The organism is Streptomyces mayteni (genome assembly GCF_054783955.1).
In genome coordinates this window covers 1-56523 of sequence record NZ_BAAGPR010000026.1, presented here as the reverse complement: position 1 = coordinate 56523, position 56523 = coordinate 1, and the positions used below count along the sequence as shown (strand labels likewise).

The following is a 56523-nucleotide window of genomic DNA, read 5'->3' as shown; positions in this document are numbered from 1 at the left end:
GTGGACGTGGAGACCTTCGCGCCCTGGTTCCTGACCCGCGACCCCGAGCGTCGCACCCCGCTCGAGGCGGAGAACGTGGAACTCACCGGGCCGGCCGACCGGTTCAGCCTGGAGATCGACTTCGCCCCCCGGTTCGCCGGCTTCTCGCCGATCCCGGCGCCCGAGCCCAGACCGGCCTCCGCCGTCCTGGTGCGCGGCACCGTCGCCTACTGGCGCTTCGACCAGGCCGGCCTCCCCGACGCCGACGCCGGCGCCGGCGGCGACGAAGGCGACGACGGCGCGCCGGTGGCCGACGGCCGGGTGGTACGAGACCTGTCGGGCCACGGCAACGACCTGACGGCCCGCCGGCTGCACACCAGCGGCGACGGGGCGCTGACCTGGTCGACCGAGCACCACCTCGGACAACCGGCCCACGCCAGCCTCCGGTTCGACGGCGGCCAGGGCCCGGACCGGGGCGCCGTCCTCAGCACCCGGTCGGACACCCCGCTCAACTCGACGAAGTTCACCATGTTCTCGCCAGGAAGCTTGGGCTTTCGCGGCAGGGAGGATGGCATCGCTGGTCCGGGTGGCGCGGAGCGCCGTCGTGTCGCTACGCTGTCGGGGCGGGACTGCGAGCGTTAAGGCACGAACCACACGCCGGTGGGCGCTAGGACCAGCCCAGTAAGGGACTTGGCTCGCCCATAGGCGGGTCGCGGCGACTCCCTCGCCCCCGGGGCGTGTGGCAGCGGGGCCCAGTCAATGGCCCCGGTACCTCCCTTCGGGGGTGGTACTGGACGCGGGGGACCACGCGGCAGCCAGTCGCGCTCTACTCGCAATCCCGGCCTTCCGGACCGAGTCGACAAGCTCGGTCCTTCAGGACCGAGAAGTTGACCGGCGGATACACCATCGAGACCTTCCTCACCCCGTACCACTGACCCCGCCCCTCCTCACCGCCCGGGCTCCCGGGGGCGGACCACCACCTTGAGGTGGGAGGGATCCGCCGCCGGCGCCCGGAGCGCCTCGGCCGCGCGGTCCAGCGGGAACCGGCCGGTGAGGAGGGTGGCCAGATCGACGCGTCCTGCGGCGGCCAGGGCGATCGCCGTCGGGAAGGCGTGGGCGTAGCGGAAGGCGGTGACCAGGTCGATCTCCCAGCGCTGGAGGTGGGCGAGCGGCAGGGAGTCGGCCGCCACCGGCGCCTGACCGACCAGGGTCGCCCGGCCCGCCGGCCGCAGCGCGCCGATGCCCTGGCGGAGCGCGGCCTGGTGGCCCGAGCACTCCAACAGGCGGTCCACGCCGGTGACCTCCAGCGGCTCCCTGGCGGTGTTGACCACCGAGGTGGCGCCGAGCGCGCGGGCCACCTCGAGCCGGGCGTCGGCGACGTCGGTGACGATCACCTCGGTCGCCCCCGCGGCCCTGGCCACCTGGGCGACGAGCAGGCCGATCGGCCCGGCGCCGGTGACCAGCACCCGCTGCCCGAACGCCACGCCGGCCCGGCGCACCGACCAGACGGCCACGGCCAACGGCTCGATCAGCGCCCCCAGTTCGAGGGGGATCGCGTCGGGCAGCGGGTGGACGGCGCGGGCCGGCACCACCAGGTGCTCGGCGAACGCGCCGTGCGTGGGCGGCGATCCGAGGCAGGTGCCGTCCGGGCACAGGTGGTAGCGGCCCGCGCGGCACTCGGCGCAGCCGCCGCAGCCCACCGCCGGCTCGACGGCGACCCGGGTGCCCACGGCGACGCCGGCGGCCCGGCCGCTCGCCACTACCACCCCGGACGCCTCGTGGCCGAGCACGGTCGGCCGGCGCAGCTCGTTCCGCCCGTTCCGGCCGTCGGTGAAGTAGTGCAGGTCGGAGCCGCAGACGCCCACCGCGTCCACCGCCACCAGCACGTCGTCCAGGCCCAGCGGGCGCAGCGGGACGTCGGCGAGGCGCAGGTCGCGCGGGCCGTGCAGGACGGCGGCCCGGGTGGTGGCCGGGTTGGCGGTCCGGGTGGCGGTCGGGGTCATGGTGTCTCCTCGCCGAGCGGGGGCGCGTCGAAGGTGCCGTCCACCGTGAGGCCGCCGTCCACCGGCAGCACGGCGCCGGTCACGAAGCCGGCCGCCGGCGACACCAGGAAGCCGATGGCCGCCGCGATCTCGTGCGGCTCGGCCAGCCGCCGCAGCGGCGTCCTGGCCAGCAGTGCCGCCCGGTCGAGGGTGCCGGCCGCCAGCCCGGAACGCACCATCTCGGTGTTGACGTAGCCGGGCGCGACCGCGTTGACCCGCACCCCCTCGGGTCCCCATTCGGCGGCCAGCGTCCTGGTCAGCCCGAGGATCCCGCTCTTGGCCGCGGCGTACGCGACGCGGCGCGGGATGCCGAAGGTGGAGCCGACCGAGGCGATCGTCACCACGCTGCCGCCCACCGCGCGCAGCCGGGGGAACGCGGCCTGGGCGAGCAGGAAGCCGCCCGTGAGGTGGATGTCCAGATGCCGCCGCCAGGAGTCGACGCCCAACTCGGCCGCCGGGCCGCGCTCCAGGTTGCCGGCGGCCGCCACCACGGCGTCGATCCGGTCGCCCCGGCCGGCCGCCCGCTCGACGGCCGAGCGGACCGCGGCCTCGTCGGACACGTCGCAGGCCAGCCCCAGATGGCCGGCGGCCACCGGGTGTTCGGCGTCGAGCCCGGCCGCGACCCGCTCGGCACCCTGGCCGTTGCGGTCCAGCACGACGACCCGCCAGCCGCCGGCGGCCAGGTGCGCGGCGGTCGCGGCGCCGATGCCCTGCGCCGCCCCGGAGATCAGCGCGGTGCGGGGGGCGGTCATGACGCCGCCCTTCCGGCGAGTTCGGCGACCCGGGCCGCGACCGCCTCGGCGGAGAGCCCGTGCGCCGTCAGCAGGTGCTCGTTGGAGCCGGTCTCGACCCAGGTGTCCGCCAGGGCGATCCGGTGCACGGGCAGCGGGCGCGGCCCGGCCGCGGTGATCTCCGCGACCATGCCGCCGAGCCCGCCGTAGGTGGAGTGCTCCTCGACCGTCACGACGAACGGCACGTCGGCACAGAGCTCGACCAGCCGGGCGGCGTCGAACGGCTTGATCGTCGGCAGGTGCGCCACCCGCAGGTCGAGCCCCTCGGCGGCCAACAGCTCGGCGGCCGCCAGGGTGCGCGCGGTCTGCGAACCCGTGGACACCAGCAGCCCGGCCCGACCCTCGCGCAGCACCCGGGGCGCGCCGAACGGCGCCTCGCCCGCCGGCCCCTCGGTAGCCGGCAGCGCGGGGCCAGGGTCGCGGGCCAGCCGCAGGTACACGGGCCCCTGGTGCCGGTGCGCCCAGCGGGTCATCGCCTCGCACTCGGCGGCGTCGCCCGGCGCGAGCACCGTCATCCCCGGCATGGCCCGCATGATGGCCAGGTCGGCGTGGTCGTGGTGCGACTTGCCCGCCATGCCGAAGCAGACGCCGGTGTAGGCGGCGGCGATCTTCACGTTGGCGTTCGTCTGGGCGACCAGCATCCGGATCGGGTCGAGGGCGCGGTTCGAGAAGAAGACGCCGAACGACGAGAGCCAGGGGACGAGCCCCGTGGTGGCCAGCCCCGCGGCGACGCCGACCAGGTTCTGCTCCGCGATGCCCATCTGGAGGAACCGGTCGGGGTGCGCCGCGGCGAAGGCGTCGGCCTTGGTGCTGGTGGCCAGGTCGCCGTCGAGCACGACGGTGCGTGGGTCCTCGGCGCCGAGCGCGACCAGCGTGCCGCCCCAGGCCTCCCGCATCGATTTCGGTGTCGTCATGCCGACTCTCCCTTCAACTCGGCGAGTGCCGCAGCTAGTTGCTTGTCGCTCGGGGCGCCTGTGTGCCAGCCGATTGTCATCTCGGCGAAGGAGACGCCGCGGCCCTTGCGGGTGGTGGCCAGGATCATGGTCGGCCGGTCCCCGTCCTCTGCCGTGCGGGCCTCGTCCAACGCGGCGCGGATCGCCGGTATGTCGTGGCCGTCGATCTCCAGCACCCGCCAGCCGAGGCCGGCGAAGGTGGCGCGCAGGTCGACGCCCGCCCACGGGTCGCGCCGGTCGCCGCGGTCGTCGGCGCCGCGCGGCCAGCCGTACTGCTGGAGGCCGTTGTGGTCGAGGATCGCGACCAGGTTGCCGAGCCGGTAGCGCGGCGCGACGTGCGCGGCCTCCCAGGCCATCCCCTCCTGCAGCTCGCCGTCGCCGAGCAGCACGTAGGTGCGGGAGTCCCGGCTGGTGGCGGCGCCGCCGAGCCGGGCGCCGAGCGCCATGCCGACGCCGGCCGACAGGCCCTGGCCGAGCGAGCCGGTCGACATCTCGACACCCGGCAGCTTGGTCATGTCCGGGTGCATCTGGAGCCGGCCGCCGCCCCGGTCGAAGTCGGCGAGCTCGCTCTCCGGGAAGTAGCCGCGCATCGCCAGCACGACGTAGAGGCCGAGCGCGCAGTGGCCCTTCGACAGGATGAACCGGTCGCGCTCCGGCGCGTCGTGGCGCGCCGGGTCGCCGCGCAGTTCGTCGAAGTACAGCGTCACCAGCAGGTCGGCGGCCGACAGCGAGCCGCCGACGTGCCCGGCCCCGGCGCGGTGCGCGGTGCGCAGGATCAGCTCGCGGGCCCTGGTGGCGACCCGCCCGAGGTCGGCGTCGGTGCGGCGCCGCCCGGTGGAGGGTGGTGCGGTCATGGTGCTCTCGCGGTCCTTTCGGTGAGCTGGGTATGGGGTGCGGGATCAGAGCTGGATGACGAAGGTCTTGCTCTGGGTGTACGCGTTCAGTGCCTCCAGGCCCTTCTCCCGGCCGTAGCCGGACTCGCGGAAGCCGCCGAACGGCAGCTCGACGCCGCCGCCCGCGCCGAACGCGTTGACGTAGACCTGGCCGGCCTCGATGCCCCTCGCGGTGGTCAACGCCCGGCCGATGTCGGAGGTCCACACCGCGCCCATCAGGGCGTAGGGGGTGGCGTTGGCGATCCGCACCGCCTCCTCAGGGCGGTCGAAGGTCAGCACCGCCAGCACGGGGCCGAAGACCTCCTCCTGGGCGATCCGGCTGGCCGGGTCGACGCCGTCGACGATGGTCGGCGCGTAGTAGGCGCCGGCGCCCAGCTCCGGTTCCTCGGGAACCGCGCCGCCGATGACGACCTCGCCCGAGGTGAGCGTGTCGAGGTAACCGGCCACCCGCTCCCGCTGCTTGCGGGAGACCAGCGGCCCGAGGTCCGGGTCGGTGAGCCCGGGGCCGATCCGCACCGCCGCGAAGGCGTCGACGAGCCGCCGCAGCAGCTCGGCGTGCGCGTCGCGGTGCACGATCAGCCGGGAGCCGGCCGAGCAGGTCTGGCCGGCGTTCTGCAGGATGCCCCGGGTGATGGCCGCGGCGGCGGCGTCGAGGTCGGCGTCGGGGAAGACCACGTGCGCGGACTTGCCGCCGAGCTCCAGCGTCACCGGCACCACCCGGTCGGCGGCGGCCCTGGCGACGGTCGAGCCGACGGCGGTGGAGCCGACGAATCCGACGTGCCGCACGCCGGGGTGCGCGGTGAGCGCGGCGCCGGCCTCGGCGCCGACGCCGGGCACGACGTTGAGCACGCCGGCCGGTATGCCGGCCGCCACGGCCAGCTCGGCGAGCCGCACGGCGGTCCGCGGCGTCTCGTCCGCCGGCTTGACCACCGCGCAGTTCCCGGTGGCGACGGCCGGCGCGACGCCCCGCGCGAACAGCTGCATCGGGTAGTTCCAGGCGACGATGTGCCCGGTCACGCCGAACGGCTCGCGGGTGGTGAACGCCTGGATGCCGGGCCGCACCGGGATGGTCTCGCCGTGGTAGGTGTCGATGGCGTGGCCGTAGTACTGGAAGTAGCGGGCGCAGACGGCCGCGTCCGCCCTGGCCTGGGCGAGCGGCTTGCCGGTGTCCTCGCTCTCCAGCCTGGCCAGCTCCTCGGCCGCGCCGTTCACGGCGCCGGCGAGCGCGGTCAGCGCGACCGCCCGGTCGGCCACCGGGGTGGCCTGCCAGTCGGCCTGGGCGGCCCTGGCGGCCTCGACGGCGAGGTCGACCTCGCGGGCCCCGGAGCGGGTCACGGTGCCGAGCGAACGACCGTCGGCCGGATCGGTGTTGTGGTAGCTCTGGCTGCCTTCGACGTGCTCGCCGCCGATGAACGCGGAGGTGTGCATGGTGGTGTGCCTTCTCGATCGTGCGGGTGGTGACGGGGTCAGGCCGCGTCGGCCTCGGCGTACAGGTCGCGGTCGCGTGTCTCGGGGCCGCGCAGCGTGACCACCAGGCTGATCACGATGGTCCCGATCATCAGCGCGGCCACCGGGATCCAGCTGCCCGAGGCCCAGGTGATCAGCGCCGAGCAGACCAGCGGCCCGGTGCCGCCGACGACGGAGGCCAGCTCGCGGCCCAGCGTGACGCCGGCGTAGCGGTAGCGGCTGCCGAAGATCTCCGGCAGGAACGCGGCCTGGGCGCTGACCGAGCCCTCGGCGGCGAAGACGAAGGCCAGCACGATCACCAGGGTGATCAGCACCGGCTCGCCCGTGTCGAGCAGCGCGAAGGCCGGGACGGGCAGCAGCAGCATGCCGGCCGCGGCCCAGGTGTAGGCCGGCCGGCGGCCGAGCCGGTCGGAGAGCCAGCCGAAGAAGTACGCCGCGCCCATGCCGGCGACGGCCCCCACCAGCAGGGCGCGGGTGAAGACGCCCTTCTCGACGTCGACCTCGGAGACCAGGTAACTGCCGATGAACACCTGGTAGATGTAGGAGTTGAGGCTGACGCCCGCGACCATCAGGAAGACCCGGCCCACGTTGCGGCGGCTGTTCAGCCAGACATCCCTGATCGGCGACACCGGCCGGGCCCGCTCCTCTCGTTCCTCCTGCTGCTCCTTCGCGGTCTCCGTGAAGACGTGCGAGTCGTTGAGCTTGCGGCGCAGCACGTAGGCGAGCACCGTGACGGCGATGGAGCTGAAGAACACCAGCCGCCAGCCGTAGCTCAACAGCGCGTCCTCCGGCATCTGTTGGACCAGCAGCCAGACGGCCGCGCCGAGCGCCGTGCCGGCGGAGGCGCCCACCCAGACCAGGGCGGCGGTCCGGCCGCGGTGGCCGACCGGCGCCGTCTCGGTGAGCAGCACCGTGCCGCCGGCCATCTCGGCGCCGGCGCCGAACCCCTGGAGGCAGCGCAGCACCACGAGCAGCAGCGGCGCCAGGATCCCGATGGCCTCGTAGGTGGGCAGCAGCCCGATCAGGAAGGTCGCGACGCCCATCAGGTAGAGGGTGGCGACCAGCACCCACTTGCGGCCGAGCCGGTCGCCGTAGCGGGAGAAGAACAGCCCGCCGAGCGGTCGGGCGAAGAAACCGACCGCGTAGGCGCCGAAGCTGCCGAGATACCCCACGGCGGGGCTGACGTCGGGGAAGAACACCTCGTTGAAGACGAGCGCCGACGCGGTGCCGTAGATCACGAAGTCGTACTGCTCGAGGGCGGTGCCGATCAGGCCGCCCCAGCGGGCGCGGCGCCGGTTGGCCGCGTCGTCGGCGTGGCCCGAGGGAACCGGGTGGTCGCCGGCGGGTGTTCTGACGGACGGTGTTGGGGACATGTGCTTCTCCTTCGAAGCAGTGAGCGGAGCGGGCGGTCGTGGGGACACCGGCGGTGGCGGTGGTGGTGCGGTGGTGGGAGAGCGGCGGGCTGGGGAGGGGCCGCCGGTGCCGGTTACCCGGCGGGGGGCGCGGCGCAGGAGTCCGCGGGATCGAACCTGGTGGGGAGCTCGACCGGCCGTGGGGAGCGGCCGGCGAGCGCGTCGAGCAGTTGGTCGGCGCCGATCCGGCCGAACTCGGTCACGTCGCGGCGGATGGTCGCGAGCCGTGGCCGCAGGAAGGCCGCCATCGGGGCGTCGTCGCAGGTGACCAGCGAGAGGTCGGCGGGGATCCGGTGGGGGAGTTCCTCCAGCGCGGAGAGGACGCCGACCAGGATCTGGTTGGAGCCGGCGATCAGCGCCGTCGGCCGGTCGGCGCCGGCCAGCAGCTCGCGGGTGGCCGCGGCCCCGTGCTCGCTGGTGTAGTCGCCGCCGCGCACGGTGGCGGTGACGCCGGGCAGTTCGGCGACGATCCGGCGCAGCGCCCGCTCGCGCTCCCGGGACGGGCGGGTGTGCACGGAGCCGCCGACCAGGCCGATCGAACGGTGCCCGAGCGCCACCAGGTGGCGGACGGCCTCGGTCAGCCCGGCGGCGTGGTCGAAGCGGATCGCGGAGGCGGCCGGCAGCTCCGCGATGTCGCGGTCGAGCAGCACGATCGGCACCCCGGCCCTGGCGAGGAGTTCCGCCGTCTCCGGGTTCCGCTCGTCGGTGACCGACACCAGCAGCCCGTCCACCCGGTGCTGGGCGAGCCTGCGCAGGTGTTCGGCCTCCAGCTCGGGATCGTGCAGCGAGCTCATCATCAACAGGGTGTAGCCGCGCTCCCGCAGCCGGGTCTCGGCCGCGTGCGCGATCTCGGCGAGCAGCGGGTTGCGGATGTCGCTGATCACGAAGCCGACGGTCTTGGTGGCGCCGGTGCGGATGCTCTGCGCGGCCAGGTCGGGGACGTAGCCGAGCTCGTCGATCGCCTTCAGCACCTTCTGGCGCATCCGGTCGCTCACGTCGGGGTGTCCCGAGATGACGCGGGAGACCGAGGACACCGCGACGCCGGCGTGCTCGGCGACCTCGCGGATCGCCACCCGGTGCGGCCGGGTGCCGCGCATGCCGAAGCTGGGGTCGGTGGGCACCGTCACGCCTCCAGGTCCACGCGGTTCCCGGCGACGTAGTCCTCGTCCAACTCCCAGCCGAGGCCCGGGGCGTCGGAGAGCTGGAGGTGGCCGTCCACCACCCGCCGCTCGGTGGCTATCAGATGCCACCAGAAGGGGTCGCGGTCCGGGTGGAAGCACTCGGCGTAGGTGCCGTGCGGCTGGCTGGCCAGCAGGTGGGCGGAGACCTGCGGCTCCTCGTGGTGCCCCATCGCGACGTCGTACGAGGTGGCGATGGCGGCGGCGCGCCGCCAGGCGGTGGGGCCGCCCGACCAGGAGGCGTCGAAGTTGCAGACGTCGATCGCGCCGGCCTCCATCAGGTCCCGGCAGCCGCTCGGGCTGTACTCGCTCTGCCCGGCCGCCACCGGTATCCGGGTCCGCAGCCGGACGTCACGCAGCGCGCGGCGGTCGTTGTGCCAGCGGACCGGCTCCTCGAACCAGCGGATGTCCAGGTCCTCGACGCGCCAGGCGAACTCCAGCGCCTGGTCCACGGTGTAGCCCTGGTTGGCGTCCACCGTGATCACGAAGTCGTCGCCGGCCGCCTCGCGGGCGGTGGCGACGCGCTTGGCGTCGACCTCCGGCGTGGCGCCGCCGACCTTGAACTTGATGCCGGCCAGGCCGCGTTCGCGGTAGAACGCGATCTCGTCCTCGATGGCGCCGAGCGGCTCCCCGTAGTAGCCGCCGATCGCCATCAGGGGTATCTCCCGCCGGTAGCCGCCCCACAGCCGGTGCAGCGGCATCCCCAACGCCTTGCCGACCGCGTCCCAGACGGCGGTGTCGACCCCGGCGAGCGCCACCAGACCGAGCCGGCGGTCGCGCAGGATGTCGTAGGTGACCGGGTAGGCGAGGTCCCAGCAACGCTCGGTGGCGAACGCGTCCTGGCCGACGAGGCGCGGCTCGATCTCCCGCTTGACGATCGCGGCGATCGTGGCGAGCTCGCCGTCCTCGTCTCCCACGTACGCCTCGCCCACCACACCCTCGCTGGTGCGGACCCGGGTGATCAGCGTCGCCCGGTGCGTCATCCGGTAGTAGCTGCCCCTGAACTCCCTGGCCAGCGGCGCGCGGACGGCGACCACGTCGATGCCCGTGATGGTCAGTCCCGCCACCCGGCCACCCGGCGAGGGGTCGGCGGCGACGGTGCTCGAGATCGTCATCGATGCTCCTGGAATCGATTCTGGAATCGATTCCGGAACTTATGAACACTCTCCGACGGCTGTCAAGGGTGTGGACAGAACCGGGTCGCCGGCCGCGGCAATGTCGGCGGCCCACACAGCCCCGCTCCCCGGCATGGCACCGGCCCTCGTAGGCGCGTGGCCTGGCCGGTCCTACGGTGCGCTCGAGCGAACCCGAGAAGAAAGGTATGGATCCACCGTGATGAGAGCTGCGCCTTTCCCCCGCCGGGCGGCCGCCCTGCTGACCGTCCTCGTGCTGAGCCTGGTGTCCCTCCTGGCCTCCGGCGGCCAGGCCAGGGCCGCCGTGCCGCTGGAGCGGGTCACGTCGTTCGGTTCCAACCCCGGCAACCTCGCGATGTACCGCTACGCGCCGCCCGGCCTGGCCGCCGGCAGCCCGGTCGTGGTGCTGCTGCACGGCTGCGGGCAGAGTGCCCAGGAGTACGCCGACAACTCCGGCTGGCGGAAGTTCGCCGACGCGCGCGGCTTCGCGCTGGTGGTGGCCGAACAGCAGTCGGTCAACAACCTCAGCCGCTGCTTCAACTGGTTCGAGCCCGGCGACGTGGCCCGCGACCGCGGCGAGGGTCTCTCGATCCGGCAGATGGTCGCCCACACCGTCGGCTCACTCGCCGCCGACCCCGACCGGGTGTACGTCACCGGGCTCTCGGCCGGCGGCGCCATGACCGCCTCGCTGCTCGCCGCCTACCCCGACGTGTTCGCGGGCGGCGCCGTGATCGCGGGCGTCCCGCACGGCTGCGCCAACGGCGTGCTCACCGCTTTCTCCTGCATGTACCCGGGCCGCCCCGAGACGGCCGCCACCTGGGGCGACCGGGTGCGCGCCGCGTACCCGGGCTACACCGGCCGGCGCCCCGCCGTGTCGCTGTGGCACGGCGGCGCCGACTACACGGTGGCCACCGCCAACCTGGCCGAGTCCGTCGAGCAGTGGACGAACGTCCTCGGCGGCGACCAGCGGGCGGACGCCACCTCCCAACTGCCCGCCAACACCACCCGCTCGGTGTACCTGACCGGGGCCGGCGCCCCGCCCGTGATCGGCTACCTGACGCCGGGCAACGGACACGGCACGCCGGTCGCACCGGGCGACGGCGCCCAACAGTGCGGCACCACAGGCGCGCACTTCCTCGCCAGCCTGTGCTCCAGTTTCCACATCGCCGCCGACTGGGGCCTGACCGACTGACGGCCGGTGGCCGGACGAACCCTGCTGTTACAGTGACGGAGGCGTTGATCGTTTGTTGAGGAGCCCAGACATGGCGGTGGACGACGACATCTCCGGGTGACACCCGGACCAGGCAGGCCACCGGGCCGGTGCGTGGAAGCACCCCCGGCGTGGCCTCGTCGTCGTTCCCTCCCGCCCCCTGTCTGCCGCCGGGGCGGCAGCCTGCGCGCCGCCCCCTCCTCCCACGAGGTCACCGCCATGCCCGACGCCTCCGTCGTCTGCTCGAACCTGTCCTTCGCCTGGCCCGACGACACCCCCGTCTTCCAGGACCTGTCCTTCACCCTCGGCGCCGGCCGCACCGGCCTCGTCGCCCCCAACGGCGCGGGCAAGAGCACCCTGCTCAGGCTCGTCGCCGGTGAACTGCGGCCGGACGCCGGGTCGGTCGCCGTCGCCGGCACGCTCGGCTACCTGCCGCAGAGCCTCCCGCTGACCGGCGACCTCACCGTCGCCGAGGTGCTGGGCGTCGCCGCGACCATCAGGGCCATCGACGCCGTCGAGTCCGGGGACGTCGACGAGCGGCACTTCGCCACCATCGGCGACGACTGGGACATCGAGGAACGCACCCGCGCCCAGCTCGACCGCCTCGGCCTCGCCGACCTCGCCCTGGACCGGAGGCTCGGCACCCTCAGCGGCGGCCAGATCGTCTCCCTCGGCCTCGCCGCCCAACTGCTGAAGCGGCCCGACGTGCTGCTGCTCGACGAGCCCACCAACAACCTCGACCTCGACGCCAGGCACAAGCTCTACGACGTGATCGGGGGCTTCAACGGCTGCCTGCTGCTCGTCAGCCACGACCGGGCCCTGCTCGACCGCATGGAACGCATCGCCGAACTCGACCGTGGCGAACTACGGCTCTACGGCGGCGACTTCACCGGATACCAGGCGGCCGTGCGGGCCGAGCGCGAGGTCGCGGAGAAGAACGTCCGCAACGCCGAACAGGAGCTGAAGCGGGAGAAGCGGGAACTGCGACAGGCCCGCGAGCGCGCCGAACGCCGACAGAGCAACGCCGCCCGCAACCTGAAGAACGCCGGCCTGCCCAGGATCTTCGCCGGCACCATGAAGCGGGGCGCCCAGGAGTCCGCGGGCCGGGCCGGCCAGACGCACGCCAACCGGGTCGGCGAGGCGCAGGCCCGGCTCGACGAGGCCGGGCGGGCGCTGCGCGACGAGCAGCGCGTCACGCTCGACCTGCCGGACACCCAGGTGCCCGCCGGGCGCACCCTGTTCCTCGGCCAGCGGCTCCGCGTCCGGCTCGGCGGCGCCGAGGTGTTCGCAGGCCAGGGCGTCGACCTGACCGTCCGCGGCCCGGAGCGCATCGCGCTGACCGGCCCCAACGGCGCCGGCAAGAGCACGCTGCTGCGGCTGGTCAACGGCGACCTGACGCCGGGGAGCGGCGAGATCAGGCGGGCCGACGGCCGCGTCGCCCACCTCTCGCAGCGCCTCGACCTGCTCGACCAGGACCGTTCGGTCGCCGAGAACCTCGCCGACCACGCCCCGGAGCGGCCGCAGGCCGAGCGGATGAACCTGCTCGCCCGCTTCCTCTTCCGCGGGCCCCGCGCCCAGCTGCCGGTCGGGGTGCTCTCGGGCGGCGAGCGGCTGCGCGCCACCCTCGCCTGTGTGCTCTGCGCCGAGCCGGCCCCGCACCTGCTGCTCCTCGACGAGCCGACCAACAACCTCGACCTGGTCAGCGTGGGCCAGCTGGAGAGCGCGCTCAACTCCTACCAGGGGGCCTTCCTGGTGGTCAGCCACGACGAGCGGTTCCTGCGCGAGATCGGCGTGCACCGGTGGCTTCGGCTGGCCGACGGCGAGCTGGCGGAGACGGGGGCCCCCGAGGCGTGAGCCCCGGCGTGACGAACCGGCCCGTGCCGAGGCACACCGCCCCGCGGGCCACACCCCGATCACGTTGGGAAGGCCCCCCATGCCCAAACCCGCCCTGCTCGCCCACGACCTCGTCCACACCCTCGGCGACCGCCGGGTGCTCGACGGCGTCTCCCTGACCGCCTCGCCCGGCCACCGCATCGGGCTGATCGGGGAGAACGGCGTCGGCAAGTCCACCCTGCTCCGCCTGCTCGCCGGGACGGAGCAGCCCGATGCCGGCAGCGTCACCCGCCCGCCCGACCTGGGCTTTCTCCGGCAGGAGACGCCCCACGCCGGCGACGCGACGCTCGCCGACGTCCTCGACGACGCCCTGCGCGAGGCCAGGGAGGACCTCGCCGAACTGGCCAGGCTCACCGAGCTGATCGGGCGGACCCCACAGGACGCGCCCGAGTACCAGGGACTGCTCGACGCCTACGGCGCCCGGCTCGAACAGGCCGGGGCCCGGGACTCCTGGGACGCCGACCGGCGGGCCGCGCTGGTGCTCGACGGCCTCGGCCTCGGCACCCTCGGACCCGACCGGACGCTCAGCTCGCTCTCCGGCGGCCAGCGCGGCCGGCTCGCCCTGGCCGCGCTGCTGGTCAGACGGCCGACGGCGCTGCTGTTGGACGAACCGACCAACCATCTCGACGACGGCGCCGCCGCCTTCGTCGAGGCCCAGGTCCGCGCCCTGCCCGGGGTCGTCGTGGCGGCCAGCCACGACCGGGCGTTCCTCGACGCCGTCTGCACGGACCTGATCGACCTCGACCCCGCGCCGGAAGGACCGGCCCGCTACGGCGGGAACTACCGCGCCTACCTGGGGCGGAAACGCGCCGAGCGCGACCGCTGGGAACGACGCTTCGCCGAGGAACAGCGGGAACTCGCGGCGCTGCGCGACTCCGCCGGGATCACCGCGCGCCGGGTGGCGCCGGACCGCGGACCGCGGGACAACGAGAAGATGGGCTACGGCCACCGCGCCGGCCGGGTGCAGAGCCAGATCTCCCGGCGGGTACGCGACGCCACCCGCCGCCTCGCCGAGCTGGAGCGCACCCGGGTCGCCGAGCCGCCGCGGCCACTCCGGTTCGCCGGCCCGGCGCTCGCCGCACCGGCGCCGGAGGGCGAGGGACCACTGGTGTCCCTGCACGGCGTCCGGGTGTCTGGCCGGCTCGCCCCGGTGTCGGCCGAGGTGGGCGCGGACGACCGGCTCCTCGTCAGCGGGGGTAACGGCACCGGGAAGTCGACGCTGCTCGCCGTGCTCGCCGGGCGGCTCGCGGCCGAGGGGGAGCTACGGCGGCGACCGGGACTCACCGTGGGCCTCCTCAGCCAGGACACCACGTTCGACCGGCCCGACCGGTCGCCCAGGGCCACCTACCAGCTGACGCTGGGGCCCGAGCTGGCCGAGGCGGTGCCGCTCGGCTCGCTCGGCCTGCTGGCCGACGCGGACCTGGACCGGCCGGTCGGCCGGCTGTCGGTCGGTCAGCGCCGCCGCCTCGCCCTCGCGCTGCTGGTGGCCAGACCACCGCAGCTCCTGCTCCTCGACGAACCCACCAACCACCTCTCGCCACGGCTGTGCGACGAGTTGGAGGCGGCGCTCGGCACAGGCCCGGGCGCGATCGTGCTGGCCAGTCACGACCGCTGGCTGCGGCGGCGCTGGCAGGGCCGGGAGATCCGGCTGGGCGCCGGGCGAGTTCCCGCCAGGGACTGACGGGGCGTCAGCCTACTCGGAAGAATGGAGTACGCCGCCGCCGTCGGCGGCGGAACACCACCTGCGGCGAAGGGCCCGACCATGAAAGCGATCGTCCAGGACGTCTACGGACCGGCGGACACCGTCCTCACCCTGCGGGACGTTCCCCAGCCGGTGCCCGGCAAGGGAGAGGTGCTGCTGCGGGTCCGCGCGGCGGGCGTCGACCCCAGCGTCTGGCACCTGACGAACGGCCTGCCCCGCGTGGCGCGCCTCGCGATCGGGGTGCGCCGCCCGCGCAACCCCGTGCCCGGGTGGGACGGCGCCGGCGTGGTGGAGCGGGTCGGCCCCGACGTCACCGGCATCGGACCCGGCGACGAGGTCTTCGGCAACTGCGCGGGATCCTACGCCGAGTTCACCCTGGCCAAGGCCGACCGGGTGGTGCCGAAACCCACCGGGCTCGGCTTCGAGGAGGCGGCCGCCCTGCCCGTCTCCGGCGTCACCGTGCTCCAGGCGCTGACCGGCAGCGCGCGGCCCGAGCCCGGCAGCTCGGTGCTGGTCATCGGCGCGTCCGGCGGGGTCGGCACCTACGCCGTCCAACTCGCCGCCGCCTGGGGCGCCCGGGTCACGGGCGTCAGCGGCCCCGACGCCGTCGACCACGTGCGAGGCCAGGGCGCCGACGACGTCATCGACTACACGCGGCACGAGATCACCGACGAAGGACGCCGCTGGGACGTGATCGTCGACAACGCCGGCAACCGCCCACTCGGCCTGCTGCGCCGGGCCCTGACGCCCCGCGGCACCCTGGTGATCGTCGGGGGCGAGCGCGGCGGACGGTGGTTCGGCGGCCTGGACCGCAACCTCCGCGCCACCCTGCTGAGTCCGGCGGTGCCGCAGAAGCTGCGCGCGCTGACGGCCGTCACGCGCCGCGCCGACCTGCTGAGAGTGGCCGAGCTGGCCGGCGAAGGCGTCCTCAGACCCGTGATCGACCGCACCTACCCGCTGGCGGAGGCGGCCGCCGCCATCGGCCATCTCAGAAACGGCCACCCGCGCGGCAAGATCGTCCTCACCGTCTGACCCCCCGCCGGCGAACGGCTGTCGGCACACCGGGGGACCGGTTCCGACAGCCGTCGGCTTACCTGCCCGCCCGGCGCGTGACACCGTGCGGATACCCGAGCGGTGCCGAGCCGTCAGGAGACGGCGCGCGACGTCGCCGCCGGGCGCGCAGTGCCGCCCACCCGGAGGAGGGAACATGATCGGCCTCACCCGCAAGCGTCACCACCCCGGCAAGTCCTCGACGTCCTCGACACCCCCGGCAGCCTCGGCCGCCGGACCCCGGCGCGGACGGCCCGCGCTGCTGGCCGTCGTCGCGGCGGCGCTGGCCGCCGCCACGCTCTCCGTGCCGCCGTCGTCCGCCGCGGCCGGCTCCGCCGGCCGAGCGGCCGCCTGCGAGAACGGCTATGTCGGCCTCACCTTCGACGACGGGCCGAACGCGGCCACGACGCCCGCCCTGCTCAACGCCCTGCGGGCCGGCGGGGCCAGGGCCACCTTCTTCATCTGGGGCCAGCGGGCGCAACAGAACCCGAGCCTGCTGCAGTCGACGGTCTCCGCCGGCATGTGGATCGGCAACCACACCTGGACCCACCCGCACCTCACCCAGATCGGACAGGCCGCCGTCCAGGACGAGATCTCCAGGACCCAGAACCTCCTGCGGCAGGCCACCGGGCAGACCCCGACGCTGTTCCGGCCGCCGTACGGCGAGACCAACGCCCAGGTACGGGACGCCGCACGGCAGTTGGGCATCACCGGCGAGGTGCTGTGGAACGTCGACTCCCGGGACTGGGCGGGCGCGAGCACCGCGCAGATCGTCCAGGCCGCGTCCACCCTGCGGAACGGCGACATCATCCTGATGCACGACGGCTACCAGACCACCGTCAACGCGGTCCCCGGGATCCTCTCCGGCCTCTCCGGCCGCGGCCTGTGCCCGGGCCGCATCGTCGGCGGCACCGACCTCCGCCCGATCGTCACCGCGCCATAGCCGCGCCCGGCGCCCCCGCCCCCGCCCCCGGCCCAGCATCGCGGCTCGGGTACCGGCGGCGCGCGACGCGGGTCAGTCGTGCAGCGCGCGCAGCACCCGGTAAAAGGCGGCCTTGCCCTCGAAGCCGATCCCCGGGGTGTCGGTGAGGCCGACGCGGCTGTGCTCGACGACGGCGTCGTCGGCGAAGCCGCCGGTGGGCTGGAACTCGCCGGGGTAGGACTCGTTGCCGCCGAGCTTGAGGGCGGCGGCGATGTGCAGGGAGAACTGGTGCCCGCCGTGCGGCACGCAGCGCCGCGACGACCAGCCGTGCTGGCGCAGCATGTGCTGGATGCGCAGGTACTCCACGAGGCCGTAGCTGAGCGCCGGGTCGACCTGGATGATGTCGCGGTCGGGGCGCAGGCCGCCGTAGCGGATCAGGTTGCGGGCGTCCTGGAGGGAGAACAGGTTCTCGCCGGTGGCGATCGGCCCGGCGTAGTGCTCGGCGATGGTGGCGTTGAGTCGGTAGTCCAGCGGGTCGCCGATCTCCTCGTACCAGAACAGGCCGTAGGGCTCGATGGCCCGGCCGTAGGCGAGGGCGGTGGCGAGGTCGAAGCGGCCGTTGACGTCGACGGCCAACCGGGACCCGTCACCGCCGAGCACGTCGAGGACGGCCTCGATGCGGCGCAGGTCCTCGGCGAGGTCGGCGCCGCCGATCTTCATCTTGACGACGTCGTAGCCCTGGTCGAGGAAGCCCCGCATCTCGTCCTCGAGGTCGGCGAGGGTCTTGCCGGGGGCGTAGTAGCCGCCGGCGGCGTAGACGAAGACCGAGTCGTCGGGCTCGCCGTCGCCGTGCCGGTCCGACAGCCACCGGTACAGCGGCTGGCCGGCGATCTTGGCGGCGAGGTCGAACAGCGCCATGTCGACGACGCCGACCGCGACCGAGCGTTCGCCGTGCCCGCCGGGCTTCTCGTTGCGCATCATGACGTCCCAGGCCCTGGCGGGGTCGAGTTCGCCCCGCTCGTCCAGGAGGCTGCCGGGCTCCGCGGCCATCAGCCGTGGCAGGACGCGCCGCCGGAGGATCTCGCCGGCGCTGTAGCGGCCGTTGGAGTTGAAGCCGTAGCCGACGACGGGCCTGCCGTCGCGGACGACGTCGCTGACGATCGCGACGATCGAGCAGTCCATCGCGCTGAAGTCGATCCAGGCGTTGCGGATCGAGGAGCTGATGGGCACCACGCCCTCGTACACGGCGGTGATCTTCATCGGGGCGATCTTCCTCAGGTCGGTGAACAGGGAGTCCTGTCCCGTGGTGGGACACACCGTCGATTGCATCAGTCGGCCCGCCGCGCGTCCCCGCGCCCCCCGGCGCGGCACGGCTGGCCACCCGGCGGATCAGGCGGAGGCGCACCGCTCGCGGAGGACGTCGACGCCGTCGCCCTCCAGCTCGTCGAGAAACGTCTCGCGCCCGGTCATGGCCATCGTGAGCGCCAAGGTGGTTCCGGACACCAGCGGCCCGGAGCCGGTCGAGAAGGGGCCGTCGGTGGCGGTGAGTCGAAGATCGGGTATGCGCCCCTTCGCCAGGACCACGAGATCCGATCCCCGGTAGTACTCGGCCACCCGCGTGAGCACCTCGATCGGGTGGTCGCGGCGAATGCCCAGCGGGCGCCGGATGTCCTCGCCGTGCACGATGGTCTCGCCCAGCATGGCCACGGCCGGGAGGGGAGGCTTGGTCCTGCTGGGGACGACGCGCCGGAACCGCTCCAGCGTCTCGGCCGGGCTCGCACCGAGCTGCTCGGCCAGCCGCATGGCCACCTGTCTGTCGAAGTCGAACCGGCAGCGGATCACGCCAACCAGCCAGCGAACCGGGGTGAGACTCGCCCCCGCGGTGAGGTGGGCCAGCACCTCACGCACCGACAGCCCGGCGCACAGCGAAGGCGTCTCCCACCGCTCGCCGGACACCTCCGCGAGATCGGCCGCCAGCGCCGCTCGCTCCCCTCGGATCAAGGGCCAGATCCCGCCCCCTGTGCCGCGGTCCTCGGTCAGCTCCGTATCGGTCATGGGGCGCGTCTCCTGCCACGGGTGGTTCCTGCTCGGACCCGGGCCCGAACGGGCCCGGCACGGTGTACGAGGAGGAGACTCGTCCAGGAGATCGAAGTCATCGCCCGCGGCGCCCTCAGCGAGCCGGTTCGTGCTTCCGCTCGAAGACGATGAAGGCCATGGACGTGCCTCTGGCGAGGACCTGGACCACGTCGAGCCCGTGGTGGTCGGCGACGATCCGGTTGGTGACGGCGAGGGTGTCGGGATGGCCCTGGAGGATGTCGCGCACCGCCGTCGTGTTGGACGAGGCCGGGAGCACCTCGTCGAACGACTTGTCGATCCGGTCGAGGAGCCGGAGCGTCGCCGGCTGGTGGCACAGCCTGCCGTACGATTCGGCCCTCCCGCCGTCGGAGGCCACCAGGACCATGTCCGGGAGCGTGGTCAGGAACACGTCCACCGCGGCCAGTTCAGGGTCGAAGAAGAATCCGCGCACCTCCGGATAGGCGCCGGGGACGAGCAGCGCGTCGTTCTCCCGCAGCCGCACGCTGGCCGCCGCCAACTCGAAGGAGGGATAGCCGGTCAGATTCTCGGCCAGCCCCGAAAAGTACTCGACACCGGCGGCGACGCTGCATGTGAGACCGTCGGGCTCGTCGGCCAGCGTCGCGACGGAACCGTAGCGAAAGGTCGGGAGAATCGGGGAACTGTATGCCGCGCGCACCAGGGTTTCGGACATCTCTGTTCTCCTGATGATTTCGAGGGAGAAAGCGAAGAGGAAAGGAGGGCCGAGGTGACGAGATGTCGACTCGTCAGGTCGATTCCAGCGTGACGCGCACGCCCAGGGCGATGAGCACCCCACCCGTGACGCACTCCAGCGCGATACGCACCCGACGCCGCGCCAGCCATTCGTGCAGGAGCCCGACCAGCGAGGACGTCAGGCGCCACCAGAGCAGCGCCACCGCCACGAAGGCGAGCGTGAGCACCAACGACGTGCGGACGCGCGGCTCTCCCGGCGAGATGAACTGCGGAAGGAGCGTCAGGAAGAGCACCGCGATCTTCGGATTCAGCAGGTCGTTGAGCACGCCCTGCCGAAAGGCGGTGGCCCGGGTGATGGTGGTGGTGCCGAGCGCCCCGCCCGGCGTGCCGACCTGGACCCCCCGGGCGGCCTCCCGCACCCAGGTGCCCCAGAGCGTGACCGCGCCGAGCCACAGCAGGTAGACCGCGCCACCGAGCTTGAGCAGCGCATACGCGGTGGCCGAGGCGGCGAACACGGCCGAGAGGCCGAGCGTCGACACGGCGGCATGCACCAGAAGCCCGCTGCACACGCCGAGCCCGGTCCACCACATGGCGGTGCTTCCGCCGCGCAGACTGTTACGCAGCCCAAGTGCGGTATCCGGCCCGGGAATGACCGTCAGCACGATCGCGACCAGCAGAAACGGGATCAACTGTTCTGGCAATTCCATAGCCCATTCGGATCGTCTACACCCCCCGTGAACCACCGAAGCGGAGCGAGAAATATCCCGTCCAGGGTTCGCGCATCACATGAGCCGCGCCATTACGCTGCCCACCGACTTCTCCTTGGGAGCCTAGGCGAGTGAAGTGCGCCAATACAATTACCCGATCGAGTGATGCGGAGAGGGCGCGGGAAAATGCCCGAGGGCCTCGTCTCACCGAAGTGAGACAAGGCCCCGACCTACGACTGAACTCGTGGCTGCGGTGGGGCGTTCAGGATCGCTTCCCGCCCGCCGGGTGATCGTCTCCCGCGAAGGACGGGCGCACGTCCGGTCGGTCGAGCGCGCTCCGCAGCCGCTCGTAGGTGGGGGCCAGCCGCAACAGGCAGGCGGCGAGCGCCTGGTCGTTCCCGGTCACCGTCGGATGCTGCAACGCGCCGACCAGCCGGGCCTGTTCCGCCGCGACCGCCGCGGCCTCCGTCATGCCGAGCGTCGCCAGACACACCGCCGCGTCGCTCAGCCGCCGCGCGCCCACCCGGATCGCGAACGCGCCCCACAACGCGCGGACTTCGGTGCCGAGGCCACCGGTGCCGACCCGAGCGGCGACCGTCTCCAGCGCTTCGGCCCCGCCCAACGTTCCCGCTGGCACGGGCAGATCCCGGCCCGCCAGCCAGGCCCGAGCCGTCGGCAGCGACCGCCGCAACGCCTCGGACACCGGCACCTCGCGCTCGCGAACGAACCCGGTCCGCATCACGAAGCCACCACCCGCGTAGGGGACGACTCGGCACGCCACGCGGCAAGGAAATCGGCCGTTGGCAGCGTGGCGAACGGATGGCCCTCCGGATCGTGCAACAGGACCGTGTCGCCCTCCACCGCCAGTACCACCACATAGTGGTCCCCGCCGTCAGGTGTCGGCGTACCCGGCTGATACCGCAGCAGCCCCATGTCCACCGGCCCGACCAACACAGGACCGGCCCCGCAGGCGGCGCGCAGCCGGTCGAGCGCCTCCCCGGCGGGGCCGCCCTCGGCCCGGTCGCAGCGCAGGCCCAGCAGCGCGACGGCCGCGTCCAGGCCGATCTCCGGATCCCAGCCGTACGGATCGAACAGCGGCAGCGTGCCGGCGATCAGCTGAAAGCCGAAGGCCGAACCGGTGAGCGTCTCGATGACGGCGGGCGCGGGCGCCTCGGGGTCGACGACCATCGCCAGGGAATGGGCGTAGCAGTACGGACCGGAACCTGAGTACGACAGCATGCGGGGTCTTTCCTTCCGGGCGGCTGGGAGAAGCGCGCGGGCCCCGGCCGCCTCCGTCACACGACACTCGCCGGCCGGCCCGACACTCCCCAGCTGACCCCCTCACACGGTGGGAGAGTCAACACGGTCGCCGACCCCGACCCCGACCCCGATCCTGGCAGCGCTCGCCGGTCGGCCCGACGGCTACCGATCCCAGTCCGCTCCGAGCGCCAGCAGCCGCTCGCGGTACTCGATGACCCCGACCCATGCCGCCGGCCAGGCCGCCGCCCCGTGGCACGCGCCGGCGAACGCCCCGGCCAGCGCGGCGATCGAGTCGGAGTCGCCGCTGGAGTAGGCGCCGCGGCGCACGGCGGCCAGCGGGTCGTCGGGGTGCTGGAGGAAGCAGAACAGCGCGGTGGCGAACGCCTCCTCGGCGATCCAGCCCTCGCCGGTGGCCAGACAGGGGTCGGCGTCCGGATCGGCGCCCGGCAGCGCGGCCTCGACCCGGTCCAGGACGGCCAGGCACTCCTCCCAGCCACGGGAGATGAAGGAGATCCGATCCGGATCCTGGGCGTGCTCGGCCAGACCGCCCAGCCAGTCGGCCCGGTACACCGCCCGGTTCGCCTCCGCGTGGGCGCGCAGCAGCGGCAACAGCTCCCGCGGGGCCGTGCCCTGGACCAGCAGGTGGACGGTGTACGCGGTCAGATCGCTGGCGGCGAGCGCCGTCGGGTGCCCGTGGGTGAGGCCCGACTGCAACTGGGCTGCCCCGGAGCGCTGCTCCATGCTCAGCCCCGGGATCAGGCCGAGCGGCGCGACCCGCATGTTCGCCCCGCAGCCCTTGGACCCCACCTCGCTGGCCCGCTGCCAGGCCCCGCCCCGCTCCAGCGCCTCGCACGCGCGCAGGCAGGTACCCCCAGAGGCCCGGTTGTTCTCCGGCGAGTGGTACCAGCTCAGGCGGAGGGGAAGCCGACCAGGCCGGGCTCTTGACGGCCGTCAAGCCGCTCGGGGGAGCTGCCCGGCAGTGCTCCTTGGCCGAGGCAGGTGCCGGTAGATCTCGCGGGCGACGAACCGTTTCAGGCAGCGGGTGATGTCCCTCCTGCCCATGCCCTCGGCGGTGCGTCGCACGACGTACTCCCCGGTCCGGGCGCCGCGCTCCCGGGTGTCTTGCGGTCCCGGAGCGACAGCCCGGGTGGACGCCGGATTTCCGATGGGGTCCTTGCCTTCGGCAGGATGGGCGCCATGACCGAGATCCGCACACCCCGCCTGCTCCTTCGTCGCTGGTATGACCACGACCTCGCGCCGATGGCGGACATCAACGCGGACCCACGAGTCATGCGCTGGATCGACGACGGCTCGGTGCGCGACCTGGACCACACGGCAGAGGCGATCGAGCAGTGGGAGGAGGAGTGGGACGAGGAGGGCTTCGGACTCTTCGCCGTCGAGCTGTTGGCCTCGGGTGAACTCGCGGGATTCACGGGTCTGTCCGTGCCCGAGTTCCTGCCGGAGGTACTGCCCGCCGTGACGATCGGCTGGCGGTTCGGTTCACAGTTCTGGGGCCAGGGATACGCGTCCGAAGCCGCCCACGCCACGCTGGAGTTCGCGCTCCAGGACCGCGGCCTCGACCGCGTCATCAGCATCAACCGGGTGGGCGACGACGCCTCCGAGAACGTCATCCGAAAGCTCGGCATGGTGCCCGAGCGAGAGACGACACACCCGGTGTACGCCCATCCGCTGCGCGTTCACACCATCGATCTCACCGAGTTCCAGGCGTGAACCGGCCGCCCCAACGATCACCGCAAGACCTTCCACGCCACCCGATCGAGACCGGCACCCAGACCTACCGCCTGGCCCGCGCCAAAGGGAACAAGACCTACGGAACCGAGTAGTCACCTGCCTCGTAACGGGCTCGGTTCGGGCTGCCAGCCGGTTTCGGCCGCCCAGCGTTCGGCTGCCGTCATCAGCACCTCCGTAGCCGGGGCCTTGATCTGCCCGTAGTCCAGCAGGTCCGGAACACTGAGGGCCAAGCGCTTCTTGAACGCTCCCCACGACCGACGAGCAGCTTCATCGGCACGCAGGTAATCCCGAAAAAGAAGAGCGAAGCGGATATTCGGGCCACCCTCCTCGCGTAGATGGACATTGCACGGTCGGGCACCGGCCGGCGGCGCGAACACCAACTTGCGACACGCCTGGCCGTCCGAGACCTCGGTGCGGTTCCAGGGCTCGGAACGGCAGCGGAAGCCGATCACCTCGAGCAGCCCGATCTGCCGGCTTTCATCGATCGCCTCAACACGGACCTGGATGTCCACGCAGTCCTTGGCGGCCATACCCGGCACCGAGGTGGAACCGACGTGATCAATCGACCACGCGTGATCTCCGAGCGCGCCGCGCAGCGTCATGGCCAACTGCTCGAAGTCCACGGCCCATTGCGGCTGGTAGTCCAGCAGCGTCACCGAAGCCGACTCATCAGGAAAAGGCATGCCTACAGCATGAACGGCCGCTCACACTTCGACGACACAGCTAGGCGGTGGTCCCAGATCAAGCCGCTCTCCGGGCCCGACGATCGCTGAATCAACGGGGCACGTACCCTCGACCGTGATCAGCTTGGCGTTCGGACAATGCCTCGGACAAGCCCCGGAAACGCCAAGATCCCGCCCGATCATTCCGATCGGACGGGATCTCGTCAACCGCGCACATCTGGTTTCGTGAACGGCCCTCTCAAGTCGGGACGGCGGGATTTGAACCCACGACCCCCTGACCCCCAGTCAGGTGCGCTACCAAGCTGCGCCACGTCCCGGTGCCCGTGTGATCTTGAAGTTTTCCCTGATCACCGCGCACGAGAACCATACCGCACTTCGGGTGGTGCTTGCTCACGGCGCTGACGGGGGGAGATGGTCCCCCAGGGGGGTGCGGTGCCACCAGTCGCCGGTGGTGCGGCGTTCGTGGGGGGTGGTGAAGCGGTAGCGGTACACGCGGGCGCGGACGTGGGCGGGTGGGGCTTCGGGGAAGGGGTTGGTGCGGAGCAGACGCAGCAGCCGGGGGTCGCCGGCGCGGAGGCGGCGGAGGAGGGGGCGGAGCCACGGGCTGGGGGTGAAGGGGCGCAGGGCCTCGAACCACATCAGCCAGTCGAGGCGGAGGTGGAAGGGGGCGAACTGGCGCGGGCGGCGGCGCACGTCGCCCGGCTTGCCGTGGAACTCGTACGCGAGCCACCGGCTGGTCGAGGACGGGTAGGGGTCCGCGGTGCCCTCCAGGACGATCTCGTGGCGGACCCGGGTGACGGTGCCGAAGGCGCCGTAGGTGTTGACCAGGTGCAGGCTGTCGTAGCTGCGGTTCATCTGCTGGCCGGGGGAGAGCAGGTTACGGACCGGGCGGTAGCTGAGGAAGGCGACCAGGGCCGTGGCCGCGAGGACGAGCGTCGTGAACCAGATCGGCGGGTCGGGTTGGTGCGCCGGCGGGGCCGGGAGCACCGGGATCCAGCGGGCGGCCAGGGCGCCGTCGACGGCCGCGCAGGCGAGGAGCAGCGTCAGCCAGTTGAGCCAGGCGAAGTTCCCGGAGAGCACGAGCCAGAGCTGGGTGACGATCACCACCGCGGCCGCCCAACTGGCCGCCGGCTGGGGGAGGAAGAGGCAGAACGGCACCAGCAGCTGGGCGACGTGGTTGGCGGCCGCCTCCACCCGGTGGAGCGGCCGGGGGAGGTGGTGGAAGTACCAGCTGAGCGGCCCTGGCATGGGCTGGGTCTCGTGGTGGTGGTAGAGGCAGGTCAGCCGGCGCCAGCAGGGGTCGCCGCGCCACTTGATCAGGCCGGCGCCCAGTTCGACGCGGAAGACCAGCCAGATCAGCAGGTAGCGCCCGGCGGTGGGCGGGGCGCTGTCGTCGTTGCCGAGGAAGATCGCCAGGAAGCCGGCCTCCAGCAGCAGCGACTCCCAGCCGAAGGCGTACCAGACCTGGCCGATGTTCACGATGGAGAGGTAGAGCAGCCAGGGCGCCGCCCACAGCGCCATCGTCGCCCAGAGCGGCACGAGGTCGCCGAGGCCGGCGACCAGCGCGGCGGAGAGCGCGGCGCCGAGCCAGGCGGTGGCGAGGAGCAGCCGGTCCGAGTAGCGGATCCGCAGGAGGCTGGGGGCGTACCGGAAGGGGACGGCGCGCAGGAAGGCGGGCGCCGGGGTGAGGCCGCGCTCGCCGGCGAGCGCGGGGAACTCGCGGATCGCCGAGAGGAACGCCAGCAGGTAGATCAGGGCCAGGCCGCGCTGGACCACGAGGCGGCTCAGCCAGTAGTCGGGGGCCGCGATCCAGTCCATGGTCCATGGGTACCACCGGGCGCCAGGCGCGGCCCGCTCGCGCGCCGTCGCATTCTCACCAGGGGCGCCGGTGCCGCGCGCCGGCGCCGCGGCGAAAGGGGGCGTTGACCAGGGGCGCGGCGCGACGTAACTTCTCCGCGGCACCTACGAGGAGGGGCACACAGCATGGCGCTCACCGACATGTCCCTGGACGCGCTGCGGGAGTACCGGCCCGCGGTCGACGAGCCGGACGACTTCGACGACTTCTGGGCCCGGACCCTGGCCACGGCGCGGGCCGCCGGTGGCGCCCCGGCCGAGTACCGGCCGGTGACCGACTCGCCGCTGGCCTCCGTCGACGTCTACGACGCGCGCTTCCCCGGCTGGGAAGGACAGCCGATCGCCGCCTGGCTGCTGCTGCCCAGGGGCGCGCGGGAGCCGCTGCCCACGGTCGTCAGCTACATCGGTTACACGGGCGGGCGCGGCCTGCACCTGGAGCACCTGCTGTGGAACGCCGCGGGGTACGCGCAGTTCGTCGTCGACTCCCGCGGCCAGGGCCACGACACCCCTGACCCGGACGCGGTGCCGACGCCGCAGTACGTCGGCGGCTTCATGACCCGGGGCATAGCGAGCCCCGAGCACTACTACTACCGGCGGCTGATGACCGACTGCGTGCGCGCCGTGGACGCGATCCGGGAGCACCCGGCCGTCGATCCGGCGCGGGTGATCGTGGCCGGCGGCAGCCAGGGCGGCGGCCTCGCGCTGGCGACGGCCGGCCTGGTCGGCGACGCGGTGGCCGGCGCGCTGGTCGACGTGCCGTTCCTCTGCCACTACCGGCGGGCCGCCGACATCGCCTCCGCCGGCCCCTACCCGGAGCTGGTGCACTATCTGGGGATCCACCAGCGCGACCAGGTGGAGAACGCGTTCCGCACCCTCAACTACTTCGACGGCCAGCACTTCGCCACCCGGGCCGCCGCGCCCGCGCTGTTCAGCGTGGGCCTGATGGACCCGGTCTGCCCGCCGTCCACCGTCTACGCCGCCTACAACCGCTACGCGGGCGAGAAGGAGATCAGCGTCTGGCAGTTCGGCGACCACGCCGGCGGCCGGGCGTCCCAGGCCCGCGAGCAGCTGCGCTGGCTGGCCGAGCGCGGCCTGCCCGGGCAGGCGCTGGGCGGCTGACGACCCGGATCCCGGGCCCGACGGTGCCGGCGGGGCACACCGTGTTCACCTCGTCGACCAGGTCGGCCCGGGATCGTTCACCCGGCGCTTCCGAAAAGTGAACCTGCCATGTCACCCCGTCTGTTTTAATTGCGCACGATTCGCAACAACGACAGATCTTCAACAGGGGTGACCGATGACTGGCCGCACGCCATGGACACGAGGCGCTGGCGGGGTGGTGGCGGCCCTGCTGTTCGCCGTCACCGCCTGCTCGGCGCCCGGCGGGGACGACGCGGAGGCCGCCCACGACTCGCTCGTCGTCGGCATAGCCACCGAGCCGGACAGCCTCAGCCCGCTGCTCGGCTACGGCAAGGACGGCAACTCCAAGATCTTCGACGGGCTGTTGCGGCACGACGCCGACCTCCAACTCACCCCGGCCCTGGCCACCGAGCTCCCCGAGGTCAGCGAGGACGGCCTGACCTACACCTACCGGCTGCGCGACGACGTCGAGTTCAGCGACGGCGCCCCGCTCACCGCCGAGGACGTCGTCTTCACCTACCGGACCATCCTCGACCCGGACACCAACTACCCGTACAAGGACGAGCTCGACGCCATCGAGGACGTCAGCGCCGAGGACGACCACACCGTCGTCTTCACCCTCCGCTACCCCTACGCCCCCTTCGCCGACCGCACCGTGCTGCCCATCGCCTCGGCCTCCGCCGCCGGCGACCAGGACGTCAACACCGGCACCTACAACACCGAGCCGGTCGGCACCGGGCCCTACCTGCTCACCGACTGGACGCCAGGCGAGCGCATCACCCTGGAGGCCAACCCCGACTACTGGGGCGGCGAGCCCGAGGTCAGGCGGCTCACCATGGCCGTGATCCCCGACGACGACGTGCGCGCCACCCGGCTGCGCTCCGGCGACCTGGACGCCGCCGTGCTGCCGCCCAACCTCGCCGAGGGCTTCGCCGACGCCGAGGGCGTGGTCACCCACGAGGCCGAGAGCGCCGACTTCCGCGCCGTCACCCTGCCGTCCGGCAACCCCGTCACCGGCGACCGCGACATCCGCCGCGCCCTCGACCTCGCCGTCAACCGGGAGTTGATGGTAGACAGCGTCCTGATGGGCGCCGGCCACGCCGCCTACGGCCCCATCCCGGTCACCAGCCCCTGGTTCGCCGAGGGCACCGAGCGCCCCTACGACCCGGAGGCCGCCGGCCGCCTCCTCGACGAGGCCGGCTGGACCCTCGGCGACGACGGCGTCCGGCGACGCGACGGACAGCGCGCCGCGTTCACCCTCTGGTACCCGGCCGGCGACCGGCTCCGCCAGGAGCACGCCCTCGCCTACGCCACCGACGCCGGCGAGATCGGCGTCGACATCACCGTCGAGTCGGGCTCCTGGGAGGTCATCGAGGGACGGCTCACCGAGGACGCCGTGCTCTCCGGCGGCGGCAACCCCGCCGACCCCGACTTCGACCTCTACGGCCTGCTCTACTCCGAGCTCGCCGGCGACGGCTGGAACAACATGGGCCAGTACGACGACCCCGAGGTGGACGAGCAGCTCGACCTGGCCCGCCGCACCGCCGACCAGGACGAGCGGCAGGCCGCCTACGACCGGGTCCAGCGCGAACTCGCCGACGACCCCGGCTACACCTTCCTCACCCACATCGACCACGTCTACGTGATGGCCGACCACTGGGACGGCGTCACCACCCAGCCGGAACCCCACGACCACGGCCTCGGCCACGGGCCGTGGTGGGACGTGGAGGACTGGCGGATCCGCGCGTGAGCGTCGTCCCCGGCTCCCTCCCCTGGGCCCCGATGGCCAGGCTCGTGGGGCGGCGGCTGCTCGCCGCCGTCCCGGTGCTGGCCCTGGTGACCCTCGGCATGTTCGCCGTCGCCGCGGCCTCGCCCTTCGACCCGGTCCGCCAGTACCTGGGCGGCAGCGCCGTCGGCGTCTCCCAGGAGACCCTGGACCAGCTGCGGGCCTCGCTCGCCGCCGAGGGCACCTTCGTCGAACGCTGGTGGCACTGGCTCACCGCCGCGCTCACCGGCGACCTCGGCCAGTCCAACACCCTGCACCAGCCCGTCGCCCAGGTCATCGGCGAGCGGGTCGGCTGGTCCGCGCTGCTGTGCGCCGTCGCGTTCGTGGCCGCCGTGCTGCTCGGCACCGCCCTCGGCACGCTGGCCGCCAGCCGGCCGGGCAGCGCCGCCGACCGCGTCATCACCTCGGTCAGCTACGCCCTGCAGGCCGCGCCGCCGTTCTGGATCGCCCTGCTGGCCGTCTGGCTGTTCGCGCTGCGCCTCGACGTGCTGCCGTCAGGCGGCCTCACCGACCCGGGCAGCGACGTCGTCACCGCCGGCTCGCTGCTGCGCCATCTCGCGCTGCCGGCCGCCGTGTTGACCGTCTCCCAGCTGCCCTGGTTCGTGCTCTACACCCGCCAGGGCGTCGCCGACGCGCTCACCGAGGACCCGGTACGCGGCGCCAGGGCCCGCGGGCTGCGCGCGGGCACCGTGCTGCGCGGCCACGCGCTGCGCTCCGGGCTGCTGCCCGTGCTCACCCTGATCGGCACCCGCGTCCCCGAGCTCATCACCGGCGCCCTGCTGGTGGAGACCGTCTTCAGCTGGCCGGGCATCGCCTCCGCCACCGTCCGGGCCGCCACCTCATCCGACTTCTCCCTGCTCGCCGCCCTCGCGGTGCTGTCCGCGCTCGCCGTGCTCGCCGGCAACCTCGTCGCCGACCTCCTGTACGGCCTCGCCGACCCGCGCGTCGACCACGACGAGATGTGATCCCCATGGCCCTCACCACAGAACCGACCTGGCACGCGCGCGGCGCGCCGCGCCGCGGCACCCGCACGCTCCGCGTAGCCGCCTCCGCCACGCTGGCCGCCGCGGCCGCGCTCGCCGCGCTGCTCGTGCCCCTGCTCTTCCCGCTCGACCAACAGGCCGTCGACCTCACCGCCAAGCTGCTGCCGCCCTCCGCCGACCACCTCTTCGGCACCGACGAACTCGGCCGCGACGTGCTGCTCCGCAGCGTCTACGGGCTGCGGGTCTCGCTCACCGTGGGCATCGTCGCCGCGCTGGCTGCCAGCCTGCTCGGCCTCGCCGTCGGCTGCCTGGCCGGCGCGCTCGGCGGCCGCGTCGACCGGCTCGTGATGCGGGCGGTGGACGTCTTCACCGCCGTGCCGCACCTGCTGATGGGCATCTTCATCGTGGCGATGTTCCGGCCCGGGATCTGGCCGGTGGTCGCCTCCGTGGGGCTCACCCACTGGGTGTCCACGGCCCGGATCGTCCGCGCCGAGGTGCTGTCGCTGCGCGGCCGGCCGTTCGTGGAGGCCGCCATCTCAGGCGGCGCATCCCGCCGCCGGGTGGTCACCAGGCACCTGCTGCCCGCGGTGCTGCCGCAGGCCGGCCTCGCCGCCGTGCTGATGGTGCCGCACGCCATCTGGCACGAGTCCGCGCTCTCGTTCCTCGGGCTCGGCATCCCGGCGCACCAGGCCAGCCTCGGCACCATGATCAACGGCGCCCGCGGCTCGCTCGCCACCGGCGACTGGTGGCCCACCCTCTTCCCCGGCCTGTTCATCGTCCTGCCGACGCTCGCCATCGCCGGCCTCGCGGGCGTCTGGCGGGAGCGGCTCAACCCGCGGCGCCGCTCGGAGCTGGTGCTGTGACGGGCCAGGGGCCGGCCGGCCGGAACGGCGAGACGACCGACGACGCGACGAGTGGGAGGGAGCGGCAGATGGCCGAGGCGCCCGCCGTGCTGACCGTGCGGGGGCTCTCCGTGCGGTTCCTGATGCCGGGCGGCCGCGAGGTGGCCGCCGTGAACGACGTCTCCTTCGACCTGGCGCCCGGCGAGTGCCTGGCCCTGGTCGGCGAGAGCGGCTGCGGCAAGTCCGTGCTCGCCTCCGCCCTGCTCGGCCTGCTGCCCGCCAACGCCCGCACCCGCGGTACGGCCCGGCTGCGGCGCCCGGCCACGGGCCCGGACGAGACGGAGGACGGCGTCGAACTGCTGGCGGCCAGCGAGCAGGTGCTGGCCCGGCGGGTGCGCGGCCGGCTCGCCGGCCTGGTGCCGCAGAGCCCGGCCGCCCACCTGACGCCCGTCAGGTCCGTGCGCTCCCAACTCGAGGAGACGGTACGCGAGCTGACCGGCACGCCGCGTGTCGCGCTGCGCGGCGCCGCCGAGGCGGCCGCCGCGCGGGCCGCGTTCCCCGCCGACCACCTCGACCGCTACCCGCACCAGCTCTCCGGCGGCCTCGCCCAGCGCGCCGCCACCGCCCTCGCGCTGGTCGCCGACGCGCCACTGCTCATCGCCGACGAGCCCACCACGGGGCTCGACCGCGACCTGGTCGACCGCACCGTCGGCGAGCTGCGCCGGCACGCCGACGCCGGGCACGCCCTGCTGGTCATCACCCACGACCTGGCGGCCGCCGAACGGATCGCCGACCGGGTGGCCGTGATGTACGCCGGCCGCCTCGTCGAGGTCGCGCCCGCCCGCGAGTTCTTCGGCGCCGCGGGACCACGCCACCCCTACGCGCACGGCCTGCTCGAAGCGCTCCCCGAGCGCTCCTTCACCCCGATCCCCGGGCTGCCCCCCGAGTTGGACGCCCTCCCCGCGGGCTGCGCCTTCGCCGACCGCTGCCACCTCGCCACCGAACGCTGCGCCACGCCGCCCGCCCTGAGCGACGGCGTCGCCTGCCACCACGCCCCGGAGCGCGCCGATGCTTGAGCTCAGCCGCATCACCGCCGGATACGCCCGCCGGGCGCCGGTGATCCGCGACGTCTCGCTGGCCGTCGCGGACGGCGAGGCCGTCGGACTGCTCGGCCCGAGCGGCTGCGGCAAGTCGACGCTGGCCCGGGTCGCGGCGCTGCTGCACCGCCCCGAGGCGGGCACGGTGCGGCTGGCCGGCGAGACCGTGCGGAGCTACCGGTTCCGCGCGCCGCGCGCGCTCCGCACCAGCGTGGGCGTCGTCTTCCAGCAGCCGCGGCTCGCCGCCGACCCGCGCCTCACTCTGCGCGAGCTGATCGCCGAGCCGGCCGCCGCGACCGGCAGGAGCACCGTGCTCGCCGGCCGCGCCGCCGAGCTCGCCGAGGCCACCGGTCTCGGCGCGAGCCTGCTGCGCCGCCGGCCGCACGAGGTCAGCGACGGCCAGTTGCAGCGTGCCTGCGTCGCCCGCGCCCTGCTGCTCGGCCCCCGGCTGCTGGTCTGCGACGAGATGACGGCCATGCTCGACGCCTCCACCACCGCCGCGCTGGTCGCCGTCGTCGAGGAGTACCGCCGCGAACACGGCGCCGCGCTGCTCGCCGTCGGACACGACCGGGTGCTGCTCCACCGGTGGTGCGACCGGGTGACCGAGTTCCCGACCACGGGTGGCTGACGTCGGGCGTGGGAATCTTCCGCCGCCTTGGCGGTTGGAACAGGAGTGGACAACGCGGCACGACTGCGGTCGGTGCGCTGGTCGATCCTCGACCGGGCGCTGATCGGCGAAGGACGACTCCCGGCTGAGGCACTGCGCGAGACCGTGGGCTTCGCCCAACGGGCGGAGGCCCTCGGCTACCACAGGTTCTGGGTGGCGGAACACCACGCGGTGCCCGGCGTCGCCGGCTCGGCGCCCACCGTGCTGGCGGCGGCCGTCGCCGCCGCCACCCGGCGGATCCGGGTCGGCACCGGCGGCGTGATGCTGCCCAACCACCGACCGCTGGTGGTGGCCGAGCAGTTCGGCGTGCTCGAGGCGCTGTTCCCCGGGCGGATCGACATGGGTCTGGGCCGCTCCGTCGGCTTCACCGCCGACGTGCGGCGCGCGCTCGGCGCCGACAAGGCGGACGCCGACCGGTTCGGCGAGCGACTGGCCGAGCTGCTCGCGTACTTCGACGGCACGGCGCCGCTGGCCGCGCCACCCGCGACGGGGCTGCGGGTGCCCGCCTTCGTGCTCGCCGTGGGGGAGGGCGCCGGCATCGCGGCCGCGCACGGGCTGCCGCTGGTGATGGCGTACCTCAGCGACGAGGACCGGATGCTCGCCGCCGTCGACCGCTACCGCGCCGAGTTCACCCCTGGCCCGCACGGCGACCGGCCCTACGTGGTGCTGGCGGTCAACGCCGTCGTCGCCGGCACCGCGGAGGAGGCCGCGAAGCTCCAACTCCCGGAGGCCTGGGCCACCGTCTACTCCCGCACCAGAGGCGTCTTCCCGCCACTCGAAGCACCGCACCGGGTGGCGGCCCGTCGGATGACGGAGCGCGAGCAGCGCCTGTTCGACCAGGCGCGGGCCGGCCAACTGCACGGCGACGAGCGGCAGATGACCGAGACCCTGGGCCGGCTCATCGCCCGAACCGGCGCGGACGAGCTGCTGCTGACGTTCGGCGACGGCCACCCGGGCCGCCGCGACTCCTACCGCCGGCTCGCCCGGCTGGCCGGACTCACCCCCGCCGCCGGCTGATCGCCGCTCTCCGGCCGCCTGACCGGCACGATGCCGCGGGCCACGCCGAGCTCCACCAGATCGCTGGGCCGCAGCCGCAGCTCGTCCGCCGTGGCCCTGATCAGCTCCGGGCCCCGCCTGAGGAGCCCGAGCGCCGCCTCGGGCGCCACCACCGAGTAGTAGCTGTCCGGGGTGACCCAGGTGCGGCCAGGCGCGGTGAGGGCCACCGCGCCGCCCGAGCCGCCCTCGCCGATGATCAGGCTGGTCACCGGGATGGTGGCCGCCGCCACCGCCAGGATCGACTCGGCGATCGCGGCGCCCACCCCGTCCCGCTCCGCCTCGGCGCCGTTGGCCGCGCCCGGCGTGTCCACCAGGGTCAACACCGGGACGGAGAGTCGGTCGGCCAGCCGGAACAGCCGGGTCGCGGCCCGGAAGCCCGCCGGCGTGGTGGCCGTGCCGCGCTGCGCGACGTAGCCGACGGCGCGGCCGCGGTGCCGGCCGAAGCCGCACAGCAGCCCGGGATCGGGGCAGCCGAGTTCCACCCGCTCCGTGAAGTAGGCCCCGAGGTACGCCTCGGCCCGGGGCCGGTCCCGATGCCGCGCCGACTCGACGGCCGCCCAGCCGCTCTCCGGCGGCTCGGTCGCGCGCAGCGCCCGGGGCGGCGCGGCGGGGCCGGCCGCCGGGGTGGTCAGCAGCGTGAGCCAGCGGGCGGCGACGGCGCCGCGGTCGGCGGGCGCCACCAGCGCGTCGATCTGGCCGAGCGCCGCCTGCGCCTCCGCCGTGTACGCGGCGGGGTCGGCGTCGGCCGGCCTGACCCGGGCCCCGGCGAAGCCCACCTGGGTGCCGGGCAGCGCCAGCCTGACGTCGGCGCCGGCCCCCAGCGTCACCCAGCCGCCGCCCGTGACCGGGCCTACCAGCACGGCGAGGTGCGGCAGCCCGGCCGCCCGCAGCCGCACCAACTGGGTGGCGACGCCCTGGAGTTGCGCGAGCGCGAACATGCCCTCCTGGATCCGGCTGCCACCGCTGGCGAGCAGCGAGACGACGGGGAGGCCGAGTTCGCGGGCGGTGATCAGGGCGCCGGCGATCCGCTCGCCGGCCGCCCGGCCGATCGAACCGCCGAGGAAGCCGAACTCGAAGGCGATCAGCACCGCCTCGGTGTCGCCCACCCGCCCGACGCCGCAGACCACGGCCTCCGACTCACCGGTGCGCCGGCCGGCGGCGGCCCGCGCGGCGCCGTAGCCGGGCCAGCCGATGGGCCCGTCGCCGTCCGCCGCCAGGTGGTCGGCCGTCGGCCGGTGGGGCAGCTCGGTGAACCGGTCCCCGGCCAGCGCGGTGACCAACTCGCGGGCCGACGCCGCTGACGCCGCCGACGCCGCCGAGGTGGAAGCAGGGCCCGGGGGGAGAGCGCTCATTCGCCTCATGCTAGGTGGTGGGTACACGGTGATCCGTGGCGCGGGCTCAGGAGGCGCCGCCGGCCTCGGGGAAGTGCCGGGTGTAGGACTCGGTGACGTCGTTCAGGCCGCGGGAGTAGGGGGCGTCGAAGTGGTAGACCAGGAAGAGCAGGAAGGCGATCATCGCGGTGAACATCCCGGCCAGCAGCAGCTCCCGGCCGGACCGCCGGATCTGCAGCACGAAGACCATGCCGATCACCGCGACCGCCCCGCTGATCAGCCCGATCCACACCGCGAGCGGCATGGTCGGCTCGGCACTCTGGGCGCGCCCGACGCGGGCCTCGTCCACCCTGGCCAGCTGGTCGATCATCCCCTGGTACGACTCGGTCTCGCGGACCGTGGTCGGCTCCCTGCCGGTGATCAGCTCCCGCATCTCGCGCAACAACACGTCGCCCTCGGCCCCGAGTTCGCCGTGATCCACCAGGAGCGGCCACTCGTCCTCCAGCACGTAGTCGACGTAGCCGGTGATGTCGGCTCGTATCTCGTCCCGCACCTCGGGCGGGAAGACCCCGGCCCGCTGGTCCATCTCGTGCAGCGCCTGCGCCTCCTGCCGCACCCAGTCCTCGGCCGAGCCGCGCGCCTCCCAGACGCCGGCGATGGCGAGGCCGAGCACGATCGCGTAGACGACGCCCAGCATCATCGTCATGTACTCGATGACGTCGGGGGTCTGGGAGGGGTCGTCGGTGGTGCCGGCCCGGCGCTGCCGGATGACGGCGAACAGGAAGACGGCCCCGCAGGTCGCGAGGATGATCAGGACGAGGGCCAGCCATTCGGACACGCGGGCCTCCTCAGGTGGGGTGGGAACGGGAACGGGCGGCGCCGCCGCGCGAGCGGGGCCTGAGCGCGGCGGCGGCGAGCACCGCGGGGGCGAGGACGAGCAGGGTGCGGGTGACCAACGAGCCGCCCGGGTCCGGGGGTTCGCCGTCGACCGGCAGCCGCAGGCCGGCCGCGGGCGACAGGGCCGTGGGGGAGGGCGAGGCGACCGCCGGCTCGGGCTCGGGCTCCGGTTCAGGCTCCGGTTCCGGCTCGGCGGGGGGCGGCTCGGCCGTGGGTGGGGCCGGCGCATCCGACTCGGCGGGCGCCGGGGCCGGCGGTGGGGCGGGGGACTCCGCCGCCGGCGGCGCGGTGGTGGGCGGCGGCGCCGGGGTCGGCTCGGGAGTGGGGGACGGGGGTGAGGTCGGCGGGGGCGTCGACGGCTCCGACGGCGTGGGGGACGGGGCCGGGCTCGGCGTGGGGGTGGGCTCCGGCGGTGGCGGGGTGGGGCAGCCCGGCGGCCACCACGGCGGTAACGGAAGCCAGACGCAGAGGCAGATGCCGTGCCGGGGAGCCGCGCCCTCGGCCGCCGGCGGGCAGCCGGGGAAGGACGCGGGAACCGCCCGGCCGGCCGCGACCGCGGGCGCGGCGGCCCCGGCTATGCCGGCGGTGGCCAGCAGCACGGCGGCGCCGGCCCCGGCGAGGCGGGTGCGCTGCGCGACGTTCACGCAGTGATCGTGCGCGCCGGGCGTGCGACGCGCCGGACGGTCGACTGGTTTTCGCCCGATGTGATGAAAAACAGCCCCGAGGGGATTGCCGGCCGTTCGGCCGTCACCGACGTCCCGTCAGCCGTGCAGCAGCCGGGCGGGTTCGTCGAGCGCGGCGCGTACCGTGAACCCGGCGGCGCCGAGCAGCGGCCCGTCGGGGCCGAGCGGCGAGGCGGTCACCGGCACCGGCGTGCTGCGCCCGCCGGTCGCCACGCTGGTGCGGCGGGCCAGCTCCCGGCTCACCGGCGCCAGCAGCCAGGGCGCCAGCCTGGCCAGCGCGCCGCCGACCACCACCTGCCGTGGATCGAGCAGGTTGACCGCGCCGGACAGCGCGATGCCCAGGGCGGTCCCGGCCTGCCGCACGGCCCGCAGCGCGCCCTGGTCGCCCGCCTCGCACCGGGCCGCGAGCGCGCCGAGCCGCACCCCGGGGCCCGGTTCGAGGCCGGCCGCCCGCAACACCGCCTCCTCACCCGCGTAGGTCTCCAGGCAGCCGCGGCCGCCGCAGGAGCAGGGGCGACCCTCGGGACGCACCGGGACGTGGCCCAGCTCGCCCGCGAACCCGTGGGCGCCGCGCAGCAGTCGCCCCTCCACCACCACGGCGGCGCCGATCCCGATCTCCGCCGACACGTGCACGAAGCTGTCGGGGACCCCGGCCTCGCCCGCCGACCACAGCTCGGCAAGCGCGCCGAGGTTGGCCTCGTTCTCGACGGTGACCGGGCCCAGGTCGGTGGGCAGCCCCGCCGCCAGATCGGTGTCCCGCCAGCCGAGGTTGGGCGCCATCAGCAGCCTGGACCGGCCGGAGCCCGGATCGCGGGCGAGCAGCCCGGGCACGGCGACGGTGAGCCCCGTGGGACGCAGCCCGGCCCCGGCGGCGTCGCGCGCCGCGGCCCGCAGCATGCCGGTCAGGGTGGCCAGCACGGCGGCGGGCTCGGCGCCCTGGTTGCGGGTCTCCTGGCCGAGCCGGATCCGCACCCGACCCCGCAGGTCCATCACGGCCACCGCCAGGTGGTCGACGCCGATCTCCGCCCCGATCCCGCACGGGCCCCGGTCGGTGAGCAGCAGCCCGGTGCCCGGCCGGCCCACCGCGCCCGACCGGCCTGGTCCCCGTTCGACCAGCAGGCCGCCGCGCGACAGCTCGTCCACCAGGGTGGAGACGGCGGCCCTGGTCAGCCCGATCCTGGCGGCCACCTCCGCCCGGGAGAGCGGCCCCTCGGCCGCCAGGGCGTGCAGCACCCGGGAGAGGTTGCGCTGCCGCATCTCGGACTGCGACTGGGGAGCGGGCTTGGTCATCGCGGATCCTCGGAACCCTTCAGCGGCGCCGGAGCAGCGCGTCGGCGTCGGTCAGCGTCGCGGCCAGCCTGGCGAGCGCCGCCTCGTCCCGCTCGACCGGCTCGAACGCCGGGCCGGCCGCGGTGTCCCAGCCCCTGGCCACGGCCGCCGGCTCGCGGCCGAGCAGCAGCCCGGCGGCCTGCGCGGCGGCGCCCAGCGCCACCAGCTCGTCGGCCACCGGCACCCGCACCGCGCGGCCGGAGAGCCGGCGGACCGTCTCCCGCCAGGCGGTGCCCCGGGCGCCGCCGCCGATCAGCACGATCGGCTCGGCGGGGTCGGCGTCGTCGTCGAGCACCGAGTCGAGGGCGCGCAGCAGCGCGAAGACCGCGCCGTCGTAGGCGGCCTGGAGCAGCTGCCCGCCCGAGGTGTCGTGCCGCAGCCCGTGCAGGAGCCCCGAGGCGTAGGGCAGGTCGGGGGTGCGCTCGCCGTCGAGGAACGGGAGCACCACGGCCTCGCCGCCCGGCGCCACGGCCTCCCGGTCGAGGCCGAGCAGGGTGGCGATCCGGTCCACGGCCTGGGTGCAGTTGAGGGTGCAGGCCAGCGGCAGCCAGCCGCGCCAGGCGTCGGCGAAGCCGGCGACGATGCCGCTGGCGTCGGTCGGACGGCGCTCGCTGACCGCGTAGACGGTGCCCGAGGTGCCCAGGCTGAGCGCCGGGCGGCCGGGCACCAGGCCGAGCCCGAGGGCCCCGGCCATGTTGTCGCCGGTGCCGGCGGCGACCAGGATGCCCTCGGGCAGCGGCAGCCCCGCCCGGGTGGTGCCGGCCGCCTCGCCGGCGGCCACCACCCGGGGCAGCAGCGCCGGGTCGAGGCCGACGTGGGCCAGGATCTCCTCGTCGTAGGACTCGGTCGCGCTTGACCACCAGCCGCTGCCCGAGGCGTCGCCGCGGTCGGTGGTGCCGCCGCGCACCTCCTGACCGGTGAGCTTGCCGGTGAGGTAGTCGTGGGGGAGCCGCACCGCGCGGGTGGCGTCCGCCGCGGCCGGCTCGTGCTCCCGCAGCCACGCCCACTTGGTGACCGTGAACGAGGCCGGCGGCACGCTGCCGACCCGCTCGGCCCAGCCGTCCTGGCCGCCGAGTTCGTCGATCAGCCGCTTCCGCTGGGGCGCCGAGCGGGTGTCGTTCCACAGCAGCGCGTTGCGTACCGGCCGGCCGTCCGCGTCCAGCGTCACCAGGCCGTGCTGCTGTCCGGCCACCGCGATCGCCGCGGCCTCGCCGGCGGCCGGGCCGCACTGTGCCAGCGCGTCCGTGAGCGCCCGCCACCACTGCTCGGGGTCGCTGTCGTGCTCGGCCGTCACCACGTGTGGTGCCTGGCCGCGTGCCACCACGGAACCGGTCGCGCTGTCCACGACCAGCGCCTTGGTGGACTGCGTGGAGCTGTCCACGCCGATGACGAGGGGTCCGTCCGGTGCCGCCATGAGCGCGGTCCTCTCTGCGGGTCGGGAGTGCGGGTCGATGTGCGGATGGGCGAGCGGGGCCAATGCCGGGTGGGGGCTTCCACCACGGGCCAGTGCATACTAATTTGTTAACGGCCATGACGAAATACTGGGGAGCCGAGGAGCCGCCATGTCATACGAACCCACCCCTGACGACAAGTTCAGTTTCGGCCTGTGGACCGTGGGCTGGCAGGGCCGCGACCCGTTCGGCGAGGCCACCCGCCCGGCCCTGGACCCGGTGGAGTCCGTCAACCGGCTCGCCGACCTCGGTGCCTGGGGCGTCACCTTCCACGACGACGACCTGATCCCCTTCGGCTCCTCGGCGACCAAGCGCGAGGGCCACATCAAGCGCTTCCGCGATGCCCTGGACGCCACCGGGATCATCGTCCCGATGGTCACCACCAACCTCTTCACCCACCCCGTCTTCAAGGACGGCGCCTTCACCGCGAACGACCGCGACGTGCGGCGTTACGCGCTGCGCAAGACGCTGCGCAACATCGACCTGGCCGCCGAGCTCGGCGCCGAGACCTTCGTGGCCTGGGGCGGCCGGGAGGGCGCCGAGTCCGGCGGCGCCAAGGACGTGCGCGCCGCGCTCGACCGCTTCAAGGAGGCCTTCGACCTGCTGGCCGACTACGTGGTCGAGCAGGGCTACGACCTGCGCTTCGCGCTGGAGCCGAAGCCCAACGAGCCGCGCGGCGACATCCTGCTGCCGACCGTGGGCCACGCCCTCGCCTTCATCGAGCGGCTCGAGCGGCCCGAGCTCTTCGGCGTCAACCCGGAGGTCGGCCACGAGCAGATGGCCGGGCTCAACTTCCCGCACGGGATCGCCCAGGCGCTGTGGGCCGGCAAGCTCTTCCACATCGACCTCAACGGGCAGAACGGCATCAAGTACGACCAGGACCTGCGCTTCGGCGCCGGCGACCTGCGGTCCGCCTTCTGGCTGGTCGACCTGCTGGAGACGGCCGGCTACCAGGGCCCGCGGCACTTCGACTTCAAGCCGCCGCGCACCGAGGACTTCGACGGCGTCTGGGCCTCCGCGGCCGGCTGCATGCGGAACTACCTGATCCTGCGGGAGCGCGCCGCGACGTTCCGCGCCGACCCGGCCGTCCAGGAGGCGCTGCGCGCCGCCCGGCTCGACCAACTGGCCACGCCCACCCTTAAGTCCGGCGAGACCGCCGCCACGCTGCTCGCCGACCGCTCCGCGTTCGAGGAGTTCGACGTGGACGCCGCCGCCGCGCGCGGCATGGCCTTCGAGGCGCTCGACCAGCTGGCGATGGACCACCTGCTCGGCGTCCGCGGCTGACCCCGGTCCCCGCGGCCGGCCCACGCCACCAGCCCGCTCCGCCGGCCGCTCAGGCCGGCGGAGCGGTGCTCTCCCGCACCACGAGCCGGGTGGACAGCTCGGTGCGCACGCCCTCCGGCCGGTCGCCGTCCATCATCCGGCGCAGCAGCCGCAGCGCCGTCGCGGCCATCTCCGCGAGCGGCTGCCGCACCGTCGTCAGCGCCGGGGTCGACCAGCGGGCCTGCGGCAGGTCGTCGAAGCCCACCACGCTGACGTCGGCCGGCACCCGGAGGCCGTGCTCGCGCGCGGCCTGGCACACCCCGAGCGCCATCTGGTCCGAGCAGGCGAACACGGCGGTTGGCGGTTTCGGCAACGCCAACAGCTCGACCGTCCGCCGGTGCGCCACCACCTCGTCGAAGTCGCCGTGACGCACGAACTCGGGCGGCACCCGCAGCCCGGCGGCCGCCATCGCCGAGCGGAAGCCGGCGATCCTGGCGTCGCTGCACATCTTGCGGCGGTAGCCGCCGATCACCGCGATCCGCCGGTGCCCGAGGCCGATCAGGTGCTCCGTGGCGCTGACCCCGCCCTGCCAGTTGGTCGCGCCGACCGAGGGCACGCCGGGCGGCGGATCGAGCACCGGGTCGATCATCACATAGGGGATCCGGTGCTGTTCCAGCCAGGAGTACTGGGTGGCGTTGAGCTCCGCGAGGTTGAACAGCACCCCCGCCGTGCCGCGGGCTCCCAGCTTGTCGAGCCAGCCGCGCTCCGGGCGCCCGCCGCGGGTCCTGACCAGGGCGGCCGAGACCACCACCCCGATGCCCGCGTCGTGCGCCGCCTCCTCCACGCCGTGCAGCACCGCGCCCGACCAGGGCGCGTCGAGCCGGTGCACCACCAGGTCGATCAGGGCCGGCGGCCGGTCGGCGGCGAACCGCGGCCGGCGCACGTAGCCGAGCCGGTCGAGCACCTCGGTGACCCGCCGGCGGGTCTCCGGCGCCACGTCCTCCCGGCCGTTGGCCACCTTGGACGCGGTGGGGACGGAGACGCCGGCCTCCCTGGCGACCACGGCCAGGGTGGGACCACCGGCGCCTGAGGGACGGACCATGGGATCTCCCCTTTCGCCCTGTGCCGCTTCGCGAGTGCCGTGAAAGTTTCGAGCTCCGGCGTCGGCCCGGCGCGCCGCCGCCCCGATAGCAAGCGCTTCCTAAGTTAGGGGTGGGTCGCACGACTGTGAAGTCCGTTGCCACCGACCGTCGTTCACCGGGTGGCGAACGCTTTCGAAAGTTGTCGGCGCCGCCGGGGGACTGCCCTTCGCCGAGCCGCCTCCTAGCGTTGTGCGCATGCCAACTCCGCGTGTGCTGCGCACCCTCTGGACGCTCGTGACGGCGCTCGTCCTCGGCCTGCTCGCCCCCCTGTCGACCGCCCCGCCGGCCCACGCCGCGCCGGTCACCGTGCTCAACGGCACCCAGTTCACCGACCCCAACGGCGATCCCGTGCACGCCCACGGCGGCAGCGTGCTCAAAGTGGGGCAGTACTACTACTGGTTCGGCGAGAACCGGCAGGTGGACAGCAACGCGTTCCGCCACGTCTCCGCCTACCGCTCGACCGACCTGCGGAACTGGGAGTTCCGCAACCATGTGCTGACCCAGAGCACCCACCCGGAGCTCCAGTCCGCCAACATCGAGCGCCCCAAGGTCGTCTACAACCGGATGACCGGGCAGTTCGTGATGTGGATGCACAAGGAGAGCGCCACGGACTACAGCGAGGCCAGGGCCGCCGTCGCCGTCTCCGACACCGTGGACGGCGACTACACCTGGCGGGGCAGCTTCCGGCCGCTCGGCCACATGTCGCGGGACATCACCGCCTTCGTGGACGACGACGGCACCGGCTACATGGTCTCCGCCGCCCGCGAGAACTACGACCTGCACATCTACCGGCTGACCGCCGACTACACGGCCGTCGAGAGCCTGGTGGCCAACCCGTGGCCCGGCGGCCACCGCGAGGCGCCCGCGCTCTTCAAGCGCGACGGCGTCTACTTCATGCTCACCTCGGGTGCCACCGGCTGGTCCCCCAACCAGCAGCAGTACGCCACCTCGACCAGTCTGGCAGGTGGTTGGAGCGCGATGCGCGACGTCGGCGACTCCACGGCCTTCGGCTCGCAGACGGCCTTCGTCCTCCAGATCCAGGGCACCGCGGGCAGCTCGTACCTGTATCTCGGCGACCGCTGGGGCAACTCCTTCGGCGGCCGGGTCAACGACTCACGCTATGTCTGGCTGCCGCTCACCTTCCCCGACAGCCGGTCGCTGGGCATGAGTTGGGCGCCCGAGCTGACCATCGACGCGGCCGCGGGCACGGTGCGCGCCGGCGGCGGCCCCTACCAGACGCTGACCGCCAGGCACTCGGGCAGGTGCCTGGACATCCCGAGCCAGTCGCACGCCATCGGGCAGGAGTTGGCCCAGTATCCCTGCAACGGCGGCGGCAACCAGCGGTTCTGGCCGCGTGACGCCGGCGGCGGCCACGTCCAGCTGGTCACCAGGCACAGCTCGCTCTGCCTCGCCGTCTCGGGCGGCTCGACGGCCGCCGGGGCCGCGGTGGTGCAGGCCGCCTGCGGCGGGGGCGCCGAGCAGCAGTGGCGGCTGACGGACACCGGCGATGGACACGTCAGGATCGCCGCCCGGCACAGCGGCCTGTGCCTCGACGTCTCCGACGGGTCGACCGCCGACGGCGCCCGGCTGATCCAGTACACCTGCTCGACGACCGCGGCCCACCAGCAGTTCCGGCGGACCACGGTCTGAGTCGACGGCCGGATCGCGGGGCCGGCCGGCGGCCCGGCGTCAGCGCCTCCTGACCGTCAGGACCAGCAGCCCCGCGACGACCAGGCCGACCCCGGCCCAGGCCACTCCGCCCAGCCGCTCGCCGACCACCAGCACGCCGAGCACCGCGGCCACCACCGGCTCGAAGAGCGTCAGGGTGGTCGCGGTGCTGGCCGTCACCCGGACGAGCCCGGCGCCGAACAGCACGTACGCCAGGCACATCGGTATCAGCGCCAGATAGGCGATGACCGCGAGGCCGCGCCCGCTGCCGGTCAGCGGCCCGCCGGTGACCGCGAACACCGGCAGCAGCACCAGGGCCGCCAGGCCGAACATGGCGCCCATCGCGCCGCGCGAGGGGTGGCCGCGCCGGATGATCCCCGCCGCGCAGTAGGTGTAGCCGGCGTACCCCGCGCCGGCCAGCAGGCCGAGCGCCACCCCGGCCGGCGCCCGGTCGCCGGCGGCGCCGTCGTCCGCGGCGAGCACCAGCACCGCGCAGCCGACGGCGGCCGCCCCGGTGGCCGTCAGCCAGCGCCGGGTCAACCGGACGCCGTCCAGCAGCCGTTCGAGCAGCGCCGCGAACACCGGGGCGCTGCCGATGCTGATCACCGTGCCGACGGCCACCCCGGCCCAGGCCATCGAGGTGTAGAAAGCCAGGGGGTAGACGACCACGCCGAGCGCGCCGAGCAGGGCCTGAAGTGGCGCCGCGGCGCCGCCGCGCAGCACGGCGAGCGGGCTCCGGCCGGCGATGGCGACCGTCAGCAGTCCACCGAAGCCCATGGTGGCGGCGCCGATGGACAGCGACGAGGCGCCGGCGGGGGCGAGGCTGGCCACCGTGCCCGTGGTGCCCCACAGGGTGCTGGCGACCAGGACGAGCAGTGGGCCCGCGGTGTCACGCCGGGAGGCGGCGGGCTCGGCGGCGGGGGAGGGGCGCGACGAGGGCGCGCGGGAAGGGCGGGGGGATGGGGTGTTCATGGGCAGACGCGTCCAACTCCGGTGAGATCCGTCGGGGGAGATCAGCGGGAGGGCGCGCCGAGAACCGGCCGGGCACGGCGGAGCCGCGGGCGGACCGGGGAGCCGGGCGGGCGGGAGGCCGGCCAGGCGAGAGTGTCAGATGCCGCGCGCCCTCAGGGGGCGACCGGCGGCGAGATGACGGCGTTGCGGTGGACGGGTCGCATGGGGCGAGCATAGGCGCCGCCCGGCGCCTCCGCCAGGGCCGGTCCGGCGGCAGCCGTCGCTATGCGGCCTCGGACCAGGCGAGGAGCAGCGCGGCCAGCTCGGCCGGGCGCTCCGCGTGCAGGTAGTGGCCGAGCCCCTCGAGGAGCACCACGCGGGAGCGCGGGTCGCGCAGCGTGCCACGCTCCCAGGCGGCCGCCGCGGGGGAGTTGTGCACGGCGAGGGTGGGCTGGCGCCGGCGGCGCAGATACGCCTCGGCCGCCGGGCGGGGCCCGAAGGCGTCGGGCGTCAGGTACATGGCCTCCCGGTAGTCGAGCAGCACCTCGGGGTCCATCGCGGCCATCAGCCGCTCCTGCCGCTCCCGCAGCCCTGGCGGGCTGGTCGCGGTGAACGCGCGGCGCACGAAGCCGACCGCCCAGGCCGCGCCCTCGCGGCGCAGCGCCGCCTGCTCGGCGGGCAGCCGGCGGATCTCGTCCGCGTCCCCGCCGTAGGCGGCGGCGACGGGCACCACGGAGCGCACCAGTTCCGGGTGTTCTACCGCCAGCGCCGTGACCACCTGGCCGCCCATCGAGTGCCCCACGGCGACCACGTGGCCGGTGCCCGCGGCGCGCAGCCAGTCGGCCAGGTCGGCGGCCACCGCGCGTGGCGTGTGGCGGCCAGGACTGGCCGGGGTGCGGCCGTGCCCTGGCAGGTCGGGCGCCAGCACCCGGTGGTGGGGCGCGAGCAGCGGGAGCAGCGGCGCCCAGTCCCCGGCGTCGCCGCCCCAGCCGTGCACCAGCAGCAGCGGTGGCCGCCGATCCCCGGCCGGTGGGCCGGTGTCCAGCGCGTGCGGCCGGAACGTGCTGGCGGACGACGGCTCCACGGCGGCCTCCCTCGCTGCGGTGTTCGACGGTGTCCGTGCCGGCACCCTACCGGCGGGGCGAACGTCAGCCCCTGGCCCGCCCGTTCGAGCTGAGCGCACCCTCCAGGGCGAAGGTGGCGGCGCCCAGGCTCACCGGATTGGCGCCGATCGGGCTGAGCACGATCTCCGCGCCCGCCGAGGGGCGCGGCAGCGCGTGGGCGGCGACGGCGGTGCGCACCGCGTCGAGCAGCCGGTCGCCGAGCCGCCGGGTGACCCAGCCGGTCAGCACGATCACCTCGGGGTCGAGCAGGTTCACCAGGTCCCCGACGGCGGCGCCGAGGCAGTCGGCGGTCCGCCGCAGCACCGCCGCGGCGGTTGGGTCGCCCCGGTCGAGGGCGTCGGCCAACGCCGCGACGGTGGCGGTCTGGTCGTCCCCGACGAGCAGCGGGCTGCCGGGATCGAGCTCGTGGAGGGTGCGCATGATGCCGGGGGCGCCGACATAGGTCTCGACACAGCCGCGGCGGCCGCAGTGGCAGGGCCGGCCGTCGAGCACCAGCGTCGTGTGGCCCCACTCGCCGGCGCTGTTGGAGATCCCGCGGTGCAGGGCGCCGCCGATGGCCAGGCCGGTGCCGACGCCGGTGCCGAGGTTGACGACCACGGCGTCCTCCCGGCCGCGCGCGGCGCCGAACCACAGCTCGGCGACCATGCAGGCGCGCATCGGGTTGTCGAGGTAGAGCCGGTGGGGCACGTGCTCGGCGAGCAGGGCGAGCAGCGGCACCTCGCGCCAGTCCCAGTTGGCCGCGAAGACGGAGACCCCGCCCTCCCGGTCCACCATTCCCGGCATGCTGATCCCGGCGCCGAGCACGGGCCCCTCGGCCGCCGCCCGCTCGGTGGCGGCCCGCACGGCGCCGGCGATGCGGCGCACCAGCCGGGCCGGGGCGCCGTCCTCGGGGGCCAGCTCCTCGTGGGCGCGGCCCAGCACCCGCAACGCGAGGTCGACGACCTCGACGTGCACATAGGTCTCGGCGACGTCGACGCCGATCAGCGCGCCGCCGCCCGGGTTGACGGCGAGCAGGCCACGCGGTCGGCCGCCCCCCGAGTCCTCGAAGCCGGCCTCGACCAGCATGCCGGCCTCCACCAGCTCGCCGACCAGGGTGGCCACCGTGGCCAGGCTGAGGCCGGTGGCCTCGGCCAGCGCGGGCCGGGACACCGGTGAGTCGGCGATGGCCTGCCGAAGCAGGCGGTAGCGGTTGGCGGTGCGGATGTCCCGTGAGGTGCGCTTCACCTCACTCTCCGCCGTCGTCCTTGCCCTTCCTGCGGAACCAGCGGCGTTTGCCCGAACGCCTGGGGCGCTGCCGCCGCCGGCCCGAGCCGAATATCCAGCCCGCCGGTGGCTCGTCGGAGCGCCAGGGCTGCGGCGTCGGCGCCTCGCGCTTCCACCGCTCGTTGAGCATCCGGGTCCGCGCCGAGGGCTCCTTGACCTCGGCCTCGCGCACAAAGCTCTCGTCGAGCACGAGGTCGTCCCACTCCTCGCGCTCCGGATCGCCGCCGTGCGGCTCTTCCTGGCCGGCGGACTCCCTGCTCATGGGCTTCCTCCCGTCCACACCGTGGTGTGGCGCATGACGTCAGATACAACGCTCCCCGGGGCCCTGGTGTTCCAGGGCCCCGGGGTGTTCGGTCCGCCACGGTACCGAAGACCGGGCGGCTCACGTCACGACGAGGTGCTCTTGCTCTCCTCCGACTTCCGCTCCTCGGCGTTCTTGGCTCGGGACGAGGCGTAGAGGCTGGTGATGGTGGTCACCGTGAGCACCGTGACGATGACGCCGAGCGAGACCATGGTGCTGATCTCCGGCACGTGGACGCCCGACTCGTGCAGCGCGTGCAGCACGAGCTTGACGCCGATGAAGCCGAGGATGATGGACAGGCCGTAGGAGAGGTGGACCAGCTTCTGCAGCAGGCCGCCGATCAGGAAGTAGAGCTGGCGCAGGCCCATCAGCGCGAAGGCGTTGGCCGTGAAGACGATGTAGGCGTCGTCGGTCAGGCCGAAGATGGCCGGGATGGAGTCGAGCGCGAACAGGATGTCCGTGCTGCCGATCGCCAGCATCACCACCAGCATCGGGGTGATCAGCCGGCGGCCGTTCTCCCGGATGAAGAGCTTGGTGCCGTGGTACTGGTCGGTGGCCGGGAACCGGCGCTCGACCATCTTGAGGAAACGGTTCTCTTCGTACTCCTCTTCCTCCTCGTCGCTGCGGGCCTCCTTGACCAACTTCCAGGCCGTCCAGATGAGGAAGGCGCCGAAGATGTAGAAGACCCAGGAGAAGGTCGAGATCATCGCCGCGCCCGCCGCGATGAAGGCGGCGCGCAGCACCAGCGCGATCAGCACGCCGATCAGCAGTACCCGGGCCTGGTACTGCGCGGGCACCGCGAACTTGGTCATGATCAGCACGAAGACGAAGAGGTTGTCCACGCTCAACGACTTCTCGGTGATGTAGCCGGCGAAGAACTCGCCGGAGGGCGTGCCGCCCTCGAGGGCCATCAGCCCGAGGCCGAACAGAACGGCCAGGAGCACCCAGATGATGGTCCAGGTGCCGGCTTCCTTCATGGACACCTCATGGGGCTTCCGCCCGAAGAAGAAGTCCACCGCGATGAGTGCGCAGAGCACCACCACGGTGAGCGCCCACATGCCAAACGAGACGTCCACTGTTCCTCCGGTCTTGGGTCGGCTTCAGCCGCTTGCTTCGGTAAAGAGAACCAAAGCGAGCTTAAAGGAAGGGTAAAGCCGTCGTGCGGGTGGCCGTCGCCACCGTCCGGCGGGGCCCCGTGAGCGGCGCAAAACCCCATGTCGTCGCGGCGGGGCGACGGGCATGATCACTCGATATGGAGCCATCTTCCGCGGGGTTGCGGATATATCGGGACATTTTCCGCGTACCTGGGGTCGGAGGTTTTGTCACGGCGAGCCTGATCGGCCGGATGCCGATCGCCATGCTCTCGCTGGCCACCGTCTTCCTGGTCACCGACGTGACCGGCAGCTACGCGACGGCCGGCGCCGTCTCGGCCGCCGGCGCGCTCTGCTTCGCCTTCCTCGTCCCCCAACTCGGCTATGCCATCGACCGCCTCGGCCAACGAAGGGTGCTGCGCCCGGTGGCGCTGGTCTTCGGCGCGGCCGGAGCCCTCTTCGTCCTCACCGCGCAGCTGGACGCGCCGGTCTGGCTGCTGTTCGTCACCGGCGCGCTCTTCGGCGCCTCGATGCCGCCGGTCGGCGCCATGGTGCGCGCCCGCTGGAGCCACCTGGCCGGGGGCGATCCCAGCGGCACGCTGCTGCGGTCCTCGTACTCCTTCGAGTCGGTCCTCGACGAGATGATCTTCGTCGTGGGGCCGCTGCTGGTCTCGGCCGTCGTCCTGCTCCACCCGTCAGCCGGGGTGCTCGCCGTCTCCGTCTTCGGCCTCGTCGGCGGCCTGCTGCTGGCCGCCCAGCGGCGCACCGAGCCCCCCGTGCTCGCCGCCCGCACCGGCGGCGGCCGGGCCCTCGCGGTGCCGGGGCTGCGGCTGATGTGCGCCGCCTACCTCTGCGTCGCCGGGATGTTCGCCGGCTGGGAGCTGAGCACCATCGCGTTCGTGGACGAGTACGGCAGCGCCTGGATGGTCGGCGCGGTCATGGCCACCTACGCCCTGGGCAGCGCGGTGGGGGGACTCTGGTACGGCGCGCGGCACTGGCGGCTCTCGCTCGACCGCCGCTTCCTGCTGGCCCTGACGGCGGTGGTGGCCGGCATCGGCCCGCTGTGGGCCATGCCGGGGGTGGGCGCGCTGTGGGCGTTCTCCGTCTTCTCCGGCTTCCTGATCGCGCCCACCGTGATCGCCGCCTACAGCCTGGTGCGCGAGGGGGTGCCGGCCGAGAGCCTGACCGAGGGCATGACCTGGATGTCCACCGCCGTCGGGCTCGGCAAGGCGCTCGGCGTACTGGTGGCCGGCCTGGTCATCGAGGCGCACGGGGCCCGCTGGGGCTATGCCTTCACCGTGTCCTGCGGGGTGCTCGCACTGCTCATCGCTGCCGGCGGCTTCCGTCACCTGCGCGCGATGGCCTCGACCGACCTCATCCGAGCGGCCTGAGGGGGTGACGCGCCGGTCGCCCGGCGGGTGTCGTCAGGCGGCCGGCGCCAGCGGCAGGTCGGCCCAGACGACGTGGCCCCGGCCGGCGTCGCGGGGGCGCACGCCCCAGACGCTCGCCAGCGCGCAGACCAGCAGCAGCCCGCGCCCGCCCTCGTCCTGCGGGCCGGCGACGGTCGGCGTGTGGCGAGGGCCGCGGCCCTCGCTGGCGACCGCCACCCGCAGCAGGCCGCCGAGGAGCTCGAGCTCGCATCCCACCGAGTCGCTGTCGGTGTGCCGCAGCGCGTTGGTCACCAGCTCCGAGATGACCAACTGGGCGTTGTCGCAGATCTCCAGCGGCGTGTGCCACTCGAGGAGTTGGTGGCGGGTGCGTCTTCGCGCCTCGGCCGGCGAGGTCTCGACGGCCGGCAGGTGGAACCGGACGTGGCCGCGCGGCAGCGCGGCGCTGTCATGGCGCTCCACGGACTGGGCGCGCGAGTAGGAAGCCACCGTCCTACTGTGCGGGTGCGCCTCTCATCCGGCAAGAGGCATCCTGCAAATTACAGAAGAGTTGGTATCACTCTGTTGCGTTCGCCGCACGCGTGGCAGACTTCCTTGGCGACGGCGGTAGTTGGAGGGGTGGCCCGGGTGTTGGGTGGACAGGCGAGCGGGGCGGCCACCGCGCTCCGGCTCGTGCTCGGCAAGCGCCTCCAGGACCTGCGCGAGACGGCCGGCCTCTCCTTCGAGCAGGCGGCCCGCGCCCTGGACGTCACCCACGCCACCGTCCGCCGGATGGAGAAGGCCCAGGTCGGCCTCAAGGTGCCGTACGTCGAGAAGCTGCTGCGGATCTACGGCCTGACCGAGCAGGACGAGATCGACCGCTTCCTGGTCCTGGTCAGGGAGGCGAACCAGCCCGGCTGGTGGCACCGCTACCGCGACGTCCTGCCCGACTGGTTCAGCGCCTTCGTCAGCCTCGAGTCCGAGGCCGACCAGATCCGCGCCTACGAACCCCACTACGTCCCCGGCCTGTTGCAGACGGAGGCCTACGCCACCGCCGTGCTGCGCGCCGGCATGCCGCACGCGCCGGCCACCGAGATCGAGCGCCTGGTGGCGCTGCGGCTGGCCCGTCAGGAGGTGCTGTCCAGGGCCCGGCCGCCGCTGCTGTGGATCGTGGTCGACGAGACGGTGCTGCGCCGCCCCATCGGCCGCCCCCACGTGATGCGCGCCCAGGTCGCCCGGCTGATCGAGACGGCCGCCAACCCGCAGGTGCGGCTCCAGGTCATGACGTTCTCCGCCGGTCTGCACCCCGCGATGTACGGGCCGTTCCACCTGTTCCGGTTCCCGCTGCCCGAGCTGCCCGACGTCGCGTGCGCGGAGAGCCTGGTCGGGGCCCACTACTTCGACCAGCGCGACGACGTCTCGGCCTTCCGGGAGGCGCTGGACCGGATGTGCGCGCAAGCCGCGCCGGTGCACCGCACTGAGGCCATCCTCGGTGAGATTCGCAAGGAGATCTGAACCATGGATCGCATTTACAACGGCATGCCCGCCACCCAACTCGGCGGGGACGGTTGGCGGAAGCCCTGGAGCGGGGGGAACGGTGGCAGCTGTGTGGAAGCGATGCTGCTGGGGGACGGCCGGGTGGCCCTCCGCCAGTCAACCGACCCGGACGGGCCGGCGTTGATCTGCTCGCGGCACGAGATCGAGCGGTTCATCGAGGGCGTGAAGTCCGGCGAGGCCGACTTCCTGCTGGTGTGATCACCGGTGGGAGATGAGCCGCGGTGTCCGCGCACGGGGGGTGCGGGCACCGCGGCTGGGGGGACGAGACGACACCCGACGACACGGAGCACGGTGTGGGCGAAGAGGGCTTTTCCGCCGAAGAGATAGACACCAGCCGGCCGCACCCGGCCCGGATGTACGACTACTACCTGGGGGGTCAGGACAACTACGAGGTCGACCGCACCGCCGCCGAGGCGGTCATCAGGCTGCTGCCCGACATCAGGCTGGCCGCGCGGGAGAACCGGTCCTTCATGCACCGCGCCACCCGGGCCGTGGTGGCCCGCGGGGTCCGGCAGATCATCGACATCGGCACCGGCATCCCCACCTCGCCCAACACCCACGAGGTGGCCAGGAGCCTGGCGCCCGACGTGCGGATCGCCTACGTCGACAACGACCCGATCGTCTCCGCCTACGCCGGCGCCAAGCTCACCAACGACGGCAACGCCGGGTTCGTCCTCGCCGATCTGCGCGACCCCGAGGCGCTGCTGCGCCACCCGGCGGTCGCCGACCTCATCGACTTCGACCAGCCGGTCGCGCTGCTGCTGGTGGCGATCCTGCACTTCATCGACGACGCCGAGGACCCGGTCGGCATCGTGCGCACCCTGACCGACGCCCTGCCGCCCGGCAGCCACCTGGTGCTCAGCCACGGCACCACCGACTTCCACGACGCCGAGCAGCTGGCCGCCGTGCGGGACGTCTACAAGAACGCCACCGCCGGCGTGACGCTGCGGCCGCGCGAGCGGGTCGCCGCCTTCTACGACGGCTTCGAGCTGCTCGAACCCGGCCTGGTGCAGCCGCCGTTCTGGGCCCCTGAGGCCCCCGTCCCCGACGACCCGATGCTGCGCGGCCTCGGCTTCTACTGCGGCGTGGGCGTCAAGGGCTGAGCCAGGTCGGGCCCGCCGGCGCACCGGCGGGCCCGACCCGAGCTGTGAGGCCCTGTCCTGCCGATCTTGCCGGGGCCGCGACTCCCCCAGGCCTGGCGGCCTGGGAGGTGCCCCCAAACACGGCACCTCGCCGCGTTGTCGCATCGCGCGAATACGGCCAAGTATGAGCTGCGATACTCCGCCTTGCGCGAAGCGAATGGGGGCACTCCCCCGAGCACTCCGTGCAGGGGGCACCCCCACCCGGACGAAGTCTGGGGGAGCACCGCGTCTGACGCCGCGGCCTGATCCGACAAGACCGACAGGACAGGATCTAGCCGGCCGACAGCTCGGTGAACACCAGCGAGAACTCCGCCGGCGCCACGTCGAGGTAGTACTTCCGCAGCGGTCCTGGACCACAGGACTGGCTGCCGATGCCGTGCTGGCCGTGGTCCAGGTTGACCCAGACGGTGTCGCCCGGCGCCAGGTCCGTGGTGTGCTCGGCGGCGTCCAACTGCTCGCTGCTCCAACGGCGGGCGGTGAACCAGAACGGCGCCGGGTCGGCCGTGATCCGCAGGCCGGCCCCGGCCGCGTCGCGCAGCTCGGCCCAGCGCACGTCCGCGCGGGCGCCGTTCTCCTGGGGCCGGACGTAGGGCGTCTGCAACGCGTCCACCGACATCCGGTAGCGGCCGAGCGCGGCGGCCCGCGTGGTGTCCGGGTAGGCCTCGCCCGGGCCGCCGCCGAACCACTCGGCGTGCCCGAGGCCGGCCGGCACGCCGAGCAGCAGGCCGAGCCTGGCCAGCGGGCAGGGCCAGTCGCCCTCCGGGGTCACGGAGACCGTGAGCCGCAGCTCGTCCCCGGTGGCCGTCCAGCGGTAGTCGGTGAGCAGCGCCAGGTCGGTGGCCGCGGGCGCCACCCGGGTACGGACGAGCAGCGCGTCCTCGGCGGCCTCCACCGCGTCGATCCGGTGCCGCATCCGGTGGAGGCCGAGCTGACGCCAGATCACGCCGAAGCGGGACTGCGGCTGCCAGGAGGCCCCCAGGTCGTTGTCGGTGGGAGCCCGCCACACGTCGAGCCGCGGCCCCTGGGACAGCGCGAGGCCGCCGATCCCGAGGAGCGCGCCGGTGGCCGGGTCGAAGCGGCCCGGGCCGAGCCGGATGGCGTCCGCGGCGCGGTCGGGGGCGGCGGCTGGCCCGGCGGGGGAGCGGCGCGGCGCCGCCACGGCGGTCAACTGCCCCCAGGCCACCTCGTGGCCGGCGGGCGCCCAGGCGGTGTCCGCGGCGAGCACGGCGCGCACCGTCCAGACGGCCTCGCCCGCCGGGGCGTCGGCCGGGGCCGCCGGGAGCCTGACCGCGGCCGACTCGCCGGCGGCGAGCGGCGGCACGGCGAGCTTCCCGCTCGCCACGGCCTCGCCCTCGACCTCGTAGGCCCACGTGAAGGCGAGGTGGTCGAGGCCGGCGACGTCGTGGCCGTTGACGACGGTGACCGTGTCGGCGCCGGCGTCGCCGGTGATCCGGACCGGCTCGATGACCTTCTTGAACTCGATCAGTCCGGGCGAGGGGGTGCGGTCGGGGAAGAGCAACCCGTCACAGACGAAGTTGCCGTCGTGCAGCTCCTCGCCGAAGTCGCCGCCGTAGCCGAAGTAGGCCCGGCCGTCCGGGGTGCGCTTCGGCAGCCCGTGGTCGATCCACTCCCAGACGAAGCCGCCCTGGGTCCGCTCGTAGGTCTCGAACAGCCGCTGGTAGTCGGCGAGCCCGCCGGGGCCGTTGCCCATGGCGTGCCCGTACTCGCAGAGCAGGAACGGCAGCGAGCGGCGGTGGGCGTCCAACTCGGGGTCGGACAGCGGCTCCTCCTCGCGGCGGCCTATCCGCTCGACCTCCTCGTGCGAGGCGTACATCCGGGAGAAGAAGTCGCTGTGCGGGAAGTCGTGGTCGTGCTCGTAGTGCAGGGCCCGCGACGGGTCGCGCTCCCGGATCCACTCGGCCATGGCGCCGAGGCCGGCTCCCGAGCCCGACTCGTTGCCCAGCGACCAGATCACCACCGAGGGGTGGTTCTTGTCCCGCTCGACCATCCGGCGGGCGCGGTCGACCAGGGCCGGCGTGAAGCTCTCGTCGGCCACGGGGTTGCGGCGCCAACCGAGCTCGCCGAAGCCGTGGGTCTCCAGGTCGCACTCGTCGATGACCCAGAGGCCGTACTCGTCGCACAGGTCCAGGAAGGCCGGGTGCGGCGGATAGTGGCTGGTGCGCACGGCGTTGATGTTGTGCCGCTTCATCAGCAGGACGTCCTGCCGCATGGTCTCCAGGTCGACCGCCCGGCCGTGCTCGGGGTGGAACTCGTGCCGGTTGACGCCGCGGAACAGCACGCGCCGGCCGTTGGCGCGGAACACGCCGTCCGTGACGCCCACGGTGCGGAAGCCGATCCGCAGCGGGATCCGCTCGCCCTCGGTGGCCAGCTCGCCGCCGTACAGGCGCGGGGTCTCGGCGCTCCAGGGTTCGACGGCGACGGTGGCCTCCTCGCCGGTGGCGAGGTCGAGGCCGAGCTCGGGGACGGTGACCCGCCCCGGCTGGTCGGACTCCACCCGCAGCGTGCCGAGCCCGGAGGCGTGGTCGTAGCCGGCGTGCACGAAGAAGTCGGCGGGGGCGAGCGCCGGCCGGTGCAGCAGGGTGACCTCCCGGAAGATGCCGGGCAGCCACCACATGTCCTGGTCCTCCAGGTAGCTGCCGGCCGACCACTGGTGCACCCGGACGGCCAGCACGTTGCCGCGCGGCCGCAGCAGCGGGCCGACGGCGAACTCGTGCGGCAGCCGGCTGCCCTGGAAGCTGCCGAGCTCCCGCCCGTTGAGCCAGACCCGGGCGCAGGACTCGACGCCGTCGAAGCGCAGCACGGTCTCGCCGTCGGCCGGCCAGTCGGCCGGCAGGTCGAAGACCCGGCGGTGGTCGCCGGTCGGGTTCTCGGTGGGCACCCGCGGCGGGTCGACGGGGAAGGGGTACTTCACGTTCGTGTAGGCCGGCGCGCCGTGGCCCTGGAGCACCCAGTGCCCGGGCACGGACACCTCGGACCAGCCCGAGGTGTCGGCGTCGTCCGCGACGAAACCGGTGTCGGCGCCCTCGGCGGTGGCGGAGAGCCGGAAGGCCCAGGCGCCGTCGAGCGAGAGGCGGGCGGCGTCGGAGTCGGCGTACCAGGCGCGGGCGGGCAGGGCGCCGGTGCCGGGGGAGGGGCTCTCGTAGTAGGGCAACCCGTCGTCAACTGGCCGGATGGGCATGCGTCTCCTCTGGCGGGGTGGTGGTCGACGGCGACCTGGCCGGCGGTGTTGGAATCCGTGCGACCGTGTTCGATCACGCTAGAACGGCGCGTGGGCTTTCGACAACCCCTGGGGAAAGTCCGGCGCGTGCAGCCGGCGGGTGCGCGGGGCGCGTCGCCCGACCGGGGCGCCCCCTCGCGTCGCGTGCATCTGGTCTGTTGATCGTCGGTAACACCCTTGGCATGAGCACAACTTGGTGGGGGTAGTGCGCTGGTAGACCGACGACGCACCGGTACCCCACAGGGAGCCGCCATGAGACTTCGCCACCTGGCGACGACGGCCGCCACCGCGGTCCTCGTCATCGGCGTCACCGCGCTCGCCCCCGCAGCCACCGCCCAGGACCCCTCGGCGGCCGCCGGCACTTCCTACGTCGCGCTCGGCGACTCCTACTCCTCGGGGGCCGGAGCCGGCTCCTACGACGACGCGAGCGGCGACTGCCGACGCAGCGCCGTCGCCTACCCGGAGCTCTGGGCGGCAGCCAACTCCGCCGACTCCTTCGACTTCACGGCCTGCGCCGGCGCCCGCACCGGAGACGTCGTCGAGGACCAACTCGGCCCGCTCGACGCCGACACCACCCTGGTGACCGTGAGCATCGGCGGCAACGACGCCGGCTTCGGCGCCACCATGCAGACCTGCGTGCTCTCCGGCACCAGCGCCTGCCTCGCCGCCGTGGCGACCGCCAACGCCTACATCAGCGACACACTGCCCGGCCAACTCGACACCACCTACCGGGCGATCCGCGACCGGGCCCCCAACGCCGAGGTCGTGGTGCTCGGTTACCCGCGCCTCTACCGGCTGAACGGCACCTGCGTGTTCGGCATCAGCGAGGAGTCCAGGGTGGCCGTCAACGGCGCCGCCGACAACCTCAGCGAGGTGATCGGCAAGCGCGCCGCCGACCACGGCTTCACCTACGGCGACGTGCGACCGGCCTTCACCGGCCACGAGATCTGCTCGACGGACTCCTGGCTGCACAGCCTGACCCTGCCCGTCGGCGACTCGTACCATCCCACCGCCGCCGGCCAGCGCGGCGGCTACTACGCGGTGCTCGAAGACCTGGCCTGACGGTCAGTCGGCGGCCGGCCGGCCGCCGACGGCGTCGTCGGCAGTGCCCGCGCGGGCCACGGCCAACGCCGCCGCCGGGTCCCGCTCTCCCGCCCCCGCAGGCCACCAGTGCCCGGCCCGCCTCCGGTAGGGCCACCAGCGGCCGTCGGGGCCGAGCCGCAGCTGTACGCCCTCGCCGACCACGGTCCAGTGGGCGCCGGCGCGCCGCAGCGCCGGGCGTGACCCCTCGTCGGCCCAGGCGGCGGCCAGCAGCTCCCCGGCCCGCCGGAGTTCGGGCCCGTCGGGCGCCGCCTCCCGCCCGCCGCCGACCGTGGCCAGCGCCGTGGGTCCGCCGAACCCCCAGGCGCGCCCGGCGATCTCCAGGGCGCGCGGGGCCCGCCCGCACCCCCGGACCAGCCGGCCGGCGACCACCGCCGGCGGCCCGCCG

The 56523-nt window shown here is 73.9% G+C and carries 48 protein-coding genes, 1 tRNA gene and 3 pseudogenes (1 of these 52 only partly in view); 21 read left to right on the top strand and 31 right to left on the bottom strand.

All coding sequences use genetic code 11. The annotated features are described in order from the left end of the window. A protein-coding gene (locus tag ACYVPE_RS14815) for a metallophosphoesterase (RefSeq protein WP_461034028.1) crosses the window boundary here: on the top strand, positions 1–621 show its final stretch. 945 nt of this gene lie to the left of the window's left edge; 621 of the gene's 1566 nt are visible here — the last part of the coding sequence; the start codon falls outside the window, past its left edge; its stop codon occupies positions 619–621. Between the two features lie 305 nt (positions 622–926). Here the strand turns inward: ACYVPE_RS14815 and ACYVPE_RS14810 are convergent, their stop codons facing one another. The 8 genes from ACYVPE_RS14810 to ACYVPE_RS14775 all read right to left on the bottom strand — a co-directional run bounded on the left by ACYVPE_RS14810 (position 927) and on the right by ACYVPE_RS14775 (position 9830). After that, positions 927–1982, bottom strand: coding sequence for an NAD(P)-dependent alcohol dehydrogenase (locus ACYVPE_RS14810; protein WP_461034027.1), 1056 nt, complete (start codon positions 1980–1982; stop codon positions 927–929). Continuing rightward, the gene (locus ACYVPE_RS14805) at positions 1979–2773 is read right to left on the bottom strand and encodes an SDR family NAD(P)-dependent oxidoreductase (RefSeq protein ID WP_461034026.1); all 795 of its coding nucleotides are present in this window, start codon (positions 2771–2773) and stop codon (positions 1979–1981) included. The genes ACYVPE_RS14810 and ACYVPE_RS14805 overlap by 4 nt, the downstream gene beginning before the upstream one ends. Continuing rightward, positions 2770–3726, bottom strand: a complete 957-nt coding sequence (locus ACYVPE_RS14800) for a transketolase family protein (RefSeq protein ID WP_461034025.1) — start codon at positions 3724–3726, stop codon at positions 2770–2772. The genes ACYVPE_RS14805 and ACYVPE_RS14800 overlap by 4 nt, the downstream gene beginning before the upstream one ends. Then, entirely contained in the window at positions 3723–4619 is an 897-nt protein-coding gene (locus ACYVPE_RS14795; protein WP_461034024.1) for a transketolase, read from the bottom strand. Before ACYVPE_RS14795 ends, ACYVPE_RS14800 begins: the two co-directional genes overlap by 4 nt. 45 nt (positions 4620–4664) lie before the next feature. Continuing rightward, a complete protein-coding gene (locus tag ACYVPE_RS14790; protein WP_461034023.1) occupies positions 4665–6086 on the bottom strand; it encodes an aldehyde dehydrogenase family protein in 1422 nt (473 codons plus the stop codon). A 38-nt stretch (positions 6087–6124) separates the two neighbouring features. Next, entirely contained in the window at positions 6125–7498 is a 1374-nt protein-coding gene (locus tag ACYVPE_RS14785) for an MFS transporter (protein ID WP_461034022.1), read from the bottom strand. Between the two features lie 113 nt (positions 7499–7611). Next, positions 7612–8664 (bottom strand): LacI family DNA-binding transcriptional regulator, encoded by a 1053-nt coding sequence (locus tag ACYVPE_RS14780; protein WP_461034021.1) that lies wholly within the window; start codon positions 8662–8664, stop codon positions 7612–7614. After that, positions 8661–9830, bottom strand: a complete 1170-nt coding sequence (locus tag ACYVPE_RS14775; protein WP_461034020.1) for a mandelate racemase/muconate lactonizing enzyme family protein — start codon at positions 9828–9830, stop codon at positions 8661–8663. The genes ACYVPE_RS14780 and ACYVPE_RS14775 overlap by 4 nt, the downstream gene beginning before the upstream one ends. 220 nt (positions 9831–10050) lie before the next feature. Between ACYVPE_RS14775 and ACYVPE_RS14770 the strand changes: the two genes are divergently transcribed. The 5 genes from ACYVPE_RS14770 (at position 10051) to ACYVPE_RS14750 (ending at position 16646) form a co-directional block, all read left to right on the top strand. Then, the gene (locus ACYVPE_RS14770; RefSeq protein ID WP_461034019.1) at positions 10051–11040 is read left to right on the top strand and encodes an extracellular catalytic domain type 1 short-chain-length polyhydroxyalkanoate depolymerase; all 990 of its coding nucleotides are present in this window, start codon (positions 10051–10053) and stop codon (positions 11038–11040) included. A gap of 237 nt (positions 11041–11277) precedes the next feature. Next, on the top strand, positions 11278–12912 hold the full coding sequence (locus ACYVPE_RS14765) for an ABC-F family ATP-binding cassette domain-containing protein (RefSeq protein WP_461034018.1): 1635 nt from the start codon (positions 11278–11280) through the stop codon (positions 12910–12912). Positions 12913–12991: 79 nt separating this feature from the next. Then, positions 12992–14632, top strand: coding sequence for an ABC-F family ATP-binding cassette domain-containing protein (locus tag ACYVPE_RS14760; RefSeq protein WP_461034017.1), 1641 nt, complete (start codon positions 12992–12994; stop codon positions 14630–14632). An 81-nt stretch (positions 14633–14713) separates the two neighbouring features. Next, complete coding sequence (locus tag ACYVPE_RS14755; protein ID WP_461034016.1) at positions 14714–15685, top strand: NAD(P)-dependent alcohol dehydrogenase; 972 nt, start codon at positions 14714–14716, stop codon at positions 15683–15685. A gap of 175 nt (positions 15686–15860) precedes the next feature. After that, positions 15861–16646, top strand: a complete 786-nt coding sequence (locus ACYVPE_RS14750; RefSeq protein WP_461034015.1) for a polysaccharide deacetylase family protein — start codon at positions 15861–15863, stop codon at positions 16644–16646. Between the two features lie 72 nt (positions 16647–16718). Here the strand turns inward: ACYVPE_RS14750 and ACYVPE_RS14745 are convergent, their stop codons facing one another. The 6 genes and pseudogenes from ACYVPE_RS14745 to ACYVPE_RS14720 all read right to left on the bottom strand — a co-directional run. Then, the gene (locus ACYVPE_RS14745) at positions 16719–17885 is read right to left on the bottom strand and encodes a mandelate racemase/muconate lactonizing enzyme family protein (RefSeq protein ID WP_461034014.1); all 1167 of its coding nucleotides are present in this window, start codon (positions 17883–17885) and stop codon (positions 16719–16721) included. A 129-nt stretch (positions 17886–18014) separates the two neighbouring features. Next, entirely contained in the window at positions 18015–18680 is a 666-nt protein-coding gene (locus ACYVPE_RS14740; protein ID WP_461034013.1) for a maleylpyruvate isomerase family mycothiol-dependent enzyme, read from the bottom strand. A 115-nt stretch (positions 18681–18795) separates the two neighbouring features. Then, positions 18796–19392: a hypothetical protein gene (locus ACYVPE_RS14735; protein ID WP_461034012.1), complete on the bottom strand. Its 597-nt coding sequence runs from the start codon at positions 19390–19392 to the stop codon at positions 18796–18798. Between the two features lie 73 nt (positions 19393–19465). After that, a complete protein-coding gene (locus ACYVPE_RS14730; protein WP_461034011.1) occupies positions 19466–20119 on the bottom strand; it encodes a LysE family translocator in 654 nt (217 codons plus the stop codon). 262 nt (positions 20120–20381) lie between these two features. Continuing rightward, a pseudogene (locus ACYVPE_RS14725) lies at positions 20382–21358 on the bottom strand (cysteine peptidase family C39 domain-containing protein). A gap of 183 nt (positions 21359–21541) precedes the next feature. Further along, positions 21542–22291 (bottom strand): annotated as a pseudogene (locus tag ACYVPE_RS14720) (ADP-ribosylglycohydrolase family protein); the annotation flags it as partial. Positions 22292–22576: 285 nt separating this feature from the next. Here ACYVPE_RS14720 and ACYVPE_RS14715 point away from each other — a divergent pair. Then, positions 22577–23110, top strand: coding sequence for a GNAT family N-acetyltransferase (locus tag ACYVPE_RS14715; RefSeq protein WP_461034010.1), 534 nt, complete (start codon positions 22577–22579; stop codon positions 23108–23110). A 113-nt stretch (positions 23111–23223) separates the two neighbouring features. Here the strand turns inward: ACYVPE_RS14715 and ACYVPE_RS14710 are convergent, their stop codons facing one another. From ACYVPE_RS14710 to ACYVPE_RS14700, 3 genes are all read right to left on the bottom strand, one after another. Beyond that, positions 23224–23787, bottom strand: coding sequence for a GrpB family protein (locus ACYVPE_RS14710; RefSeq protein ID WP_461034009.1), 564 nt, complete (start codon positions 23785–23787; stop codon positions 23224–23226). 270 nt (positions 23788–24057) lie between these two features. Continuing rightward, positions 24058–24131 (bottom strand) — tRNA-Pro (locus ACYVPE_RS14705). 73 nt (positions 24132–24204) lie between these two features. Beyond that, the gene (locus tag ACYVPE_RS14700; RefSeq protein ID WP_461034008.1) at positions 24205–25632 is read right to left on the bottom strand and encodes a lipase maturation factor family protein; all 1428 of its coding nucleotides are present in this window, start codon (positions 25630–25632) and stop codon (positions 24205–24207) included. Between the two features lie 165 nt (positions 25633–25797). Here ACYVPE_RS14700 and ACYVPE_RS14695 point away from each other — a divergent pair, with 165 nt between their 5' ends. From ACYVPE_RS14695 to ACYVPE_RS14665, 7 genes are all read left to right on the top strand, one after another. Next, on the top strand, positions 25798–26787 hold the full coding sequence (locus ACYVPE_RS14695) for an acetylxylan esterase (protein WP_461034007.1): 990 nt from the start codon (positions 25798–25800) through the stop codon (positions 26785–26787). Between the two features lie 175 nt (positions 26788–26962). Beyond that, positions 26963–28555: an ABC transporter substrate-binding protein gene (locus ACYVPE_RS14690; protein WP_461034006.1), complete on the top strand. Its 1593-nt coding sequence runs from the start codon at positions 26963–26965 to the stop codon at positions 28553–28555. Between the two features lie 32 nt (positions 28556–28587). Continuing rightward, on the top strand, positions 28588–29556 hold the full coding sequence (locus ACYVPE_RS14685) for an ABC transporter permease (RefSeq protein ID WP_461034047.1): 969 nt from the start codon (positions 28588–28590) through the stop codon (positions 29554–29556). A gap of 5 nt (positions 29557–29561) precedes the next feature. After that, positions 29562–30437, top strand: a complete 876-nt coding sequence (locus ACYVPE_RS14680) for an ABC transporter permease (RefSeq protein WP_461034005.1) — start codon at positions 29562–29564, stop codon at positions 30435–30437. Between the two features lie 68 nt (positions 30438–30505). Continuing rightward, entirely contained in the window at positions 30506–31492 is a 987-nt protein-coding gene (locus tag ACYVPE_RS14675) for an ABC transporter ATP-binding protein (protein WP_461034046.1), read from the top strand. Then, the gene (locus ACYVPE_RS14670; protein ID WP_461034004.1) at positions 31485–32141 is read left to right on the top strand and encodes an ABC transporter ATP-binding protein; all 657 of its coding nucleotides are present in this window, start codon (positions 31485–31487) and stop codon (positions 32139–32141) included. The genes ACYVPE_RS14675 and ACYVPE_RS14670 overlap by 8 nt, the downstream gene beginning before the upstream one ends. Positions 32142–32186: 45 nt before the next feature. Continuing rightward, positions 32187–33197 carry an MsnO8 family LLM class oxidoreductase gene (locus ACYVPE_RS14665; RefSeq protein WP_461034003.1) on the top strand — a complete coding sequence of 337 codons (1011 nt, stop codon included), beginning with the start codon at positions 32187–32189 and terminating at the stop codon, positions 33195–33197. Here ACYVPE_RS14665 and ACYVPE_RS14660 read toward each other — a convergent pair. The 5 genes from ACYVPE_RS14660 to xylB all read right to left on the bottom strand — a co-directional run bounded on the left by ACYVPE_RS14660 (position 33149) and on the right by xylB (position 38890). Next, positions 33149–34588 (bottom strand): carboxyl transferase domain-containing protein, encoded by a 1440-nt coding sequence (locus tag ACYVPE_RS14660; RefSeq protein ID WP_461034002.1) that lies wholly within the window; start codon positions 34586–34588, stop codon positions 33149–33151. The two genes, ACYVPE_RS14665 and ACYVPE_RS14660, sit on opposite strands and share 49 nt — an antisense overlap. Before the next feature lie 46 nt (positions 34589–34634). Beyond that, positions 34635–35405: a bestrophin-like domain gene (locus tag ACYVPE_RS14655; protein WP_461034001.1), complete on the bottom strand. Its 771-nt coding sequence runs from the start codon at positions 35403–35405 to the stop codon at positions 34635–34637. 10 nt (positions 35406–35415) lie between these two features. Continuing rightward, positions 35416–36108, bottom strand: a complete 693-nt coding sequence (locus ACYVPE_RS14650) for a hypothetical protein (RefSeq protein WP_461034000.1) — start codon at positions 36106–36108, stop codon at positions 35416–35418. 117 nt (positions 36109–36225) lie between these two features. After that, positions 36226–37437: an ROK family transcriptional regulator gene (locus ACYVPE_RS14645; protein ID WP_461033999.1), complete on the bottom strand. Its 1212-nt coding sequence runs from the start codon at positions 37435–37437 to the stop codon at positions 36226–36228. Between the two features lie 19 nt (positions 37438–37456). Then, a complete protein-coding gene (xylB, locus tag ACYVPE_RS14640) occupies positions 37457–38890 on the bottom strand; it encodes a xylulokinase (protein WP_461033998.1) in 1434 nt (477 codons plus the stop codon). 148 nt (positions 38891–39038) lie between these two features. On the opposite strand from xylB, the gene xylA reads away from it, so the two are divergent. Continuing rightward, complete coding sequence (gene xylA, locus ACYVPE_RS14635) at positions 39039–40211, top strand: xylose isomerase (protein ID WP_461033997.1); 1173 nt, start codon at positions 39039–39041, stop codon at positions 40209–40211. Positions 40212–40260: 49 nt separating this feature from the next. Here the strand turns inward: xylA and ACYVPE_RS14630 are convergent, their stop codons facing one another. After that, positions 40261–41292 (bottom strand): LacI family DNA-binding transcriptional regulator, encoded by a 1032-nt coding sequence (locus ACYVPE_RS14630; protein WP_461033996.1) that lies wholly within the window; start codon positions 41290–41292, stop codon positions 40261–40263. 235 nt (positions 41293–41527) lie between these two features. Between ACYVPE_RS14630 and ACYVPE_RS14625 the strand changes: the two genes are divergently transcribed. Continuing rightward, the gene (locus ACYVPE_RS14625; protein ID WP_461033995.1) at positions 41528–42982 is read left to right on the top strand and encodes an RICIN domain-containing protein; all 1455 of its coding nucleotides are present in this window, start codon (positions 41528–41530) and stop codon (positions 42980–42982) included. 39 nt (positions 42983–43021) lie between these two features. On the opposite strand, the gene ACYVPE_RS14620 is transcribed toward ACYVPE_RS14625, so the two are convergent. The 5 genes from ACYVPE_RS14620 to ACYVPE_RS14600 all read right to left on the bottom strand — a co-directional run bounded on the left by ACYVPE_RS14620 (position 43022) and on the right by ACYVPE_RS14600 (position 47715). Continuing rightward, positions 43022–43972: a DMT family transporter gene (locus tag ACYVPE_RS14620; RefSeq protein WP_461033994.1), complete on the bottom strand. Its 951-nt coding sequence runs from the start codon at positions 43970–43972 to the stop codon at positions 43022–43024. 262 nt (positions 43973–44234) lie between these two features. Further along, positions 44235–45035, bottom strand: coding sequence for an alpha/beta fold hydrolase (locus ACYVPE_RS14615; RefSeq protein WP_461033993.1), 801 nt, complete (start codon positions 45033–45035; stop codon positions 44235–44237). A gap of 64 nt (positions 45036–45099) precedes the next feature. After that, positions 45100–46299, bottom strand: a complete 1200-nt coding sequence (locus ACYVPE_RS14610; protein ID WP_461033992.1) for an ROK family transcriptional regulator — start codon at positions 46297–46299, stop codon at positions 45100–45102. 1 nt (position 46300) lies between these two features. After that, entirely contained in the window at positions 46301–46600 is a 300-nt protein-coding gene (locus ACYVPE_RS14605; protein ID WP_461033991.1) for an SGM_3592 family protein, read from the bottom strand. Between the two features lie 125 nt (positions 46601–46725). Beyond that, positions 46726–47715 carry a TerC family protein gene (locus ACYVPE_RS14600; protein ID WP_461033990.1) on the bottom strand — a complete coding sequence of 330 codons (990 nt, stop codon included), beginning with the start codon at positions 47713–47715 and terminating at the stop codon, positions 46726–46728. A gap of 269 nt (positions 47716–47984) precedes the next feature. On the opposite strand from ACYVPE_RS14600, the gene ACYVPE_RS14595 reads away from it, so the two are divergent. After that, a complete protein-coding gene (locus ACYVPE_RS14595) occupies positions 47985–49121 on the top strand; it encodes an MFS transporter (RefSeq protein WP_461033989.1) in 1137 nt (378 codons plus the stop codon). Between the two features lie 33 nt (positions 49122–49154). On the opposite strand, the gene ACYVPE_RS14590 is transcribed toward ACYVPE_RS14595, so the two are convergent. After that, positions 49155–49607: an ATP-binding protein gene (locus ACYVPE_RS14590; RefSeq protein WP_461033988.1), complete on the bottom strand. Its 453-nt coding sequence runs from the start codon at positions 49605–49607 to the stop codon at positions 49155–49157. A gap of 138 nt (positions 49608–49745) precedes the next feature. Between ACYVPE_RS14590 and ACYVPE_RS14585 the strand changes: the two genes are divergently transcribed. The 3 genes from ACYVPE_RS14585 to ACYVPE_RS14575 all read left to right on the top strand — a co-directional run bounded on the left by ACYVPE_RS14585 (position 49746) and on the right by ACYVPE_RS14575 (position 51757). Further along, entirely contained in the window at positions 49746–50612 is an 867-nt protein-coding gene (locus ACYVPE_RS14585; protein ID WP_461033987.1) for a helix-turn-helix domain-containing protein, read from the top strand. Positions 50613–50615: 3 nt separating this feature from the next. After that, positions 50616–50852, top strand: a complete 237-nt coding sequence (locus tag ACYVPE_RS14580; protein WP_461033986.1) for a DUF397 domain-containing protein — start codon at positions 50616–50618, stop codon at positions 50850–50852. Positions 50853–50947: 95 nt separating this feature from the next. After that, positions 50948–51757 (top strand): SAM-dependent methyltransferase, encoded by an 810-nt coding sequence (locus ACYVPE_RS14575; protein WP_461034045.1) that lies wholly within the window; start codon positions 50948–50950, stop codon positions 51755–51757. A gap of 310 nt (positions 51758–52067) precedes the next feature. Here the strand turns inward: ACYVPE_RS14575 and ACYVPE_RS14570 are convergent, their stop codons facing one another. Next, the gene (locus ACYVPE_RS14570; protein WP_461033985.1) at positions 52068–54995 is read right to left on the bottom strand and encodes a glycoside hydrolase family 2 TIM barrel-domain containing protein; all 2928 of its coding nucleotides are present in this window, start codon (positions 54993–54995) and stop codon (positions 52068–52070) included. A gap of 291 nt (positions 54996–55286) precedes the next feature. On the opposite strand from ACYVPE_RS14570, the gene ACYVPE_RS14565 reads away from it, so the two are divergent. Continuing rightward, positions 55287–56096 carry an SGNH/GDSL hydrolase family protein gene (locus tag ACYVPE_RS14565; protein ID WP_461033984.1) on the top strand — a complete coding sequence of 270 codons (810 nt, stop codon included), beginning with the start codon at positions 55287–55289 and terminating at the stop codon, positions 56094–56096. 3 nt (positions 56097–56099) lie between these two features. On the opposite strand, the pseudogene ACYVPE_RS14560 reads toward ACYVPE_RS14565, so the two are convergent. After that, a pseudogene (locus ACYVPE_RS14560) lies at positions 56100–56523 on the bottom strand (SWF or SNF family helicase); the annotation flags it as partial.

Excerpts from the sequence above, each read along its gene's own strand:
- ACYVPE_RS14730 (WP_461034011.1), bottom strand. The coding sequence starts at position 20,119 with ATGGAATTGCCAGAACAGTTGATCCCGTTTCTGCTGGTCGCGATCGTG.
- ACYVPE_RS14775 (WP_461034020.1), bottom strand. The coding sequence starts at position 9,830 with ATGACGATCTCGAGCACCGTCGCCGCCGACCCCTCGCCGGGTGGCCGG.
- ACYVPE_RS14715 (WP_461034010.1), top strand. The coding sequence starts at position 22,577 with ATGACCGAGATCCGCACACCCCGCCTGCTCCTTCGTCGCTGGTATGAC.
- xylA (WP_461033997.1), top strand. The coding sequence starts at position 39,039 with ATGTCATACGAACCCACCCCTGACGACAAGTTCAGTTTCGGCCTGTGG.
- ACYVPE_RS14570 (WP_461033985.1), bottom strand. The coding sequence starts at position 54,995 with ATGCCCATCCGGCCAGTTGACGACGGGTTGCCCTACTACGAGAGCCCC.
- ACYVPE_RS14745 (WP_461034014.1), bottom strand. The coding sequence starts at position 17,885 with ATGAAGATCACCGCCGTGTACGAGGGCGTGGTGCCCATCAGCTCCTCG.
- ACYVPE_RS14595 (WP_461033989.1), top strand. The coding sequence starts at position 47,985 with ATGCCGATCGCCATGCTCTCGCTGGCCACCGTCTTCCTGGTCACCGAC.
- ACYVPE_RS14605 (WP_461033991.1), bottom strand. The coding sequence starts at position 46,600 with ATGAGCAGGGAGTCCGCCGGCCAGGAAGAGCCGCACGGCGGCGATCCG.
- ACYVPE_RS14810 (WP_461034027.1), bottom strand. The coding sequence starts at position 1,982 with ATGACCCCGACCGCCACCCGGACCGCCAACCCGGCCACCACCCGGGCC.
- ACYVPE_RS14565 (WP_461033984.1), top strand. The coding sequence starts at position 55,287 with ATGAGACTTCGCCACCTGGCGACGACGGCCGCCACCGCGGTCCTCGTC.
- ACYVPE_RS14580 (WP_461033986.1), top strand. The coding sequence starts at position 50,616 with ATGGATCGCATTTACAACGGCATGCCCGCCACCCAACTCGGCGGGGAC.
- ACYVPE_RS14805 (WP_461034026.1), bottom strand. The coding sequence starts at position 2,773 with ATGACCGCCCCCCGCACCGCGCTGATCTCCGGGGCGGCGCAGGGCATC.
- ACYVPE_RS14700 (WP_461034008.1), bottom strand. The coding sequence starts at position 25,632 with ATGGACTGGATCGCGGCCCCCGACTACTGGCTGAGCCGCCTCGTGGTC.
- ACYVPE_RS14795 (WP_461034024.1), bottom strand. The coding sequence starts at position 4,619 with ATGACCGCACCACCCTCCACCGGGCGGCGCCGCACCGACGCCGACCTC.
- ACYVPE_RS14800 (WP_461034025.1), bottom strand. The coding sequence starts at position 3,726 with ATGACGACACCGAAATCGATGCGGGAGGCCTGGGGCGGCACGCTGGTC.
- ACYVPE_RS14760 (WP_461034017.1), top strand. The coding sequence starts at position 12,992 with ATGCCCAAACCCGCCCTGCTCGCCCACGACCTCGTCCACACCCTCGGC.
- ACYVPE_RS14740 (WP_461034013.1), bottom strand. The coding sequence starts at position 18,680 with ATGACCGATACGGAGCTGACCGAGGACCGCGGCACAGGGGGCGGGATC.
- ACYVPE_RS14735 (WP_461034012.1), bottom strand. The coding sequence starts at position 19,392 with ATGTCCGAAACCCTGGTGCGCGCGGCATACAGTTCCCCGATTCTCCCG.
- ACYVPE_RS14620 (WP_461033994.1), bottom strand. The coding sequence starts at position 43,972 with ATGAACACCCCATCCCCCCGCCCTTCCCGCGCGCCCTCGTCGCGCCCC.
- ACYVPE_RS14790 (WP_461034023.1), bottom strand. The coding sequence starts at position 6,086 with ATGCACACCTCCGCGTTCATCGGCGGCGAGCACGTCGAAGGCAGCCAG.
- ACYVPE_RS14695 (WP_461034007.1), top strand. The coding sequence starts at position 25,798 with ATGGCGCTCACCGACATGTCCCTGGACGCGCTGCGGGAGTACCGGCCC.
- xylB (WP_461033998.1), bottom strand. The coding sequence starts at position 38,890 with ATGGCGGCACCGGACGGACCCCTCGTCATCGGCGTGGACAGCTCCACG.
- ACYVPE_RS14685 (WP_461034047.1), top strand. The coding sequence starts at position 28,588 with ATGGCCAGGCTCGTGGGGCGGCGGCTGCTCGCCGCCGTCCCGGTGCTG.
- ACYVPE_RS14690 (WP_461034006.1), top strand. The coding sequence starts at position 26,963 with ATGACTGGCCGCACGCCATGGACACGAGGCGCTGGCGGGGTGGTGGCG.
- ACYVPE_RS14675 (WP_461034046.1), top strand. The coding sequence starts at position 30,506 with ATGGCCGAGGCGCCCGCCGTGCTGACCGTGCGGGGGCTCTCCGTGCGG.
- ACYVPE_RS14625 (WP_461033995.1), top strand. The coding sequence starts at position 41,528 with ATGCCAACTCCGCGTGTGCTGCGCACCCTCTGGACGCTCGTGACGGCG.
- ACYVPE_RS14765 (WP_461034018.1), top strand. The coding sequence starts at position 11,278 with ATGCCCGACGCCTCCGTCGTCTGCTCGAACCTGTCCTTCGCCTGGCCC.
- ACYVPE_RS14785 (WP_461034022.1), bottom strand. The coding sequence starts at position 7,498 with ATGTCCCCAACACCGTCCGTCAGAACACCCGCCGGCGACCACCCGGTT.
- ACYVPE_RS14670 (WP_461034004.1), top strand. The coding sequence starts at position 31,485 with ATGCTTGAGCTCAGCCGCATCACCGCCGGATACGCCCGCCGGGCGCCG.
- ACYVPE_RS14645 (WP_461033999.1), bottom strand. The coding sequence starts at position 37,437 with ATGACCAAGCCCGCTCCCCAGTCGCAGTCCGAGATGCGGCAGCGCAAC.
- ACYVPE_RS14680 (WP_461034005.1), top strand. The coding sequence starts at position 29,562 with ATGGCCCTCACCACAGAACCGACCTGGCACGCGCGCGGCGCGCCGCGC.
- ACYVPE_RS14660 (WP_461034002.1), bottom strand. The coding sequence starts at position 34,588 with ATGAGCGCTCTCCCCCCGGGCCCTGCTTCCACCTCGGCGGCGTCGGCG.
- ACYVPE_RS14770 (WP_461034019.1), top strand. The coding sequence starts at position 10,051 with ATGAGAGCTGCGCCTTTCCCCCGCCGGGCGGCCGCCCTGCTGACCGTC.
- ACYVPE_RS14750 (WP_461034015.1), top strand. The coding sequence starts at position 15,861 with ATGATCGGCCTCACCCGCAAGCGTCACCACCCCGGCAAGTCCTCGACG.
- ACYVPE_RS14630 (WP_461033996.1), bottom strand. The coding sequence starts at position 41,292 with ATGGTCCGTCCCTCAGGCGCCGGTGGTCCCACCCTGGCCGTGGTCGCC.
- ACYVPE_RS14755 (WP_461034016.1), top strand. The coding sequence starts at position 14,714 with ATGAAAGCGATCGTCCAGGACGTCTACGGACCGGCGGACACCGTCCTC.